Source organism: Deltaproteobacteria bacterium (assembly GCA_015233135.1).
Lineage (GTDB): Bacteria > UBA10199 > UBA10199 > JADFYH01 > JADFYH01 > JADFYH01.
This window is the reverse complement of the sequence record JADFYH010000014.1, coordinates 1-57416: the sequence shown is the minus strand read 5'-3', so window position 1 is coordinate 57416 and position 57416 is coordinate 1. Positions and strand designations below refer to the sequence as shown.

Here is a 57416-nt window from a genome sequence, read left to right as displayed (position 1 = left end):
AAACTGATTCTGCCTCCAGAAACCACTGAACCTGGCTTTGCGAGGTTTGCAGAAAATCCAAATCAGGTCTGGATCTCTTGGGCCTCCACCCGTTATTTGTGGGATGAAGAGTTCAAGCGCGTCACCGTCTTGGAGACCTATCAAAAAAACAGACTCCTTTTTCGTTATGAGGCCTCCAACTTTGAAGGGGTAAAAGTCAAAAATATCGCCCTCCCCCATAAAATTTGGTTGAAAGATTTCGCTCAAGGCAGTGAAATGGGCCTTCATTATTCCAACATGGAAATCAATGTCGAAGAAAAGCCAGGAGACGCTGCGTTTGAAATTTTACCTTAGTGCAATAAAATTTTTAATTTTGCTGTTTACTTTCACAGCGCTGTCTTGCTCTTCCTTCAAAGCCCCCAAAGATCCCAATATCCTTGTCGTGCATATGGCTGCGGATCCGACTAATTTGAATTTGTTGATTTCCAATGATTTTGCGTCTTCGATGGTCAACGGGTACATTTATGAAAGTCTCATCGCCCGTGATAACGAAACGCTGGAATGGATTCCGCGCTTGGCCTCGGCCTGGGAAGTTTCAAAAGATGGGATGCAATATACCTTTCATCTAAAAGAGGGTATCCAATGGCACGATGGGCTTCCTCTTACGGTCGAAGACATTCTTTATTCCTTCAAAAAAATCCAGGAACCGAACCCCGAGACCCTCCACCTCTCCAACTATTACAAAGACATCTCCAAGCTGGAAAAACTGGATAAAAATACGGTGCGCTTCACTTACGCCAAACCTTATTTCAAGGCCCTGGAATTCTGTGGGGGTCTGCCCATTATTCCCCAACATATTTATGACGATGGCCAGGATTTTAACACCCATTCTGCCAACCGTAAGCCCATTGGCACGGGTCCTTTCCAGTTTGAGCGCTGGGATGCGGGAAAACAAATTGTTCTCAAACGAAATGAAGATTATTGGGACAAGTCGCGCTTTCCTCAAATTAAGGGGATTGTGTTTAAGGTGATTACCGATGACGCGGTGGCCCTGATGGCCCTCAAAAAAGACCTCATCGATCTGATGAATGTCAGCCCCATCCAATGGATGAAGCAGACGAATTCTCCGGATTTCAACGCGCGTTTTGTAAAGCACCACTACGATGCCCCGGTTTATTATTATGTGGGATGGAATCTTCGCAGGCCTCAATTTAACGATAAAAAAGTTCGGCAGGCCTTAACGATGCTTTCCAATCGGCAGGCCATTGTCGACAAACTGATCTATGGACTGGCGAAGGTGATTAGTGGGCCCTTCTTTTTTCAAAGCGACTCTTATAATAAAAAGGTAGAACCCCTGCCCTACGATCCCGAAGCGGCTGCCAAACTTCTGGATGAAGCCGGTTGGACGGATCACGATGGCGATGGCATACGCGACAAAGACGGAGTAAAACTTGAATTTCAATTGCTGGTTCGCACCGGGAATCGCACCCACGAATATGTGGCCAGCATTCTGAAGGAAGATTTCACGAAGGCCGGAATAAAAATGGAAATCATTCCCATGGAGCGCTCTATTTTATTTCATCGCGCTCAGACCTGGGATTTTGATGCAGTGATCATGGGTTGGAGTTCGAGTTTTGATGATGATCCTTACCAGGTCTGGCATTCTTCTCAAATTGAAAATGAACAACATCAAAAAGGTTCGAATTTTGTGGGTTATAAAAATGAAGAGGTGGATGAAATTCTGGAGAAGGCGAGGTCCACCTTCGACAAAGAAAAGCGCAGCGCCCTGTACCAGCGCTTTCATGAAATTGTGGCCGAGGATCAACCTTATACTTTTTTGTACGCCAATCCGACCTTGCTGGTTCGTTCCGCCCGATTTAAGAATGTGAAGATTTACAAGGGTGGAGAAGATGTATTGGAGTGGAAGTTGCTGGAGTAAAAAACTAAATGTCCCATTATTTTTTCAAAAGACTAGCCTTAATTATCCCCACCTTTCTGGGGATTACCCTGCTTACCTTCTTCATGATCAAGCTTGCCCCGGGTTCACCTATCGAAGAAAAACTGCAATCGGCCGAGGGGATGAAGGCCCAGAATTTTTCGCAAGAGGTCATTGATCAGATTCAAGTGCTCTACGGTCTGAAGGTAGTGCTGCCGGGCTGGTACGAACATTTTATCCATAGCACCAATGCCAGGTTTTTTGGGGTCAGCGATGTGGAAACGCAAAACTGGTTTCGACGCAGCATGGTGTGGGTGGGAGAAAATTGCATCCAGTATGGGCGTTGGATGAAAAGCATTGTGCATCTCGATTTTGGAATCAGTTTTAAAGACAATCGCAAGGTCATCGATAAAATCAAAGAGGCCCTGCCCATTACCCTGGCCCTCAATCTGATTGAAGTCTTGATCGTCTATTTTATCTCGCTGCCCTTGGGGGTGTATTCGGCGTTTAAAAAAGATTCTTTTTTCGACAAAAGTTTGATGCTGACTCTCTTTACTCTTTACTCGTTACCTACTTTCTGGGTGGCCATGATTTTGATTATGCTTTTTTCGAGTGGAGAATATTTCAACTGGTTTCCCATGTTCGGACTTTGGTCGGATGGCGCCGAGCACCTGAGTCGGCTGGGTTATTTAGAAAATATCCTTTGGCATTTGGTGTTACCCATTGTGTGTATGGTCTATGGAAGTTTCGCCTTTCTCTCCCGTTTTTCCCGGGCCAATATGCTGGAAGTCATCCAACAGGATTACATCCGCACGGCACGGGCCAAGGGCCTGACAGAAAAACAAGTGGTCTGGAAACATGCCTTCAGAAATTCACTCATTCCTTTGGTGACGCTGATGGGCACTCTATTGCCTGCCTTGCTTGGAGGCAGTGTGATCATCGAACAAATTTTTTCAATCCCCGGCATGGGTCGTCTGGGATTTGAAGCGGTGTTCCAACGGGATTATCCTTTAATTATGGCCATTGCAGCCATTGAGGCCCTGCTGACCTTAATTTCTTTGCTGCTTTCCGATTTACTGTATGTGGCGGTAGATCCACGGATTGATTTTAGTAAGAGTTAAAAACGTATGAACGCCTGGACTCATTTCAAAAAAAGAAAACTGAATCTCCTGGGCCTGATGCTCGTGCTGTTCCTTTTTCTTTTGGCCATTTTTGCGCCCCTGCTGGCGAATTCTGAACCCTTGTATGCTTCTATCGACAATAAGGTTTATTTCCCACTTTTTCATTCCATGGCGTCTTATTCCGAGCTTTCTCTCGAGAAATTACACGATTCCAATTTTCAAAGACGAGAGGAGGTCTTCCTCTTGTGGGCCCCCATTCCTTTCTCCCCTTTTCAATACGATCTCGATGCCATTCTGGAAGCCCCTTCTTCGAAACATTTTTTAGGGACCGATGAGCAAGGCCGCGATGTGGCTGCCCGTCTTATTTATGGGGCGCGCATCTCCCTTTCCGTAGGTTTTATCGCCGTGGGGATTTACGTGCTCATTGGCATTTTTCTCGGAGCACTGGCCGGTTATTTTGGTTCTTTGGTAGATGGTGTGATCAGCCGCGTCATCGAAGTGGTGATTTGTTTTCCCACTTTTTTTCTCATTTTGACGGTCTTGGCCCTCGTAGGTCCTTCTATTTACAATGTGATGATCGTGATTGGTCTTACCGGTTGGACCGGAATTGCCCGTCTGTTGCGAGGAGAGTTCTTAAAACTGCGTGAAACCGATTTTGTGTTGGCGGCCAAGGCCCTGGGGGCATCTTCTCTACGCACCATCTTTCGTCATATTTTACCCAATGCCCTCACCCCCGTTTTTGTTTCGGCTACTTTTGGAATTGCCTCGGCTATTCTCACCGAGTCGGCCTTGTCTTTTTTGGGCTTGGGCGTGCAACCTCCCGATCCCAGCTGGGGGCACATGCTTTCCAACTCCAGGGATTACATTGATTTTGCCTGGTGGTTGGCCTTGTTCCCAGGGCTGGCCATTTTTTTGACCATCCTTTCCTTTAATCTGGTGGGAGAGGGTTTGAGGGATGCTCTGGATCCCCGGGGGAGGGCTGCATGAAACTTCTCGATATCCGAAATCTGGTAGCCGAAATTGAAGGCCCCTCCGGAAAAATATTTCCAATCGATGGGCTGAACTTCAGTTTGTATCAGGGCAAGGTGTTTGGCTTGGTGGGTGAATCCGGCTCTGGGAAATCGATGACGGCCCTGAGTTTACTGCGGCTTTGCGAGCCTGCAAAGATAGTGGGGGGGAGAATCCTCTTTTTTGAAAAATCTGAAGAAGAGTTGCCCTTACTCTCGGAGGAGAAAACCCCTTTAGAACCCCTTCATCCTTTTGCCGCGATTTCTAGCGTCGAAGAAAAATTGGATCCCGAAAAAGCGGGTTTTGCCATCGACCTGCGTAAATGCAGCAATTCCGAACTGAGAATGTTCCGCGGAAAAAAAATTGCGATGATTTTTCAAGAGCCCATGACGGCCTTGAATCCGGTGCTGACGGTGGGGGAACAGATTCGGGAAACCCTATTAGCGCACGAAAATATTTCTGTTCAGGAGGCCCAGGAACGAAGCCTTGCCTTGCTGAATCAAGTGGGCATTGCCGATGCCAGCCGGCGTTACCACGATTATCCTCATCAACTTTCAGGGGGTATGCGCCAGCGTGTGATGATTGCCATGGCCATTTCTTGTGAGCCTCAGGTGCTGATTGCCGATGAACCCACGACGGCCCTGGATGTGACGCTGCAGGCACAAATTCTGGATCTGCTGAAAAAACTGGTACAAGAAAAACAGATGGCGCTGTTGTTGATCAGCCACGATTTGTCTTTGGTGTCGCATTATTGTGATGAAGTGGCGGTGATGTATGCGGGAAAAATTGTAGAAAGAGCACCGGCAAGCGAGCTTTTTTCGCGGCCCAAACATCCTTACACCCAAGGCCTGCTGTATTCGCTTCCCACTTTTAAAACCCCGGAAGAGTTTGACAATCGCCCGGCACTAAAAATGATTGGCGGAAATGTTCCAAACCTGGCAAAGCTGCCCAAGGCCTGCCGCTTTCAAGATCGATGTGAAAAAATGAGTCCCAATTCCTGCATCGTAAAGGCCCCTCCTTTGAAATATATTGGAGAGCAGCATTGGGTGAGATGTGTGAATGCTTGAGTAGTTAGCAGTTGTTAAAACTAGTAACTGGTAACTTGAGTTCCGCAGATTTTAGTAAGAAGCCACTCTGAAAAGTCCTCTCTCCCTTGAGGGGAGAGAGTCAGAGAGAGGGTGATCCTGAGTGCACTAGAAATACCCCTCACCCTGACCCTCTCCCTCAAGGGGAGAGGGGAAATGCTTTATAGATGGGTACTTGCCAAGAATGAGCAAAAAATGATTCTTAAAATCTGCGGAACTCAAGCTGGTAACTAATCTATGCCACTTCTAGAAGTTAAAAACTTAATAAAACGCTTCCCCGCCGCCACTTCTTTTCTTGGAAAAAAGAAATGGGTGGCTGCGGTGAATGACGTGTCATTCTCCATGGAAGAAGGTGAAACCCTGGGCTTGGTGGGGGAGTCTGGTTCCGGGAAATCCACTGTAGCAAAGATGCTGATGGCTCTTTTGAAACCCGATTCAGGGACCGTACGCTTTGAAGGGGAAAACCTCCATCAATTACGAGGGGCCGGTCTCAAGCGGGCAAGACGAAATTTACAGATGATTTTTCAGGATCCTTTTTCCTCTTTAAATCCGCGTCAAAGGGTTGAGAGCCTGTTGCAGGAGGGAATGAAGATCCATCATTTGGGTAGTCCGGATGAAAGAGAAAAACGCTGTCTGGAACTATTAAAAACGGTGGGGCTGTCCGAAGAAGCCCTGGGAAAATATCCCCATGAATTTTCAGGCGGTCAACGCCAACGCCTGGGGATTGCCCGTGCCTTGAGCGTGCTTCCCAAATTGCTGGTGTGTGATGAACCCGTTTCGGCCTTGGATGTCTCCATTCAAGCACAAATGATTAATTTGTTGGCTGATCTGAAAGCCAAATACAAACTCAGTTATTTTTTTATTTCTCACGATTTGAGGGTTGTGCAACATTTAAGCGACCGCATTGCCGTGATGTATCTGGGTCGCCTGGTGGAAATCCTTCCGAGTAGTCAATTGTTGAATTGCAAACACCCCTACACCCAATCGCTGATGGCCTCTTTGCCTTCTCCTCTGCAAGGCAGCGTCCACCTTAAGGCCTTGGCAGGCGAGCCTCCTTCTCCCCTCAATCCGCCTTCGGGCTGTAGTTTTCATCCGCGTTGCCCTTTTGCAGAAGAACTTTGCAAACAAGAAAGGCCTGTGTTAGCGGAACTCGTTCCGGGGCATAGTGTCGCCTGTCATTTGGTCAAAAAAGTGCATAGCTGATTTTTCACCCTCACCCTGACCCTCTCCCCTCAAGGGAGAGGGGACTTTTGGGATGTAATTATCGGCAAAGGAAAAAATAAGTATGAAAAAACAAATCCGAATATTAGACCTCTTGCATAAATCAGCGAACGGCCCAAGTTCAAGGCGCGGAGGGTCCAAAAAACCGGAGTTTGCTACTGCAAATGAGGATTTTTTGGAAACCGCAACGCCGAAATTGGGTCGTGCAGCGATTTATGCAAGAGGTCTATTAGCTCTGCTCTTCATCGTCTGCTCCGCCTGCTTCAGTTCTTCCGAAAGGCCTCCCAAAGATACCAGCCAGGCCCGTCTGAATGTGCCCACCTGGGGAGTGGTGGTGGATGCGAATTACGATAAAAAACTGGATGGATTGGTGCCTGGCTATAAAGTGGTGACGGTGGCCTTAAGCAATAGAGGGGTCGATACCATTAAGTTGGATCCTGTGAAAGATGAATGGGTGGTCGAAGATGCCTGGGGCAAAAAACAAAAAGGAATTTATTCGCTCCGAATCAGTGACGCCAAGGCCTGGGCGCAGCTTCCCTCCAAGGTAAAGGACATCATCGAATATCCGGCTGGGGTGCAAGTGGGCTTTACCCAAACCTTCGATTTGTTTTTTTCCGAAAAAGTCGATTTATACAATTTCCGCTCCATCAGTTTTTATTCAGCCAGCCTAAAGAAAAATTTTGATGCCCTTTCTTCCAGCTCACTCGACCGCGCGGTTCCCTCGAACGATCATACCCCCTCCGAAGTGCCGGATAAATTGATTACGCCTTCGCATGGTTCCAAGATGAATAAGGCGAAAGACAAAAAATAGACTTCTTTTATTTTTTTGAGGTCACCTCAAAAAAAATATTGCCATGGGTCTCTTTTTTATAGTACCCAGCCGCGGTCAAAAAAAAAGGAGTTCCATGACTATTCGATTAGGAATACCCAAAGAACTAAGTGAAGGCGAGTCTCGGGTGGCGCTGGTTCCCGATGTAGTGGGCCGTCTGGTGAAGATGGGCTATGAGGTCTGCATCGAAAGAGGCGCGGGAGAGGCTTCCTTTTTTCCAAATGAATCTTATGAAAAGGCAGGGGCGAAACTGCAGAGTCGGGAACAGATCCTTCAGAATTCCCAGGTGATCCTCAAAGTAGCCCCCCCCCTCGAAGAGGAAATCAAACAAATTCCAAACGGGGCGATCCTCATCAGCTTCCTCTATCCCTACCGCTTTCCAGATCGGGTGCGCGAACTTCAAAACAAAAAAATTACCTCCTTTGCGATGGAACTCATCCCCCGGGTGACCCGTGCGCAGAGCATGGATGCCCTCTCCTCGCAGGCAACGGTCAATGGTTACAAGGCTGTCTTAATTGCGGCAGACCGCTGCAGTCGCTTTTTCCCCATGCTCACCACAGCAGCAGGAACGATTCGTCCTGCAAAGGTTCTGGTGTTGGGGGCTGGCGTGGCGGGCTTGCAGGCTATTGCCACTTCTCGAAGGCTTGGGGCTGTTGTGGAGGCCTATGATATCCGTAAGAGTTCGAGAGAACAGATTGAGTCGCTCGGGGCAAAATTTGTACAAAGCACGGTGGATGGAGAAGGCCAAGGAGGCTATGCCCGAGAATTAAGTGCGGAAGAGAAAAAGAAAGATCAAGAAACCTTGGACAAACACATTGCTTCGGCGGATGTGGTGATCAGCACGGCCCATGTGCCCGGACGACCTGCTCCTATATTAATTAGCGAGGAAGTCGTGGGTCGTATGAAACCCGGATCTGTCATCGTCGACCTCTCTGCCGAATCCGGAGGCAATTGTGTTTTGACGAAGCTGGGAACCGAGGTGGTAAAAAATGGCGTGCGCATTGTGGGTCCGGCCAATCTGTCCAGTTCTCTGCCTTTTCATGCCAGTGAGATGTACGCAAAAAATATGTTTAACTTCCTTACTCTCCTCACCCAGGAGGGGAAAACGCTTAGCCCTAACCTTGAGGATGAAATCATTATCGGATCTCTGCTCAGCTATCAGGGTGAGATCAAGCATGCCCCCACCAAGGCCTTGCTGGAGGAAAAAAGATCATGACTGAAAATCTCATGCCTGCTCTCTACATCTTCTTACTGGCAGTCTTCACCGGTTACGAGGTGATTTCGAAGGTGCCCGTGGTGCTTCATACCCCGCTCATGTCGGGTTCAAATTTTATCCATGGAATCGTCGTGGTCGGAGCCATGGTTTCCCTGGGTCTGGCGCATACCATGCCCGACAAAATTATCGGATTCCTCGGAGTATTTTTGGGGGCCGTGAATGCCGCCGGGGGTTATGCCGTCACCGTACGTATGCTTGAAATGTTCGAGAAAAAGAACGAGAAAAAGAAAAAGGAGCCTACCCCTTGATCTGGATACAACTCACCTATTTTGTAACGGCTTTGTTATTCATTGTGGGCTTGAAACGCATGAGCTCTCCTCTGACCGCACGTTCCGGAATTATCTGGGCGGGAGGAGCCATGTTGTTGGCCACGGTAGCCACTTTATTCCAACCTAATTTAGGAAACTATCCCTTGATGCTTATCGCCCTCGTGGTGGGAAGCATTATCGCCTGGGTTGGTGGTAAAAGAGTGGCAATGACCAACATGCCCCAGATGATTGCGATCTATAATGGGATGGGAGGGGGCGCGGCTGCCGCTATTGCCGCGGTTGAACTCTCAAAAGGGGACGATCTTCCTTTTGGTCTGAAGGCGATTACCGTTATAGGCGGGCTTATTGGGATGGTGGCTTTCAGCGGAAGTGTGATTGCCTTTGCCAAATTGCAGTCTCTGCTGAGAGAGCGTCCTTACACTTTTCCGGGCCAGCAATTTTTAAATATGCTGATCCTGCTGGCAGCCATCGCGATGGGGGCCAGTTTGCTTTTCTGCCCTGCTGCCACCCTCTGGTTCTTGGTACTCTTCTTCGCCCTCGCCTTCCTTTTTGGGGTTATGATGACTCTTCCCATCGGCGGTGGAGACATGCCCGTAGTGATCTCCCTCTTCAATGCCCTCACCGGTCTTTCGGTGGGCTTTGAGGGATTTGCCCTGCAAAATTATGCCATGATAGTCGCCGGAACCGTTGTGGGTGCCGCAGGGACTCTGCTGACTCAGTTGATGGCCAAGGCCATGAATCGTTCCATCCTCAATGTATTATTCAGTGCCTTTGGACAGGAGAGCACAGGAGGCCAACAAGAAATTAAGGGAAGCATGAAGTCTATTGAGCTTGAGGATGCCGCAATCTTGATTGCCTACGCAGAGAAGGTCATTATCGTCACCGGTTATGGAATGGCCGTGGCCCAGGCCCAGCATAAGATGCGCGAGCTTTCCGATCTGCTCGATCAACGGGGAGTGGAAGTAAAATTTGCCATTCATCCCGTGGCAGGACGTATGCCCGGACACATGAACGTTCTGTTGGCCGAGGCGGGCATTCCCTACGAAAAACTCTTTGACCTCGAAGAAATCAATGCCGAGTTCCCTTCTACCACGGTGAGCTTGGTCATCGGAGCCAACGACGTGGTAAATCCTGCGGCTCGTAATAACACCTCCAGCCCTATCTACGGCATGCCGATTTTGGATGTGGATAAATCCAAGAACGTCATCGTGATCAAGCGCGGAAAAGGAAAAGGTTTTGCTGGCATTGAAAATGAACTCTTCTACACCGACAACACCCGCATGCTTTATGGCGATGCACAAGAAGTAACAAACCATCTGATCCAATCGCTGAAGAAATTATAAGGCACAAGCTCTTTGTTAGATTACCATTTTTAATTTCTTCTTCGAAACACCAATACTCAATACTTCCCCTTCGTTCATCGAAAAGGCATGATGAGAGCCATCGATGAAAACCATGGCCTTGGGCATGTGAGGGCTCAGTTTAAGGGTTTGATGCGGGGCGAGTACTCCGTGAGTCAACCTCAGTGTATTTTTTTTTGTGCTAAAGGGTTCCCGAACTACAAACTGAAAATGAGGATCTTCCTTGGACAAGATTTTTCCTCCCGCAGAGTGCGTGGCCGCGGTGGATCCTGTTGCGGTAGAAATCCAGACCCCGGAACATTTTTGTTCCTCTTTTTGATGATCCACTTCAATTTGATAGCGTGTGGTTCCTGCAGGGCAGGGATGGCAGAAAAGAATGTCATTTAAAGCCAGTACAGGCAGAGTTCTGTTTTTGATTTTTGCCTGCAAACGATAAACTTCCGTAATTTTGGATTTTCCAGAGAGAAATTGGTCCAGAATGGCCGGAAACCCCTGGGCATCCGACACACAATACTCGCCGTGGCTGGCCTGCGGCACAGAGTTGATGCCCATCAGAATTTGCCCATTCAAGGCCAGATGAGAGGCGTGCAGAAAGGTCCCATCGCCTCCGACGGTTACAATCAGATTCGCGCTACTGATATTGTTTCTCGAGTGGCGAGAGGTAATTTGATAAAAAATATTCCGCTTCGAAAGCGCCTCTTCAACGCGTGCAATACTCTCCAGATGCGTGGATTGGTGTCTGGGATTGGGGGCTATTTTTTTTAAGATGACCGTGACATTAAAATTTTGCATCCCGCACTAGTAAACTGTCCTTTGCTTTTCACTCAATAAAAAAATGGGCCTGTCGTGTTTTTTGGAATCAAATTTAATTTACGCTGGTACATTAAACTCACTCACCGAGCCTGTCTCACCAGTGGGAGAGGAAAGGCTTGGTATCAAAGCTGGGTTTTCTCTGAGTGCATTTAATACACTGTTTACTTGTCTATCTCCTGGGCGAGCAGGTCTTGTGATAGTGTTTCCCGTAGCGGGATCTATTTCCGAGACCCTTGCCTGAAGGACCACGACTCTCACCCGATTGCTGCTTCCGGGTTCATAATAAAGGCCAATTCTTACCGACTGAAGACCTGAAATCTTACGGTCGTTGATCGCATCTGAAAGATGATTATAAATGCCTCCAATCGCTGCTTGATTTAAGCGGGCTACTGGTCGGCCACCAGCGCTTAGAGGATCCGTCACCCCGATATTGTCAGAGAGACTGGGAGGTAAGCCACTAGCTGCTCTGAGTACAGCATTTCCAGGTCCTCCTCCTATTGTACCGCCTGATCCGATGTTATTAGATGCGGCAGCGGAGGGAGTCCCGAGATTTCCAAGGCCTACCCCTGCAGCAGCTTGTCCTCCTCTAACTATTGCTGACCCTGTAGGAGAAGGTGATGTTGAATCTTGCGGTGGCGCTTCAGGTGCAACTCCAGGTGCTTGTGGTTGTCCAGGAGCTCCAACAAGAGTGGCCACTGTGGCAGTATTGCTACGCCCTAAAGCAGCTAAGGCAGCCTCTGCCTCTGCAGAAGCTCGAGTGGCTTCATCACTTGGAGTTGTGTTCAGAGCAGGAGTTGGAGTGGCCATTTCAGTAGGAGGAGTTATGGTTTGAGAAGTAGTAGTTATGGGAGCCTCTGAACGCCAGGCTCCGGGTGCTGCTGGTAATGGAGGCACAACTGGGGGCCTAGTTGCGCCAGGCGTTTCTGGGATAAGCGTTCGGGCTATTGCCACTGGAGCTGGCGTAGGCGTGGGTGCTGGAGTTGCGGTGGGTTGAGGTGTTGGGACTGGGGCTGGAACTACTGGTGTGGTAGTTGCCACCGCAATCCCTCCTGTCGGTACCGCTGGGGCCCTCGGATTGCTTGGGGGAGGAGGGTTTGTTCCTTCAGGCCGCAAGCTTCCCAATACCTGTCCCAACTCAGCCTGGAGACCCTGGATGGTTTCTGGTCTTGCCTCTGTATGATGGAGAAGTCTGCTGAGACTCTCATCTGCCAAAGCACATTCCCGTAGGGCTCGGTCTGGGTCACTGCTTGCAAAGCTGCGCGCGCTACCCAAATGCTGTCCGACGCTTAATTCCAAATCACGGGCACCGAGTTCTGCCACTGCGGGTCTTATTTCAGGATGTGCATCCATGTTGATGCGGGGATTTGCCGTTTGGATAGAGGCACGAAGTGTGTTGTGTTCTGTCTGCAAACTGCTCAGCCACCCGGCGTCATGTCCAGGAAGGGCCGCCATGCGCTGATAGTTTCCTCTCACTTGATCCAGAAATTCCAGGGCACGGGCGGGTTCCCCTCTTTCGAGATGACGTCGTGCTTCTGAAAGTTCAAAGCGTGCATCCATCCAAGCGGCGGATTCCGTAGACGGTAAGCTTGCATGCAGTTGCCCTAATCTTTGCTGAGGAGGTCTATAAGTGTCGTTGGCAAAGAGTGGTCCTAAGGTTCTATCCCTATAAGCGGTATCGTTGTTGAGTTGCTGGTATAACTGTCTGGTGTTTGCTGGGATATCTCCATGTCGGGCATTAGAAGAACGTATATCCGCCCGAAGTACCTGCGCCTGAAGAAAAAGTTCTCCCGCAAGCTGGGCCCTTCCGCGTAATCGTTCAGTTGCTGCAGTGTGATCTCCACCAGGAAGCCCTTGAAGTTGAGCATAACCCTGTCTCACTTCAGCCCTTAAGTGTTGCACTTCTTGTAAGATGCTGTGAAGTGCTTCCCTTGGAGGGACCTGCCCTTGCAAGCTTGCATGGCCATCACGTTGAACGATGCTAAATTCTTGGTGATGCTGATTGTCTGTAAAGACGTAACCATCTGCAGAATTAGGATTGGCATTCGGATTGATATGAAAACCCATGGTCAAACTCCTTTGTCTGTGTCTACACCGTCTCACATTATCCGTTAAAACTTCACTCCTTTAAAGAGATATCGTTTCCCGAGGCCTCAAAAGTTGCGTCTCTGAAAATTTTGCTAAGAATTGCTAAAAGAAAGTCTGCAAATTCTCTTTGACACTTTTATCAGCTTTGTTACCCTACAACTCTCGAACTCTATTTGAATTTTAACAGGGGAGATTTATGAAGAAGACTATTGCAATGAGCTTGGGTTTGCTTTCACTGCTTGCTTCTGCGTCTCTATTGAGGGCTAACGAGGGCTTGGGAAGAAACAAGTACGTAAATAGTGAACTCAACAAAAACTATTGGGAAGATGTGGACGCTGTTTATGATAATCCTTCCCATCATCGTCATCATTCCAAGGTTCAAATTATTGGTGTGGAGTCCACCGTTCCGCAAAGAAGAATTCTCGATAATTTAAAGGAAGGCGTTACCGATCAGCTGACGGTTTTGAAATTGTTCTCTGCGCCTAATATTATCACTCGTTCCCCCCAAGATAAAGAAACCTGGGTATACAATTGGATCTGGTCTTATCAAAACGAAGAGAATCCCAGCCAAACCACTATCTTGATGGATCAGCAGGGGAAACGCATTCGTCGCAATAAAAAGCCCGTCTCCCTCGTCATCACCTTTAACGACAAAGACATTATCGAGTCCTACGCCATCAAACTCATCAAGGCAAAAAAAGATACCTTTAGTGAATTTTAATAAGAAAGTTTAATCTTGTTGCTCCCCTTAGCCTCTTGTCTTTCCACGTCAAGGTTTACGCCTGTTAACAGCTCCTAAAACGTTTAAGTCTGCGCTTTCCCTTTGTTTACAAGGGTTTTTTCGAGGCGTACACTTTAGCTATCAGAAAAAATTTGGTTTTTCCGTCCGGTTTCCTAACCGATTTCTTAGGGGGGAGGCGCTCGAGGATGAAATCTCGTTTCAAAATACAAAAAGGTTTTTCGGCCCTGGAGGCCATTTTTGCCATCATGATTCTCAGTGTCGGCTTCATCGGTTATATGACCCTGTTCTCTCAAATGGCCAAGACCACAGAAACCGATGACATGCGTTTGCGGGCGGGTCACTTGGCCGGAGAAAAGATGGAGGATCTGATTGCGACCAAGGCAATCAGTGGATATGCCGGCATCAACACGGGAACCACCACCGAAAATATCAGTTACGATTCTTACAACTTTACTCGACGCACCCAAATTCAATTTGTGGATTCCAGCGATTTAAGAACAGTCAGCGCTCTGGACACGGGATACAAGAGCGTGAATGTAAGTGTTTCCTGGAATTACGGAGGCCTCCTGAGTGTACAGATGATGAGTTTAATTTCGAATTACTAAAACTATGCCGAAACATTTTCTAAAATTCATTCAGAAGAAGGCCAAAAACCAAAAGGGATTTGGTTTGCTTGAAATCACCTTGGGGCTTGTGGTGGTAGGGATTATCAGCTTGAGTTTTGCGTCGTTGTTTGGAATTACTATCGATCAATATTCTGCCATCACTTCGCGCAAGGAAGCTCTTTCCCAGGCACGCCTGGCTATTAACCGAATTACTGAGGAGCTGCTCTATATCGATTCTAATGCCCTGGTTTCGATTTCAAGCAGCAATCTTTCTTTTATTGATACTTCAGGCGTTGCCACCAATTTCAGAACTCAGACCGATGCAGGTATTCTGAATCTCTACCGGGGCAATGATCTTTTGGCCAAAAACCTGAGCGCCTTTTCTCTTACCTATCTCGATTCCCTGGGGGCCCAGATTCAGGATGGAAATGTAAGTAATGTTCGAAGAATTCAGATTAATCTTGGGGTGAATGCAAGCAATAATCATGGGGATGTCAAATTAAGGGGAGAGGTTTATCCGAGAAATTTTTATTACTCGAATTTTAAATAAATCATGAAAACATTTATTAAAAATAAAAGGGGATTTTCCTTACTCGAACTTATATTCACGATAAGCCTTATTTCCATTTTGGGCCTGAGTGTGGTTTCAAGTTCCAACACCTCCGATCCCACAGTTCAAAGCGCCATGCTCAAGGTGGTGTCCGACATTCGTTTTGCACAAGACAGGGCTATTATTACAGGCGTGAATCATGGATTTAGAACCATCTCAGCCACGCAATACGAAATTTACCAGCTCACACCTGGAAACCCAGTCAACGATCCAAGCACCTCGGCTCCCATGCAGATCAGTCTCTATCAGGACTATAAAAATGTAAATTTTGCGAGAAATTATCAGGTTGAATTCAACAGCTATGGACAACCCGTGCTGGGAGGTGGGCTGGCGGTGAATTTAAGCAAGGACAGCTCCAGCAGAACTTTTACAGTCACGAATAATACCGGATTGATAATATTGCCTTGAGACTCTTGAGACTAAAGTCTTTTTCCGTAGTCTCCTCCCCTTAAGCTAAGGGGAGGTTGGGAGGGGTTATGGTGCAATGGGATGTCATTGCCATAACGCCCCCTGACCCCCTCTTAGCTTAAGAGGGGGAAATTAAGGAGAGGATTCATTTATAGGGGGGCGTATGAAAAATTTAAATAGAAAAGAGGGTGGGTTCATCTCCGTTGCCATCGTGCTGGGCTTGCTGATTCTTGGCCTTTTTGCCATGAGCAGCAATAGTGTAGTGAACGATTCCTCAACGGAAACGGCGAATAACACGAACAAGGAAAGGGCGAATTACTACGCCCTGGCAGGCATCGAATATGCCCTCCGAGCGATTGATCAGGGCCAAGACCCCAACGGGGTAAAAACCTTTGACATGGGTTCGGCAACCCTTACGATCAATGGAAATCAAATCACCTCCGTTGGAAAATCGGATGTTGCCCAAGTGACCCGATCCATTACCACTGCGATGTCAGGCTCCTGCGTTTCGATGTCCTGCAACAATTTTCATTCCAATGGAAAAGATCTCCTGGGAGTTTATGTCAGCAAGGCCTGCCTCAGCCACCCTATTATTGCCCGCATGAAAGTGAGCTTTACTCCCGATAATGGTGAAAAAGTTTCAGGCATTCAAATTAATAGTCAATCGGTTTATAGCGATGCGACAGGCACCAAATCGGGAACCTTTATTGATATTACGGATTATACGATTCCCACCACCCCCTCGCCCGACCCTGTTGATTTCATCCGATTTTCTAGCAACATTGTGGGAGCTAAAAGCTATACCATTACTTCGGAGTACACTGACCATACTACCAGCCAAGTCACTTGTATCGACGCCACGGCTGCCCAAGTGTGTGGAAACGGAATTCCTGAGACCGGTGAAGAATGTGATGATGGAAATAAAAACAATGGAGACGGTTGTTCCTCCAATTGTACCGTCGAACCGGGTTATAAATGTAATGGGAATCCGAGTAGCTGTAGTTTAATCATTCCTACTCCTGTCTGTGGGAATGGGGCCATCGAAGCAGGTGAAGCCTGTGACGACGGTAATACCAACAACGGGGATGGCTGTTCTTCTACTTGTCAAATCGAAAACGGATTTACCTGTTCAGGAAACCCGAGCGTCTGTGCCCCCATCTATGTCCCCGTCTGCGGAAATGGAAAACTCGATCAGGGGGAGGCTTGCGACGATGCCAACACTAAAGATGGGGATGGCTGTTCTTCTACCTGTACCGTAGAATCTGGCTATACCTGTAGTGGGTCTCCCAGCAAATGTACACTCATTCCCCCTCCTGCGTCCGTCTGCCCTAATGGAATCGTAGAAACGGGAGAATCTTGCGACGATGGAAATTCCAAAAATGGAGATGGTTGTTCCTCCAATTGCACCGTAGAACCTGGATACAATTGCTCGGGTAATCCCAGTGTCTGCATCAAGCCCAATGTTTGCGGAGATGGAAACAAGGCCGGCACTGAGGCCTGTGATGATGGAAACACGGTCAATGGAGATGGTTGCTCCTCAAACTGTCAGATTGAAACAGGCTGGGCCTGCAGTGGATCTCCTCTCAGCACTTGCAGTAAAATTCCCGGTTCAATCTGCGGAAATGGCATTCTTGAAAGCGGTGAAGAATGTGACGATGGGAACGTCGCTAGTAACGATGGCTGTTCTTCAAGCTGTAAAATAGAAGCAAACTATACTTGTACGGGGTCACCCAAGAGCACCTGTACCCCAACGATTCCCACCCCTGTTTGTGGCAATGGAAAGATCGAAGCCGGCGAGGCTTGTGACGATGGAAACAAAAACAACGGGGATGGTTGTTCCTCTACCTGCCAGATTGAAACGGACTATGCCTGCTCGGGCGCGCCCAGCGTTTGTGACATCGCCGGAAAAAAATATTGCATCTGTCACTACACCAGTTCGGGGGCTAATCCTTATAATACAATCTCGATCAGCGAAAATGCCGTCTGTGCCCATATTCAGCAACATGGAGATATTCCAGGCCCTTGCGCGGGAGATACCATCGCCGCCTGTAAAGGTGCCCCTCCTTTGCCCATAGACTATCCTTGCCTGGTGAGCAGCAACAACCTTTGCGGGGATGGAAAGATAGAAAACGCCGAGGCCTGCGACGATGGAAATAAGGTGAACGGGGACGGTTGTTCTTCGAACTGCATCGTTGAATCTGGCTATACCTGCACGGGCACACCCAGCAAGTGCACGCTGCCTCCCTCCAAATGCGGAAATGGCAAGGTGGAAACGGGTGAGGCCTGTGATGACGGGAATCAAATCGGTGGAGACGGATGTAGTGCCAACTGCACGGTGGAACCCAACTATACCTGTACGGGCGCTCCCAGCGTCTGTAAACTTCCCACACCTGTGTGCGGAAATGGCAAACTGGAATCCGGTGAGGCCTGCGACGATGGAAATAAAACCAATGGAGATGGTTGCTCTTCCACCTGCACCGTTGAGGCAGGCTATGCCTGCACGGGTTCTCCTCTCAGCACCTGCAGCCTTCTCTGTGGTAACGGTAAAATCGATGCGGGTGAAACCTGTGATGATGGAAACAGAACCAGTGGAGATGGATGTTCTTCTACCTGTCAGGTGGAAGGCAATAATGTCTGCACGGGAGCGCCTAGTGTCTGCAGGCTTCCCATTGTGACCAATGCTTCTACAGGGACCGTCAGCGTTGGGAAAAACTGCGACTCCGAAATCAAGGTAATCTGTAATCAAATTACTTATGGCGCCGGAGGGCCGGCAATTCCTGTAAAAATGAATCGTGCCCTCAATGGGAGCTACTTCAACAACTGGATGTTCAGCAATACCCCTGTTTACGAAGGAGAGGTATTTACCGAATCGGTGGCCTCCAGCGCCCCTGCCGTTTATATGATCAAGGCCAATGCAAAATATGGCAGCTTTAATTCGACCTACGATTCCACGAACAAAAATCAGACCATGATTTGGGTAAATGGCAGCAATCCGCCTTCCAATATCGCAGGCTTTGGAGGACAAAAATCCCTCAATACCTGTTTGGCACCTTACATCGATATGAGTGCCAAGAAGGTGAAACTGGCCGCCAATGAATCCATTATCACGATGGAACTGGGAGTGGATGTGTCTCAGTATCCCACCAGTACCGCGGCGGACTTCCAGGATTTGACGGTGTTGATTAGCGCGAAGAATTGTAAATAAGTCGCGGCTGATTTAAAAAAAAGCCGGAGAGAATCTCTCCGGCTTTTTTTTTGCTGGGATGTAATCGGGGCGACTGGATTTGAACCGGCGACGGCTTCACAGGGGCTCGCGTCGCCCCTCACTCGGCAAGGCCTCGTGAGCCTCCCCTCTCGCTCACTTTGTTCGCTATTTTTCATCAATCGGGGCGACTGGATTTGAACCGGCGACCTCTTGTTCCCGAAACAAGCGCTCTACCAGGCTGAGCTACGCCCCGAAATTTTTCACATCGTTACGATTGCGTCTCCATACCTCTCAACTTTGCGGCACGCGCTTTTAAAGCGAGCAGACTCGAACGAAAGGCGTTCGATTTTTGGATGAGTTTCTTTTCGTTCTTAAGATCTTCCAAAGTAAGGGTGACTGGAGAACCCCAATCCATCACCACTTTGGAAGGCATCAAGAAGGGAAGCTTGGGAAAAATCCAAAAAGGATAATTGGCAAACGGCTTGATAAACAGATCTAAAAAGGTTTCATTTTTAACTACCCAAAGCTTGAGCACCTGTTCGATTCCCGCATGGCCGATAGGAATAATCTTGATGTGTTTGCGGTGGCTTTTTTCCATGTAACCCTTGGCCATCCTCAAAAATCCCTTGTGAAACTTGGGGACTCGATCCGGATTGATGATGTGACTCACAAAATCCATTCCCTCAGGAAAAAGCAAAAGATGCTTTTTGAAAAGGGTCTGAACCCCATTTTCAACCGTCGCCGCCACACATTGACCACTTCTAAAAAACTCACGGACGAGAGGAAGTTTAAAGGCCTCGGGATAGACCAAAGTCCCCAGTTTCCCGGCCTGATTGCGATAGAGGTAATAGCCAATCAAGGCAGCCTCCAGGGCAATCACATGATTGCTGATGAAGATCACATGCTCATGCCTGGCCACTTCCAATCCTTCTTGCACATGCCCCAGATGTTCCACCCTAAAATAGATGTCATGAAAAAGCTTGAGCCAAAACATGTGCAGTTCGTAGAACTGATCATCCAAAGGCTTGTCGTTGTATTGAAAGGAAAAAAGTTTGGTGACCTTACCCAACAAAGCACCTATCGAATTTTCCGACGATTCGGCACTTACTCGAGGGGCAAGAGAAGAGGAGGCAGAAGAAAAAGTTTTCATGAAGAGAAACACTACTCTTTTTATTTTTTTTTGAGAAGCCTCCTTTTATACTTTTTTCACTTTTTTTAAAAAAAAGGAAGCAGTCTTGACGGACGGAGGTAACTCGAATAGTAAAATTAAATTTCGGCTGGAAAACCAGGACCCGAGGACCCTATGAAAAATCTTGCGCTAAAAATAGAAAACGAAACCGAAAGTACAACCCACGAAACAGATCCTTCTTTTTTTAGAAAAGAAAGGCAAAAATTTTTTAAGCAATATTTAATGCCTAAATTATTTTTCTTGTTCCGAGGTTTTCCAAAGAACGCCGTGGTCTCTATTGATGTGACCAACAAATGCAACCTCCGCTGCAAACATTGCTACTTCTTTGCCTATGAACAAAAACAGGAGCTGACTCCGGAACAATGGTTGGAACGCCTGGAATCCCTCAAAAAGCAGGGTTTTCCTCTTTATAGCGCCACCTGGGTAGGCGGGGATCCCATGCTGCGCAAGGATCTGATTGAAGTGGGTCGAAAGTATTTTCGTGGAAATATCATCGTGACCAACGGCACCTTTGCCCTGCCCGATTGGAAGGATGTCTATTTTCATATCTCAGTGGATGGCACCGAAAGTTACCACAACGACATTCGCGGCAAAGACGTTTATCAAAAACTCAAAAAGAATATCCACGAGGCTCCCGAGGGTCTGAACATCTCGCTGGCTACCTGCCTCAACAAACGCAATCTGTTCTGCATGGAAGATCTGTTGGAAGAATGGGCCCCCAATAAAAAAGTGAAACATATCCTGTTCGATTTTTTCACTCCGGTCAAAGGCGTGAAGCACGATCTTTTCATCCCCTTTGAAGAACAGGAACAAATTATCGACCGCATCCTCCACCTCAAAAAAACAAAATACGGCGATTTCATTGGCATCAGTGAGCGAGTGCTGGAATTGATGAAAGGCAAAGAACGTCACAAGGCCCTCGGCAACAATTGCGTCTTCTTGCAAAAAGGCCATGCCTTTGACCCGATGGGAAATAAAAAAGATCAATGCATGATGGGCAAAGAGGCCGATTGCGAACGCTGTGGCTGTGTGGTGCCCTTCTATTTGAAACAAAGAACCGAACGCAAATACATCCTCCAGGAAATGTGGGCCGATTTCAAAAAATGGACTAAGGGTAAGGAGGTCAATAAATCGATTTTCAGATAATTCAGGCGTAGAGACTTGCTTTCTAAAAAATAGAACTTACTTGTAAAAGGTGCACGTCAGTGCACCAACCAAACACTCGAAGGAGGGCTTCAGAAATTCCTTTAGACGAGGCGAGAGAGAGGGAGCAACCGGAGCGTAGCAGCGCTACGTGAGGATTGTGATCGAACGAACAACGAAGTATAAAGGAATTTCTGAAGCCCGACAGGGGGCGAATAGTTTCGACGGAATGTAGGCGAGGACGTGTCGCAGGTCGAGCAAGCTTGTAGCTCGTCAAACTCAGGCAAAAAACAACTGCAAACGCAGAAGTCGATTCTTTCGACTACGCAATGGCAGCTTAATCGCCGCCACATTCTCTAGCACTTCTCCCGCGAGGGCTAGCGAATGACAAAAAGTGGGATAGCTCTTGGGATGTCTGATCACGAAGAGCGAAATTCATCAGGCTGGTTCTTTAGAAATCGTGCCGATGCGAGGGCTAAAGAGCGAGACTCAAAATATCGGATAAACCTGTAGAAGCCGTCATCAAATCTTTCCGGACGGGGGTGCGATTCCCCCCGCCTCCATATTTTGAGACCGTATTTTTTTCGAAGGATGAGCAGGATCCTGAAATTCCAGCAAAACTGCCTGCAGTTTAAACCCTTCCAAACCTTTTCTTATTTCTCCCTTGTACAAAACATCTCCCAATAATGGAAAACCCAGATGAGCCAAGTGCACTCGAATTTGATGTCGCACTCCTGTCTCGATTCTCACTCGGACTAAAGTTGCATCCGCTAATTGTTCTTCAATTTGATAAAAAGAGATGGCTGGCCTCGCTTTTTTTCCACCCACCTGCATCTTGCGTTTGTTTTTTGCATGATGAGCGATGGGGGCATCGATTTTTTTCCAGCCTTCAAAATTTGTCATTTTTGGGCAAAGGGCCAAGTATTCTTTTCGTACCCTTCGTGCTTGAAATTCATTTCTTAAAAAAGAATAAGTTGAATGATTTCGCGCTACTAATATTAATCCTGAGGTTTCTTTATCCAAGCGATGCACCAAGCCTGCTTCGCGGCCTGGGTTTCCTATCGTTAATACTTCAGGATATTTTTGGGCCAATATTTGAATCAGCGTATTTTGATCGGACTCTTTCAAGGGATGGCAATGCATGCCTGCAGGTTTTTCGATGACTAGAAAATCCTCAGATTCGAGATGAATCTCAATTTTTGTAGGCAAATTCATTAGGGCTTGCTATCGATGTGAATCTTTCCGCTCCCTCTACAATAAGGGCATTTTTCTTTAATATCGAAAGTTTTAAAAATCATGCGGGTGTACTGCTCATGCTCATAGCCGTGGTCTTGATACCGTAAATGGGCCAATTCATGGGCTAAGGTATCTAAAACCTTCGCCTTGGGGAGGCGAATAATCTTTTTTACCTTGAGCTGTCCCCTTTTGTTGAGGCAGGTTTGTTGGGTGTGTGTTGCCAACATCACCAATTTTTTCTCAAAATACACATTTCCAAACACGCGCATAATCTTGTTTTTTGTGGGCTTAAAGGGTCGAATTTGCTTAGGCAGGGTCAAGGAGGGCATCTTTCGTTTGGCCTTCAGTAAAAAAGGATAAACCCAAGCGAGATGCGGAGAAATGGACGAACCCACATCCAAGGCCTCTTTAGACCTCTTTTTAACGCTTATTTTCTGACTTAATTTGGGTATTTTCTTAACCGTCATAAACCTCTAACCTCGTCTATAGTTGTATCAGAGAGCCCTTCGCCAGGGCAATAGAGAGTGTTAAACTCTTTTTTCACGCATAACTATTTGAAATTAATAACGATTTTTATACATCCACTGCGTCATTTTTTTAAATAGGCGTGAACGGGATCGAACCGTTGACCTCTGCAATGTGAATGCAGCGCTCTAACCAGCTGAGCTACACGCCTAATTTACAGAGTCTTGGGCTACACAGAAGGATTTTTTTCGTCAAGCCGATAAGGAGGATATTGATCTTACGCTTGATAAATTCCCTCCACTGAGTAAGGCTCCAAGGGCTCATTGTTTTAGCAGTGGTGAAAGTGGATATTCGAACGAGGAGGCCCTATGTTCAAAAAAATAAGCAGTATTTTTATCCTGATATTTCTGATGCACACGAATCTTTGGGCAGACTTCAAGGCCCAAGATTTCAGCACAAAAAAAATAACGGGAATCCCGCTGTTCAACCCCATCCGCGAATATATTTTTCAGCATCAAAATCAGATCTATACAATTCAGAGTAGTACTCAAAGTAGTGGCAACATCAAACATTGGAATGAGGCTCAAAAGGGCTGGGAAGATTTTAATGAGGGCTTAAGGGGAAATGCCGATATGCTTTATTCGGACGGGAAAAAGCTCTACGCCGCTACCCCAGACGGAGTTTATGGTTACGATTCAAAAGTAAAGAAATGGGGAATCACAGGTCATCTTTCTGAAGGATTAGACCCTTATGCCATTTCTCAGAGTGGGGGAAAACTCACTTTAGTCAGTGGGAATTATGGAGTCTATCAATTATCGAAAAATAATAATTGGGAAAAAGTCCCCGCTAAAGGCCAGGAGCCTCCTTCCTATGGATTTTGGGGAATGAGCAAGGAAATGGTGGTCGTGTCTTCGGGGACAAAAATTTATGCCTATTCGCAGGCCCGGCAAGAGTGGATAGACATCAGCGCCAATATCGAACAAGAAATCACCAGTGAAAACAAAATTCGAGACCTCATGGTGATAGGTGAAACTTTCTACATTGGCCTTAAAGGCAAGGGCATCTTCAAGCGAGATCTTAAAGACACGGGGTGGAGCCCTTTCAACGAAGGGATAGGCAGCGCTGAAAGTTTTTTGCACTTTTCCATGCCTTATGAAGAACTGATAGCCTATAGCAATAAAAATCAATACCGGCTGAATGCCCATAAAACAGCCTGGGTGCCTTTAAATTTAGGTCTGGAAAATCTAGACATTGTCACCCTCAGCAAAAGAGGAAAACAGATTTTTGCGTCCAGTAAAAATGAAGTTTTTGTCAAAGAAGGCGCTAAAATTGAGAGTGCCAATCAAGGCTTGGAGACAGCGGACAATCTGATTTATCTCGAAAAATCAAAAAAAGGTTTTTTACTCAGCAGCATCAAGGGTCTTTTTAGCTATGACAGCGCAGATAAAAAGTGGAAAAACTCGACCAATCTTTTTTCTCCCGGTTGCTCTCAAACGGTGTATCCGATTTTGTTGCGGGACGACAAGGTCTAGATAGGCACTTACACTGGTGGAGTTTATGCGGGCCAGGAAGATCAGCCGTTTACTGCTTATCAAAAGGGCATTCATGCCGTTCCAACTCAGCTAAAATCTCCTCCCTGCCCTGATAAAACTTACGACACCATTTACCGACTCACTTTTTTCCAGAATAAACTCTATGCCTTGTCTCTGACAGACGTGTACGAGTGGACGGCCCAGAAGGAATGGAAAAAGGTTTTCTCTCTGTTAAAAAATAAAAACCCTACAGGAAACGAACACATTTGCTGTGTCACCACCACCACCGACAGCAAACTCTATTTAGGCACTATGTCGGGCCTCTATCAATTTGATGGAAAAGGCCCCTGGGAAAAAGTGCCGGTGGCCGAAAAAAGCAAAGACTCCCCTGCCTATCATGTAGCCTCCACTAACAACTGGCTGGCCCTGCAGACCGATGCGGGCAGTGTCTACCGCTACAATTTTAATAACAAAACCTGGGACTTCATCCCCGGCTATTTTGGAGATTTGATTAAACTCATTAGCCATCAAAACAAACTTTTCGCGCTTTCAAATAAAAGAATTTATAGGTGGAATGAAGAAGAAAGAAATTGGGAAGAATTAAAACAAATGTCTGCCACTCAACTCATGGGCGAGACGGCAGAAAAAGAAAAAAAGAAAAAGTTTTACGATTTGATCAGCGATGGAAATCATTTGTATTTATTGGCAACAGATGGAATTTTTGAGATTTCACAATGAATGCTCTCTCCGGGGGGAGGGAGGCTACAGGGCTATAAAATCGCTTAATGGGACTAATAAATAGCCCTAAAAGTTGAGCTTGCTTGCGTCCTTCTTTATGGGGTAGGGGCCGTTCTGCCGTGCCCCCATTAAAAACCTTAGACAAGGATGATACATGCATTGTTCTACACAAGATGTCTTGCTGGCCCTACTCCTAGACCGATTTGTGCCTCTGCACGATGAGAAATTTGAACTCAAGGCGAGGTGCGATCTAACTCTAAAGTTGCTCGAGGAACTCAAGGCACTTTCCGCTCCCCTGCCAGCCGGAGCTGACACTCAAAAGATTAACCAGCGCACTCAAGCTATTATCCAGGCCTATGCTTTACTGAAACAAAACAAAAAAGCGGAGGCAGAAAAATTGTACGAAGAGGCACTCCAGACGGTAATGGAAGGCCTGGAGCTCACTCGCGGCGATCAAAAAAAATGGCCGGCACTCGATCTGGCACAGAAATCCACCCGCATTCTTACCAACTATTATTACGATCAGCCCGAACGTTTTGCCCTCGAAAAACCCTATCGCGAATTAAACACCTTGTCGCATTTGCAGAATGTGCAGGAATTTCTGGGTAAAAATGAAATTTTACTCGCCGAAAAGGAAGTGGGTTTTGCACAGGAGGAGATTCGACACGTCCTCGCACTGGCCCTGGGAATCGACCTCATCGGAATTCGCGAAGATGCAGAGACCCTCTCGCAGACCTCCAACCGGCCCGAACGCGAGGTCACGATAGAAATCTTCAAACAGCAAATTAACAAGTGCCTGAACAGCTCGTCCCTTTTGGCAAAAAATATCGCTCAATTTTGTGAACAGGATCTGATGGGCTTTGTGCGGCCTCTTCCGGCCCATGATTTTAAAGCCAAAGTCGTTCAAGGCTTAAAAAGCGAAGAGGAACTTGTTGGTCTGCTTCGTGAACAATACCAGAACCTGGACTTGCACCTGGACGCTTCTGCACAAATCAATTGGAAAAACTTTTTTGAAAAGTTGCTTTATCTGCCCAACCCCCATCAACATCATTATTTTCGCATGCCGGACGTTGACCACATTGCCAACGTGAAAATCTGGGATGCCCAGGGAAAATTAAGGCTGCATTTTGATGCGGAATCTCGTCTGGTTTATGCCCCCAGTGTCGAAGAAATGCGTTCCGGAAAATTGGATGAAAATCCCGCTGTACTCGATGTGGCGGTGATTGGCGGAGGCCCTGGCGGAATTTCAGCCGGGGTCAATCTGACGGCCATGGGTGTTTTTCGTTATGCAATCTTTGAAAAATCCGAAGCCAATTCTACCGTACGCGACATCTGGTCGAGAGAAAAAGAGGCCGATACTTTTTACAGTGGCCCTCCGGGACCTATCGCCGGCCTGGTGGGTATGCAAGACACCACCCGCGCCGTTTTTTTGAACCGCATGAACAGTTTTCTGGATTATTTTCATGTGAATTTACGACGTAAAGAACCAGTAAATAAAATCGCCCGAGAAAATTCGCTTTGGTCCATTGAAACACCGCAAGGGAAATATCTGGCAAAAAATGTGCTGATGACTGCAGGCCGTTACGGCAAACCGCGCTTGTTGAAATGGGAAGAGGGCACTGCTGATTCAGACATCCGAAAAAGCGTCGTGCGCGGGGTAGAGGTAGACGATATCGAAAACGCCTCTGTCCTCGTTATTGGGGGCGGGAATACCGCGTTTGACAACGTAAAAAGCCTGTCAGGAAATGGCAGCGGCCGAAAGAAAAACACGATCTACGTTTCTTATCACAAAAAACCTTTCAATGTCCCCGTCTCCCTGCACGTGCACAACAACGATCAATTTTTGCAATGGGAGGCCGAAGGAAAGGTGAAAATTCTTTGGAACACCAACACGGCAGGCGTGGAAAAAGTTGAAGAAAATGGAAAGACAAGATTCAAAATGAATTTCAGAGAGGGAGAAACCCCCACCTACATCGTCGTCGACTATTTTGCCCCCGCCGTGGGCTGGATGATGGACCGCGAAATGATGGAGGCGGTAGGCCTGGCCTTCAAAGAAGAAAATAAAAATCCAGACATCAACCCCAACACCCAAGCCGCCTTCACCACACAAAACGCAGAAAAAATCCCCCTCACAGGCCTGTACGTCGCCGGAGATTACGCCGAACAAAAATCCGTGCCCTTGGCCCTGAGCTCCAATTACCGCGCGGCGAAGGCGATTGCGGAGAGGTTGAGGGGTTAAGAAATCAACCCTTACACCCGATAAGACCAGTGTCAGACGAGATCCAGGGGATTTGCCATGAAATCAGTCGGCTCTTACGAGGCAAAAACTCATCTACCAGCGCTATTAGAGAAAGTCTCTCTGGGAGAGCGTATCACTATAACCAGACATGGGATGCCCATTGCTTATCTTATTCCAGCCAAAAAATTCCCCGCCACTCCAGTAAAAGAAATCATTCAAGAACTAAAAAAATTTAACCAGGATAAAAAGCTGGGTCGTCTCAAAATTTCATCATTGAAAGCAGAAGGAAGAAGATGAAATCGTTTATTTTAGATGCTTCTGTAACCATGGCTTCAACTCGCGAGAAAAAATTCACTTTCCGCCTATGATGCAGTTTATCTGGCACTTGCACTGTCAAACAATCTCCCCATCGCTAGCAAAGATGGGGCGCTTTTAAAGGCATGCAAACAAAATGGGGTAAAGATTTTGAAGTTTTGAGGATTTGGGATTGATCACGATGAGATTTTTTATGAAAAAATTCTTTTTTATTTTTCTTACTTTGTTTTTGAGTTCTCTTCTTTATGCAAATCAGAAGGAGGAATTCCCCTCTGTAAATGATATCTATTCTTTGCTACTGACAAATAGTGAGAGTAAAAAAATTCAAATAGTCAGCCCTAAAACAGAATTTAACGAAATCTCATTTCAAAAAAATAAAAAGGAAATTCAAGAGTCCAAGAAAAGACTAAAAAAGGATCTAAAAGTATCAGGCTACAACACTAAATCTTTAATCGATAAGATTTTTGAAATTAACCAAGAATCTGTTCCCCTCACTTTAACTTCAGATATCCAAAAGGGTTATATTGTAAACTATGAAGATCGATATAGTAAATATTTTAAAAAAAATGGTTTTGGAGGTTGGCCTAATTTTCGAAAAGAAAATCCTGAAATGGGTTGCTTCATTTCATTTTCTTTACCCGCCATCGATGAAAAGAAAGGCTATATATTAATTTATCAAAGCTTTACATGCGATGCTATCTGGGGAAGTGGAAACTTTTTTCTATATCGGTATCTAGATGGGCAATTAAAATTAATTAAACATTCTATGGCGTGGATTTCTTAAGACTTGAGTTCCGCAGATTTTAAGAATCATTTTTTGCTCATTCTTGGCAAGTACCCATCTATAAAGCATTTCCCCTCTCCCCTTGAGGGAGAGGGTCAGGGTGAGGGGTATTTCTAGTGCACTCAGGATCACCCTCTCTCTGACTCTCTCCCCTCAAGGGAGAGAGGACTTTTCAGAGTGGCTTCTTACTAAAATCTGCGGAACTCAAGTTAAGATTTACTCAATCTGTTTTTTAAAACCTTTGAAACGCCGTGGAATCAGCAATCGGTGACGGAGGAAAAATAAAAATTCAAGAACTAAAAAAAATTATCCAGGATAAAAAGCTGGGTCGTCTCAAGAGGGAGTAATTCTCCATTTGACAGCGCCAGAACAGCCCTTTAGTGCTCTGCGGTCATGTTTTTAAGCCTGATTTACTTGCCACTTTTATTAAAGATCTTCTCTTTTCTCTTTCCACAAAAGGACCGCTCATCCTATCTGAGCAAACTGGGACATTGGGAATATTTTTTCTCTCCCTGGCGAGATACACTGCTTGCTAGCGGTCTTTTCATTTTTTCATTGTTCGATTTTTATCATGCACATCCTGTCAGGGCTTTTTGCTTCTTCGCCTTGGCTATTCTTTCTGTCCTCAATCGTTTGCATCGCTATTCTTTTCGCAAGGCTTTTTGCGAATGGGTTTATAAAATCGATAATCTTGAACCGGGTGAGTTTTTTGAGACTTACTACCGAGGGCTGGGATCTTTCAGGCGCCCCTTCCCTCAAGAGGCCAGGCGGGTGAGTTTTGAGAAAATTGATTATCGCCAGGGGAAGGCAACTCGGCAAATATTTAGCCCTCTTATTTTATCTGCCATCGATACGGCGACGCTCGCCAAATTGGCTATTTTTGCCATGCAAAATTTTGAAGGGCAAAAAGGGATAGACATGTTTGATGCCTTCGCCCGCATCTGGGGAGCGCGTATTGTTCAGCGGGCGCAGATTTCACTAGAGTGTGTCCCCTCTCCCTTGAGGGGAGAGGGTAAGGGTGAGGGTGAAAAATTAGACGGAAAACTCCTGCTCGTCTTCAACCACAAAAGTTATCTCGATTTTGCCCTCAACTTTTTTGCCTTGGGGGCACTTCAAAACAAGGGGAGGCATCTGCGTCCCCGCTTTATTGCCGCCAAAGATCATTTTATTGATAATCCGCTTTTTTATTCCTGGTTGGGTGTCGGCCAGTGTATTCAAAAGGCCGGCATGATTTTTATCAATCGTCAAGAAGGCAAAGGCTGGCTGGCTATGCAGGAAGCGGCGCAAAAGCTGACGGATACGGATGTGGAGGTCGCCGTATATCCGCAGGGCACGCGAGCTTGGGGCCTGCTTGATTCGGAAAACAACAGAATTGACGCAGGTTATTACACCACATTTTCCAAAAAAAAATTAACAGACCCTCGTGGCCATCTCAAATTAGGCACCGCCCAACTCGTGCTGGATGCCGCCCTGAAGCTGAGAGAAAAAAACGAAAGCCTGCAGGTTTTATTTATCGGTATTGATGGCAGTGCCACCGTGGGACCCAAGGGTTCTTTTAAAATTCAAACCGAAAGTGAAGTGTTTTACCGCTTGGGAAAACTTTGGAAAGTGGAATTGCCCGATGTCGAGCTTGAAAATCCCCAAGGGCAAGAATGCAGCAAGGAAGCCCATCATAATTATTTGGCCACGCTGGAAGCCATTCAGGGGCAGATAGACCGTGAATTGGAAAAGACCACCCGCCGACATAAATTGTTAATTGAGCGGTTTGTGATCGATTGCCCCGAAAATGGAGATCAACTGGAGCAATATTTGGAACGCGAAGACGCAATTGAAAATAATCTTCCCTTTATCCTCCTCGATCGTCTATATGCTTTACCCCACAGCCTTTGGAGGGGATATCAGGAAGCCTTGGTGCAATTGATACTCCATCCTGCGGCGCCTGAAGAATGGGAAAAATTATTACTGGATGTATCGTTGAAATTGTTGAGAAAATAATGCCAATACCAAAAAAAGCACTCGTCATAGAAGGCGGAGGAATGCGATCGGCCTATGCCTCTGGTGCCCTCGTGGCCTTGCACGACCTCGGACTGCGTGACTTTGACGTGATTGCGGGTACCAGCGCAGGAGCCGCCTGCGCCATAAATTTTGTAGGGGGGCATCCCATCCGTAATTTCAAAATTCTGCATGAATATTTGGCAGGGCCCCGCTTTATTCGCTATCGAAACCTGTTCAGCAAAAAAAATATTGTGGATGTCGACTATTTACTCGATGAGGTTCTCAAAAAGGAAATTCCCCTGCCCCTGGAGGAATTTTTAAAAGGCGAGGCTCGCGTTTATATCAACACCACCGATTGCAGCAGTGGTCAGGCCGTTTATTTCGAGGCCCGCGAGCCCGGACTAGTCGAGCATCTCCGCGCTTCTTGCGCTATGCCCTATCTTTATCGCCGAAAGGTTATTTTAAATGGACGACGTCATGTCGACGGAGGTGTTTCGGCGTCCATTCCCATCGAAAAAGCGCTGCAAGAAAAATGTGACGAAATCATAGTGATAGGTACCCGGCCCAAAGGCTATCGCAAAAAGCCCAATCCCGTGGGTTTTCTGAATTACCTTTTCTTTCCTCGCTATCCAAATCTGGCCAAGGCCTTGAACCAACGCTGGAAAATTTATAACGACACGCTCGATTGGCTGGAAAATCCCCCTGCAAATGTAAAAGTAATTCTGATTCGACCGGAAGGAAAATTATCCGTGGGGCGCACCACCCGAGACCCAAAAAAAATCAAAGCCGCTTATGAAATGGGCTATCGGGATGCCCAAAAGGCTTTAAAAAAATAGGAACTCCCTATGCCCATATACGAATATCACTGTCTCAATTGCAGCAAAGACCACGAAATTATCCAAAAGGCCTCCGACAAGCCTTTGCGCAAATGTCCTTCGTGCAGCGGAAAGATGCAGAAAAAGATGTCCCTCTCCAGTTTTCAGCTGAAAGGCGGCGGCTGGTATGCCTCGGGCTATAGCAAAGAGGCTGAGAAAAAAGTTGAAAAAAAGGTGGAGAAAGCTGCAGTGCCAGTCGCACCTGCTAGTCCAAAATCCCCTGAGAATAAGGCCTAGTTTTTTTCCAGGGCGATATTTAGTCCCTCTTCTTCTTGAGGAAGCTGAATTTGATATTCGGCCAGCTTGTTGTAAAGTGTTTTACGGTCAATCTTAAGGATTTTTGCCGCCAGGCTCCGGTTGTTCTTAGCCGCTTCCAGAACCTTTAGGATGTGATTTTTTTCCATGTCTTGAAGGCTCAGCAGACCGCCCGAACCGGAAGAACTGTGGGGGTTTTTACTTCCATTTTGTTTGGAAAGGTTTAGATCCTTTAAACTAATCCATTCTCCTTCCGCTAGGGCAACCGCACGTTCCATCCTATTTTCCAACTCGCGAACATTTCCGGGCCAGTCGTAGCTGATCAGTTCTTGTAAGGCCCCTTCTTGAATTCCTTTAAAGGCCTTTTGAAATCGGGCTGAAATTTTTTCCAGAAAATATTCGGTCAAAAGGGGAATATCTTCCCGTCGATCTTTTAAGGCCGGCAAGTCAAGGTGCACGACATTGAGACGATAATAAAGGTCTTCCCTAAACTTTTTTTCTTCCACCCTCTGTTTGAGATCCTGGTTGGTGGCAGCTAAAAAACGTAGATTGAGGTTTTGCATCTGGGTGGATCCCAAGGCACGAAATTCTTTTTGTTGCACGGCTCGCAGGAGTTTAGGTTGTAAAGTCAAAGGAAGGTCAGCCACTTCATCCATAAAAAAAGTCCCCCCGTTGGCTTCGGCCAGCAAACCCAGTTTGTCGGCCTTGGCATCAGTGAAGGCCCCTTTTTTGTAACCGAACAATTCTCCTTCGAGCAAATTCTCTGGAATCGCCGAACAATTCAGGGTGATAAAAGGTCCGCTGCTTCTTACTGAACTCTCATGGATAGCGCGAGCGACCATTTCTTTTCCGGTGCCGCTGGGGCCTGTGATGATGACATTCACATCGCTGCTTTTGAGGCGTTCAATTAGCGAAAACACCTCCTGCATCTTGGGGCTTTGAGAAATAATGTGATGATACGACGATTGGTTTACCAGATTTTGTTTCAGCTGATACACCTGGGTGCGCAACGAATAGGTCTCGATGGCCCGGGAAACGGTGAGAAAAATCTTTTCAGAATGGAAAGGTTTTTCGATATAATCAAAGGCTCCTTTGCGAATGGCTTCGATGGCGGTATCCACGCTCCCGTAAGCGGTCATCACCATCACTGGAACCCAGGGGCTTTCCTGATGCAACTCTTTCAGCAAATCAAAACCGCTTTCATTCTTAAGACGCAAATCGCTGATGACGAGTTGAAAGACATGCTTTTTAAAAAGCGCCTTGGCTTCCTCGATAGAGTGGACACCATAAGCCTTATACTTTGGATTTTCCTCCAGCAGATCGCTGAGCAGCGAAAGCACTTCGGGATTGTCGTCGACAAGGAGGATTTTGATTTTGTTGGTCATGGGCCTGTTGAGTTAGCAAAGAATATTTGAAAATTCTACTACTACTTGCTTGACTCTAAGGCAGGTCCATATACGTATTCAAAACCCTAACATGAACTCCAGACACTTCATCCAAAAAACAAAGCTCTGGGTCATCAAAATTGGCAGCTCTATTTTGACCGATAGTCAGGGAACGCCCGATGTAAAAATCTTTTCCCGACTTGCCCAAGAAATGGCTCAGCTTCGGGCCAGCGGAAAGCAAGTGATCCTCGTTTCCTCGGGTGCAATCGCCTGTGGCATGCACAAGATAGGGCTTCAGACAAAACCCACGCAAATTGCAAAAAAACAGGCCATCGCTGCGGCTGGGCAGATTAGTCTGATGAATTTTTATGAAAGGGCTTTTTCAAAACATGCCCTAAACATCGCTCAAATTTTGCTCACGCGAGAAGACCTTAGTTCCCCTGAACGCCACTTGAACACCCGTCATGCGATTCACGAATTGTTAAAGATGAATTGCATCCCTATCATCAACGAAAACGATACGGTGGCCGTCGAAGAAATCAAGGTGGGGGATAATGATAATCTTTCGGCCTGGGTGAGTGAAGTGGCTCAAGCTTCCTTGCTGGTAATTTTAACTGATCAAGAAGGTCTTTATACGGCAGATCCCCGAAGGAATCCTCAGGCAGAAAAACTGAGCCTCGTTGAAAAAATATCTGCCAAGATCAAAAAATTGGCCCAAGATACCCAAGGCCGAGGAACCACAGGCGGCATGATTACCAAGCTACAGGCAGCTGAGCGAGCCCTCTCCTTTGGAATTTCGACGGTGATAGCCTCCGGAAGAAGGGCGGGCGTTCTTGTTTCTTTGGCCCAAGGAAATGAAGAAGGAACTTTATTTTTAGCCCAAAATAGCAGGGGGAGAGAGAAATGAAATTGTCTGTTTTAAAAATTGCGCAAAATGCCCAAATTGCTTCTTTTTATGCCTCGCGTTTGACGACGCTTCAAAAGAACAAGGCCTTGTCACACATCGCCCAAGCACTGCGGGCTCAATCTTCACGCATTATTGAAGCCAATGAAAAAGATTTAACAGCCGGTCGTGAAAAAGGCTTATCTGCTGCGATGCTTGAGCGTCTCACTCTCAACGAAAGACGGGTCGAAGAAATGGCCAAGGCGGTGGAAGAAGTCGTCGAGCTTGCGGATCCTGTCGGGCAAGTGGTCAAGGAATGGACTCGCCCTAATCATTTACAAATTCAAAAAGTACGCATTCCTTTAGGCGTGATTGGAATCATCTATGAATCTCGCCCCAACGTGACGGTAGATGCAGCCGTGCTCTGTTTAAAATCGAGCAACGCCGTGGTGCTGCGGGGGGGCTCGGAAGCCATTCATTCGAACCTCGTTCTAGGTGAAATTTTACGCGAGGTGCTCAAAGAGGAAGGCATTCATCAAGATCTCATCCAGGTGGTTCCTGTGACTGATCGTGAGGCCATGAAAGAGTTATTGCTTCAGGATCAATATATTGATCTCATCATCCCTCGGGGGGGTGAGTCGTTGATGCAGTTTATTCGGGAACATTCGAGAATTCCTGTGGTGAAACACGATAAGGGTGTGTGTCATGTTTTTGTGGATGAAAGTGCCAATCTCGAATGGGCTGAAAAAATCTGTATCAATTCCAAAGTTCAACGCCCTTCGGTTTGCAATGCCCTCGAGACCTTGCTGGTGCATGAAAAAGTGGCGGCAAAGTTTCTTCCCCCAATGGTTCAAACTTACCAGAACCTGGGGGTGGAAGTGAGGGGCTGTGAAAAGACCAAGGCCATTTGTCCCTCTGTGAAGGCCGCCACTAAAGAAGATTGGTCCACAGAGTATCTCGATTTGATCATTGCCATCAAGGTAGTGAAAAATCTGGAGGAGGCGATGGGGCACATTCAAAAATATGGTTCTTTGCATACCGAATCGATTGTCACTGAAAACAAAGAAAATGCCGAACGCTTTTTACGCGAGATGAATTCTTCGGTGGTCTTGGTGAATGCCTCCACTCGTTTTAACGATGGGGGTCAGCTGGGCTTAGGCGCCGAAATCGGAATTTCGACCACCAAACTGCATGCCTTTGGTCCCATGGGTTTGGAAGAACTGACCGCTCAAAAGTATGTAGTGCGGGGCGAAGGGCAGATTCGGGAATAATTCTTCTTTCTTAAAAAAAAAATAAATGCCAAAATCGAGAAAGTTGTACTTTATTATTTCTTGTAAAGAGGGAGATTTTTATGATTCTTGAATATGTCGATTTAGCTCTTAAAAAGGCAAAATATGAAATTCTTGAGGATGATAAAAGTTATTATGCTGAGGTCCCTGGTTTTCGTGGGGTGAGTGCAAATGCAAAAGATTTAGAAACTTGTCGCACCGAACTTCGAGAAGTTTTAGAGGAATGGATTTTAATCCGACTGAGAAAAAATTTATTGTTGCCTGTCTTAAAAGGGATTAATTTGAATTTCAAAAAAGTAGCTTAATGCCTTCTTTAAACCCCATTTCTCATCGAAATTTTCTTAAAGTGCTGCGGAAATTTGGATTTAGTGGCCCTTATTCCGGAGGAAAGCATTTGTTTATGCAGAAAGCAGATCTTACTTTGACAGTTCCTAATCCACATAAAAGCGATATTGGTGTTGAGTTACTCAAAAGAATTTTAAAACAAGCAGGAATTTCTAACAAACAGTGGATTAAGGTAAATCAAAATGAAAAATAATCCCCTAGAACTCGCAAAAAAAATCACCTCACTGGCCAGTGAAATCAAGGCGATTGATCCTGTTATCTTAGACCTGGAAGGCATCTCCAGTTTTACGGATTTTTTTGTGGTGTGTTCGGCCACTTCAGACCGCCAGACCCGGGCCATTTGCGACAAGGTGGAAATGGATCTTAAAAAAGAAGCAATTCGCCCCAATTCGGTGGAAGGCTATGATCAGGGGGCTTGGATCATCGTCGATTATTTCGATGTCGTGTTGCACATCTTTACTGAAGAAGTTCGAAAACAGTACGACCTGGAAGGCTTTTGGCAGAAGGCCAAACGCGTGAAGACCAGTCAAAAAAAGAGTAGACCTAAGGCGTCCATCAAAAAGATATCCGCAAAAGCCAAAAAAGTTTCTCCTGCGAAAAAGAAGAAGTAAGGTTTATGAAAATAAGAATCGTTGCCGTTGGCAAACTCAAAGAACCTGCCCTGTTTGATTTACTCCAAAATTATCTGCGAAGAATTCAACCCCTGTGTCCGTTGAGGTTGGAGGAAGTAAAAGACTTTCCCATTCGTAAAGGGACGTCTACTTCTGTAGCGCTTAATCTGGAGGCCGAATTCATTAAAGAGCGGCTGTCGGACGATTCTTTTTACATTGTGCTAGACGTCAAGGGGAAACAAAAAAGCAGCGAGGACCTTTCTGCCTTGCTGCAGCGCTTGGAAAATGAAAACCGCAAAGAGGTTGTTTTTATTTTAGGTGGACCTTTTGGAGTGTCCGAAGAGCTGCTTCGTGGGGCCCGGGAACGCCTGTCGCTCTCCAAAATGACCTTTCCCCATGAATTAGCACGCGTGATCCTGGTCGAACAGCTTTATCGAGCTTATACGATTTTGAAGAAGGTTCCTTATCATCATGCCTAATATGAAACCCACCGTACTGATTATCCTCGATGGTTTTGGCGAACGAGCCGAAATCAAAGACAACGCGGTTAAACAAGCCGACACTCCTCATTTGAATTCCTTCTTAAAAAATTATCCTCACACCCTGATTGAGGCTTCCGGCAAGGCCGTAGGCTTACCCGCTGGCCTGATGGGAAATTCTGAGGTAGGTCATCTCACCCTTGGTGCAGGACGCATTGTTTTGCTGGGACTCACTCGAATTTATGCGGCGATCGAAGAGGGCTCTTTCTTTAAAAATTCTGTTTTGGTGTCCGCTATGGATGCTGCACTACAAAACAACTCTGCCCTGCATTTGCTGGGCTTGGTGTCTGATGGAGCGGTGCACTCGCATCAGGATCACCTTTATGCACTCCTGAAAATGGCGAAGCAGAAGGGCCTCGAGAAAGTTTACATCCATGCCTTTACCGATGGACGCGATACTGCTCCAAAAATGGCAGATGTTTATTTGATGCAACTTCAAGATCAGATCCGTCAAATTGGAGTCGGACAAATTGCCACTGTGAGCGGTCGGTTTTATGCTATGGATCGCGATAAACGCTGGGAGAGAATTCAGCTGGCTTATGAAGCAATAGTCGAAGGCAAGGGACGTCTGTGTTCAACCCTGGAAGAGGCTGTTCAGACGGCATTTCAACATAATGAAACGGATGAATTTATTTTACCGACAGTGCTTGCGCTTTGCGGGAGGATTCAATCGAAGGACTCCGTCCTCTTCTTCAACTTTCGTGCTGACCGTGCCCGAGAAATGACGCAGGCCTTGACGCAACAAAATTTTGAAGGCTTTGAACGAAAAACATTTCCCAGCCTTTCTTATTTTGGATGTTTTTCGGAATACGATGCCGGTTTCAATCTGCCAGTGGCTTTTCCAAAAATAGATATTCGCGAAACCTTCCCAGAAATCCTCAGCCAAAAGGGCTTAAGACAATTGCGGATTGCGGAAACCGAAAAGTATGCCCATGTCACCTTCTTTTTTAGCGGGGGTGTAGAACAGCCCTATCCGGGGGAAGACCGGATTTTAGTGCCTTCCCCCAAAGAAGTGCCCACTTATGACCTGAAGCCGGAAATGAGTGCGAAGGGCATTACTGAAAAATTACTGAAAGCCCTGGATGAGCAAAAATATGATTTTGTGATCTGCAATTTTGCCAACCCCGACATGGTGGGACACACGGGAAATCTGCCCGCGGCCATCCGTGCGGTGGAAGTGGTGGATGAATGTCTGGGGCAACTGGTTGAGAAAGTCTTGTCTCAGCAAGGGAGCGTGGTGATTACAGCCGATCATGGCAATTGTGAAAAAATGAAGGATGAAAGGGGAAATCCCCATACCGCGCATACTATCGATTTGGTCCCTTTTATTTTGATTAGCGAAAATTACCGCGGAAAATCTTCCGAGATTTTACGCCAGGGCGGGGGCCTACCGGATATTGCGCCTACTTTATTAAAGCTTATGCATATTCCTCAGCCGGCAAGGATGATGGGCAAGTCGCTTGTTCTAACTTGAAGATAAAGTTTCCAACAATTTTCGCAAACGAGGTATTTTTTATGTTCGATCACTTACTCTCTGAACAACAACTCAAATTCCGCGACGAAATTCGAGATTTCGTCAAATCCATTCCGAGTCAGATGATTCTGGATATGGATGCCAACAAGATTACTTTTCCAAAGGAATTTCTTCAGGAGGCAGGGCGAAGAAATCTGCTGGGTTGCCGCTATTCCAAGAAGTGGGGGGGACGAGAGATGAATTGGGTGACCGCCAGCATGGCCATGGAAGAGATCGGAACGCTGGGTTATATCTTCGCCTGTACCTTTGGGGTGGGAGCCGAACTGGTGTGTGATGCCCTTATGATCCATGGAAGCGACGAGCAAAAAGAGAAATACGTGTTCCCTCTCCTTCAAGGGAAAGTGTTTGCGGCCGAATGTCTGACAGAACCTCGTGGAGGTTCTGATTTTTTTGGGACTTCGACGAAGGCCGAAGACAAAGGCGATTATTTCCTTCTGAATGGTCAGAAGCGCTTTATTGTCGGTGGAGAAGGGGCAGATTTTTTTCTGGTCTATGCACGAACAGACGCCCAGGCAGAATCTCACAAAGGCATTTCAGCCCTGATCGTGGAACGTGGCCCCGGTGTTGAAACGCCGTATCACTATGGCTTGATGGGCTGCCGCGGTGGCGGAACCAGCCGTGTCGTCTTCAGGGATGTGAAGGTTCCCAAAAAGAATATTGTTGGTCGAATGAACGGTGGCTTTGAGGTCTTCAAAACAATGATGATTCCCGAACGTCTCGGAACAGCCGCCATGACGATTGGTGCGGCGCGTCCGGCCCTGGAAATAGCCACAGATTACAGCAGCCGCCGCAAGGCCTTTGGACGGCCAGTGGCCCAATTCCAGGGAGTGAGCTTTCAGATCGCTGAGGCAGTGACTTTGCTCGATACCTCACGCTCGATGGTGTATGTGACTTCTGAGGCCGTGGACAAAGGGGTGGAGGAAAAAAAGCTTCGGCGCATGGTCTCGGAGACCAAGAGGTTTGTGACTGAGTCTTGCCAGCAGGTCGCTCATAACGCCATGCAGGTAATAGGAGGAATCGGCTACACCGATGTCTTTCCCGTCGAACGCATCCACAGAGATCTGCGCCTTGCCTCCATTTGGACAGGAACCAACGAAATCATGAATGTGATCATCGCAGAGGAATGGTACAAGGAACGACAAAAAATGAGAGAGGCCCGCAAAACCCGTGACTCCGAGAGCGATGCCGCGTCTGCAGATCAGGTGGAAGAAAAGAATTATGGGGAGTAAATTCAGGGTAGAACAGATCGATTTATACAAAAGTTATCTTTAAACTTGATAACTTTATTATACTTCACTAACTTCGTTATATATGAACCCGATTCAAAATCCATTTAGCCCAGGAGCCGGAACCCCTCCTCCTGCCTTAGTTGGCCGTCAGCCTATTATTACCCAAGCAAAAGTAACCTTGGCACGCATCAAAAATGGACGCTCAGAGAAGAGTTTCTTACTTGTAGGGCTTCGTGGAGTGGGAAAAACGGTCCTTCTTAGAACTATTTATGAAGAAGCCCTTCAACTCGGCTATCAAGCAGCATTTATTGAAGCACCCGAAAATAAAAGCCTTTCCGAATTAATTATTCCCGCCTTACGAGAAATATTATTCAAACTGGATCGAATGGAGAACCTAAACCAAAAGGTAAAACGTGCCTTGAGAATCTTTCGGAGTTTTATCGGCTCTATTAAATTGGGGAATGAAAATTTCAATGTAAGTTTGGATGTGGAGCCTGAAACCGGAACTGCAGATAGTGGAAACCTTGAATCCGACCTAAGCGCCTTATTTATAGCGCTGGGAGAAGCTGCAGCAGCGCGACAAACTGGAATTGCCTTAATTATTGATGAAATCCAATACATCAGTGAAAAAGAATTTGGCGCCTTGATTATGGCCATTCATGCTGTAGGTCAAAAGCAACTTCCGGTAGTACTAATTGGGGCCGGTCTTCCCCAAGTGGTGGGCTTGGCTGGAAAAGCAAAATCTTATGCAGAGCGGTTGTTTAATTATCCCGATATTGGTCCTCTGGAGGATAAGGATGCTGCCGAGGCCCTCAATGTTCCGGTTCAACAACAGGGAGTAAAATTTCATCCCGATGCCATTCAAAGTATTTTGAAAACCACAAAAGGCTATCCGTATTTTATCCAAGAATGGGGCTACGAAACCTGGAACTTTGCCAAACAATCCCCTATCCTTTTAGAAGATGTTGAAAAGGCCATGCCTCAAATCATCAAAAAGTTGGATGAAAACTTCTTCCGTGTTCGCTTCGATCGATTGACACGAGGTGAAAAAAACTATCTTCGAGCCATGGCCGAATTGGGGGAAGGCCCTTATCGTTCAGGGGATATTGCAAAAGTCTTAGGAATCAAAGTTCAATCCGGGGCCCCTGTCCGAAACTCCCTCATTAAAAAAGGAATGATTTACAGCCAAACCCATGGCGATACCGAGTTTACCGTTCCACTTTTTGGAGATTTTATAAAACGCGTAATTCCTTAAATTTAATCAAAAACTGTATTAATATTTATGCCAAAAAAGTCAAATTTCATCAAATTTATCCCTTTATTTTTATCAAAATAAAAATTAGGCTGCTAAAATAAAAAGAGATTTTTTTCTGCCGCCAGCAATGAAGTGGAAGCAGGTACTCAAGAAGGCTTCAAAAGCACACAATTTTTAGACTCCCATCCTGCTTCACCCTTTTGCGAAAATTTATTTTTTAAATAATTAAATCCGCCGTATTTCTAATCGTGTTTGTCAAAGTCACAATCCCCACACTTCTAGCCCCAGCTTCAAAAAAAAGGTTCCTCGCCCAAATGTAAGTCACCCAATCGGTTCCATTGTCATCCACCAATAAAACATCTCGATCTTTTATTTTTTCACGACTATCAGGATGTAATTTTAATGCAGCTTGGACCATTCTCATTTTGAGGACTGCTCTTTTTCCCTCTACTCCTTGACCATAATTTCTGGGACGTGGAAGCCATAAAGTAAACCCGTCCTAAATAAGGACGAGCTCCTTGTCGAACCCGCCGTGCCCAATTAAGGCAACGGGCTCTTGGAGATAGGTTGATCGATCAGAGTGCATAAGCGAAGACTCCCTGTTTGAGATTGAATAAATCGAGGTCTTCGCAATACTCCTGCCCCCATTCCCATCCCTACTCCAACTAATATGTAAGGTGCTTGCCTTGCTCCTTCCGCAATCACGTGTCCTGCTTGTCGCAAATCTTGTCTTTCAATTTGTCTTAAATCCGCACGAGAGCGTAAACGCTCTGCATAAGCACTGTGGCTGTTGGAAAAAGGAAGGGCAAATAAAGTATGACCCAACCTAAACCCTGTATCCATGGCAATGCTTTTTATAATGGATTTTGCCGAGAGATTGGAAAGAGCCTCTTCGTGCGTCCATCCTAAAGCAGAGCCCAAACATGCTTCTAAAAAAGAACTAAAACTCATGGTGAGACCCCCACCAATTCGACCTGCTATAAATTGAGTTGCTCGTGAACGTATGCTCAAACTACTTTCTACTCTTGCGCCCAAGACCTCCCCTACAGCAACATTGAAGGTCCCGAGTAAATCCTGATGATCTAATCGAACAAGATGCCGCCACTGAACAGATCCACCTCGTAACAAGGCAGTCAAAATTTCATTACTTCGACTCATGCCCAAGTGGGTCAAAAAGGCCCGAAAAGGTAAACAAAAAACAGGGTTGGTGAATAGAGAACCTGCAGCCCGCCCCATTTTACCGCAAATTGAGGAGTAAAAATATCCTGACTGATTTCATGAAAAAAATGAGAGACAGAAGGCCTGACAAAGGTGTTAAAAAGAGTAGGGATAAGTTTTAAATTTTCTGTAATTTCTAATAAAAGAGAAGTCGGATCTAAAGATTCTGACCTATTTAATTCCGTTTGGCCCTGATTCTGCGGGGGAGTAGAATGATTGAGAGAAGCAAGAATGGAAGGATTTCTTCCTGAGCCAATATTTAATTGATAACGAATCATGAAACACTCCTTTGATTAAAGGCCAAAGTATTATCGGTTAAATAAAAATTTGGTTGCTAAGTTTTTTCACCGGATAATCTTTTAGTGAGTTTTTTGAGTGTTTTTCAACGCCCTGCGTGAGTACCGGGGACAGGTATTTATGACATCATCCTCTCTCTTTCATGTTGCCACACAGATTGCGTCGCTTTTTGCGCCGTTGGAATTTGTGGACGATATTCCTCATGTCGGCCAAGAGACGCTTCGTGTCCTTTTGCCACTGCAATCCATGCACGCCATTCAACCGGATCTCGATCGTGTCATCTATCTGATCCGACGTTTTGAAAAGCCCAACCCCCCCATCCGTGAAGCTCAAAAAATCCTTCTTGAGATTGAGGGAAGACTTTATGGAACGATGGCTCGTGAAGGGACTTTGCCCGAGGTGGTGCGCGAGCAATTTCAACAGTTGATTGAAGGTCATGGGCTGATCAACCCCTCCGGGATCGAGCGGGCGTTTCGATGGATCCGTGAACCCTTTGCCGAAGGTCTCCAGCGCGAGATGGGATTGCGGCCACGAGGGGGTCGCGCGCATCACACGATCCAGACGCCGCTTGAATTATTTCCGGCGCTTTCCGAACATCTGGGCAGGGAAGTCTACCTCAAACGCGAAGACCGACAATATATTGGTTCGTTTAAGATTCGAGGTGCGGCGAATCTTTTGATTCATGAATTGGTGATGGGGAGAAAACGGCGTCCCTGTGCGGCTTCACATGGGAACCACGCACAAGGACTGGTTCAGGCAGCAGCCAATCTGGGATTTCCTCAAGTCCTTCTTTTTCTTCCCACCAATGCTTCTCCGATAAAAATTGAACAGTGTCGCGAAATGGGTGCCGAGGTGCGATTGGTCGGTGACACTTTTGAAGAAGCTGAAGATCAGGCGCGAGCCTGGCAGGCCGAAAAACCGGACGAGCGTATTCTTGTTCCCGCCTACGAAAATCCTCTTGTGTCGATGGGCCAGGGCACCATCGGTATGGAGGTATTGCTTGAAATGACTCGACGAGGGATCAAGCTTTTCACCACACTTGTCCCTGCGGGCGGTGGGGGCATGTTGGCTGGAATCGCAACGTGGTTGGCTCCTTCGCTTCTTGTCATTGGCGTTGAATCCGATTCCCATCCTTATATTTCAGAATCATTCCGGGCCAAAAAAATTATTCGGCCCGATCATTACTATCATGTCGATACGGATGCCGATGGCATTGCTCTCCAACGCATCGGCCAAACTGGCTTCCCAAACATTCTGCAATACGCCAGAGACGTCATTAAAATTCCTGAGAAATTTGTTCAAGGAGGAATCGCTTATTTCCATGATGATGGTTATGTCGCCGAGGGTGCCGCCGCGACACCGCTAGTGGCTCTCCTCTATAGAGTTCTCCAATTAGACACATACGGGTTAGCCAGTGATACGCCCGTTGTTCTCATTTATTCTGGTAGAAACATCGATCCTAACAGGCTCTATGAAATCGATACGAAATACGGCAGAGGATTGTGGAATGAGCTCAAGAAATAAACTTGCAAAACCCAAACTCCGCCACTTCTAGGCCATACCAGATCGGCAAATAAACTTGCTCCGTCACCGATATTATTTTTTACAAGCTTAAAATCCGGAAGACATCATACAGGGGAATATCCGATGCCCCGTTGTGAAAGTGATAATTTCTCAAAGAAAAGCGCAATGCTTTTTCAGGATGGTAATTCCTTACATATTCGCCCAAGCTTCTTGATCGTGTATTTTCCCCGGCCTTTACTTCGATGGGAATAATTTCTTCTTCTAAAGAAACAAGGAAATCAACTTCGGCTCTTCCTTGGCTGCTCCAATAATAAATTGGTTTCTCGCAATAAGTAAGTAATTCTTGAGCAACAAAATTTTCAACCTGGGCGCCGTGAAAGTGGGTGAACAGTTCATTTCCCTCAATAAGAGTTTTAGGGGTTAATTCCAAAAGTGCACCCAGTAGACCTGTATCTAACAGATAAAGTTTAGAAAAACCTTCTTGTAAATATCCATTTAATGGGATTTTAGGAAGACTAACCCTGCCAACTTTTTGCAGCAAACCCGCTTCTAAAAGCCATTGAATAGGCACTCGGTATTCTCTGAGTCGTGCATTTTTATGGAGCTCTGAGACGGAAAATTTTTTATTCTCTTTAGCCAATTGAGAAGGAACTTGTCCCCAGACTTGTTGAATCTTAATGACATCCACAGATTGCGCATGCTTTGAAAAATCAAGTAAATAGGATCTAAGTATTTCTTGTTGAATAGTTCGCGCTTCAAGTAAATCCTGGTTTTGGAGATAGTTTTTTACAACTTCAGGCATACCTCCTAAAAAATAATAAAGTTTTAATTGGGCGATGAGCTTTTGATGAAACAATTCTGGAAGAGGCGAAAAATCTTTTTTTTCTTTGAGTAGAGAGAGCAATTCGCTAAATCCGAGGGCCTGCAAAAATTCTACAAAACTTAAGGGATACAAATTCAAAAAATTTACTTTCCCCACCGGAAAAGATTTTTGCTGCCCTAGGGTAATTCCTAAAAGAGAGCCCGCGCAAATCAAATGATACTCGGGATTGTTTTCATAAAAATATTTAAGACTGTTTAAAGCGTTGGGAGAAACTTGTACTTCATCCCAAATCATCAAGGTTTTTTGAGGCTCAATTTTTTTTTGCAATTCTATTTGGAGAGATTGAATAAGGGCAGCTGGACTGAGTTCATTTTCAAACAGAGAAACAAGCTTGGGTTTTTCTTCAAAATTAAAATAAGCGACATCCGCATATTCTTTAGTCCCAAACTCCTTTATCAAATAGGTTTTCCCAACCTGCCTGGCCCCCTGCAAAATTAGAGGTTTGCGTCTGAGGCTATCCTTCCAATCCAAAAGTTTTTGATAAAGGCTACGAAGCATGGAACCTATCTTGCGGGACTCTGAAATAAAAATCAATATTAAGTTCTAAAATGTGATTTTTTTCACATAATACGTTACTGTTTTGTGAAAATTTACACAAAATAGGATTTAATATACAAAAACCCGGTAACGGAAGATTTACTTCTTTCCAATCAAATTTTCAATTTCCAGAAATATCGAATCTGTATGATTTAAAAACAAATCATTGTGCCCTGTATGATCTAGGGCAAGCAATTTTGAATTCGTAATTTTTGAATGGAGCGCTGCTCCCATTTGAAAGGGAACAATTTCATCTTCTTTTCCATGAACAATAAGAGTATCCATTTTGATAAAAGATGTTTTAGCTCTATTTTCAAAGCGATCTAAAGCCAGATAAGGAAGAAAAATTAGAAAAGGATAATGTGCTCGAGCAAGCTCGAGCACACTGCTATAAGGGGAAAATAAAATAAGTTTTTGACCATAACCTCGTTTGGCCAACTCTACGGCAATACCCGTTCCAATCGACTGCCCTTCTAAAACAATTTGCTGATTTGGAAATCTTTCCTTTAAAAAAGTAAAGGTTTTTTCAGCATCATCATAAAGTTTATTTTCCGAAATAGAATCTTTATGTGCCAAACCGTAACCTGCGTACTCCATCGCCACAAAACTTATACCTATTTTTTTATAATGCTCAGCCAATTCCTGGGTATCTTGTATGATTTCTGCATTTCCATGAAAATGCAAAACCAGCGCGCGACTTTTTGGAACTTCTGAAATAAGTAGATAGATGCTGCGTCCGTCGGAGCTGGGTATTTGCAAAATTGAATGCGATGCATCTTTTGTTAAAAGAGAAGGATTAGGAAAAAGAAGTTTTCTCTGAAAAATAAAGAACAGAAGATGAATACCCAGATAGAGAAAGGATAAAGCGAAAAACATTTTTTTGGAGAAGGAAACCATTTCACCACCTAACAACGGATTAAAGCGTCAAAACCCAAACTCCGCCACTTCTAGGCCATTTACCAGATCGGCCATGTAGATTTTCTTGAATTTTTCACCCACCACTACATCAGCGGTCATTCCAAACGTGGCGAGGTGTTCTATCAAGACCGGGGCTGCGGCGTCGCTTACATTGTAAACGGATAAGCCCTGGCTGCCATTGGCGATAAATAAAAAGAGGTCGTCCTCGGACAAGGCAAAGTTTCCGCTGCGTTGGGCATAGGGAAGAGTCACCCCGCTCAGGCCCTCGATTCCTCCCCATTGGCCGAGTTTGCCTTGATCATAAGAATAAATCTGCAATTTGGACTGAGGGGGAGTTTGGCCCAGCGAAGGAGATAAAAAAGATACAAAAACTTTCTGCTGATCGTGCGAAATCTGAACGCGGTCCGCGAGTAGACCTTGGAAGGGATTATTTTTGAGGCTCACCTGGTTCTTTTCCAAATCGATCAGCACCAACCCTTCGCTCCCAGCGGCAACCAGGGCCCATTTCCCATCCTTTGAGAAACGGACATCCCGCGCATCACTCAAAGGAATTTGAGTCATCTTTTTGCTTAAATCCTCTTTTAAAGAGGCCAGCAGCTCTTGTTCCGAGTTGAATTTGAGCAAATAGAGCCCCGTTTTCAAACCGGCGCCCAGAGTTTTACCAACGGCAATTCCCAAAATAAATTGAGTGTCGCTTTTATAATAACCCAGCGCAAAGGCCCGAGAGGCGGCCTGTTCTTGGGATAGGCCAAAATGAGTCAAACTTTTTTCGCTGATCTTGAGTGGTTTTACTCCATTGGCAAATAAGGCCAGGCTTCCTTCTATATTGAGGGTTTCGTTGCTTTGTTTTTGAGACTCTGCCTGGGATTCGGCACTTAAACTTTCCGCCGTTTTTGCTGGGGCCTCGGCAGAGAGCAAAATTCCCAGACTTTGTTTGGAAGTAGGCAGAGTGACAAAATCCGAAAAATAAGCAGGCGCATTCAGCACCAGAGGATTGAGTTTTGAGAAATCCTGTGTGGAAATTTCGTAGAAGGCGGGAAGCACCGCATCCATGCCGCTTCCAAAATCACTCATCAATAGATTTTCGCCATTCAACTTCATAGACCCCGCAAAAATAACAGAATAGCTGCTTTGCAAGGCATCCAATTTAATAGAGGCCGCGGAAGTGACCATCTTTAATCGCTTGAAAGAGGCTCCATCCGTAAGCAAAAGGTCGGTCTCTTTTGCAGAGGCCTGGACAAATAAATCCTGCAGACGAGCCAATTTAAGATCAGTTGGTACAATCAAGGGAAATTCTATCCCTTTCTCCAGATCAAAGGCCTTTAAATTGACGTTTTGCCCTTCCTGAACTCCCAGGATAAACTGGGCATTTTGCACGGCAACAAATTGTAAGACAGGCAGGTTTCCCTTCAAGTTAAACCGTTTTTCGGCTAGGAGACGCCCGCTGGCCCCGATTTCAAACAAACGCAGGCCCGCCTCTGATCTCACTGCCGTATCCGTAGTATTTCCCAAGGCAAGTAAGAGGTAGTTTTTATTTTTGAGAGAGACGACATCCAGGTGATTCACTTTGCCCGATAAAGGAATCGAGGCCTGCAAAATACCCGTTGAAGCATCCAAGGTATGAATAGCCTTGGTGTCGACCAGGTAAACATTTTTTCCGGAGAGCAATATTTTTTGGACCCCTTGATAAGGGCCCTTGAAAACAAATTTCGCCTGTGGATGGGCCACGTCTTTCAAGTTCCATAAAGTGGCGCTATCCCGTTCAGTAGTAGTGGCCCAAAGTTCGCCAGAAAAAGAAGAGACATGGATATTTTTTAAAAAACTTCCCACTTTTTGAACCAAAGAAATCTGAGGATTTTCCAAATCGTTCACATCCACCAAAGACCAATCTCCCGCCTCGGATAAACTGTAGAGATATTTTTTACCACTGGCGGCAAAGGCTGAGATTTCCAGGATAGGGGAGTCCAGATCGATTTTTTTGACTAAATTCAATCCCGCGTCGTACACCTCAATCGTTCGTCCACGGCTGATAAAAATTTGATTTTCCAAACTCTCAATTTTACGGGCCATCCCTCCCAAATGCTGAACCCGCGCGAGTTTTGCAGGGAACACAGTCACTTTTAGCTCAGAGGAAGATTGGGCGCTGCCATCACTTGCCGTGAGTTTTAGACTAAAGGTGGACATTTCGCTCACATCTCCTACCTTGAAAACCCCCTGCAGGCTTGTTCCCTCAATCACCTTCATTTTTTCAACCGAGCCCTGAGATACAGACCACTGATAGCGGAGTGTTTTTCCACTCACCGAACTTGCTTGGGCATCTTCCACTAAAAACAACGAGCCCTCGGCCACACTTTTAGGATTACCCGCAAACACCGAAATAGCACCCCCTACCTCAGGTAAGGCAACTGCAGATTCTGCAGTGTTTTGAGTGGTATTTACAGGAGGGGAGGCCTCCAAATTGTCTGGGGGGGGAGGTGGATTTTGCAGTCCTAAACTATTTTGAGCAGGGTTAATGGGACTAATAGGGGGCATCTGCATTGGAGTTTGAACAGTCCCTGCCTGGGGAGGGGGCTCAGAAGGCTTTGTAGGAGATTGGGCATCCATCGGGGTTTGCTTAGGAACTTCCTGTTTAGTCTCTTTTTTATGAGTAAAAAGATGCCGCAGACGTTTACAGCCAGAATTGGCAAAGGAAAGGGTGAGCAGAAGACAAAGACTTAGTAAAATTTTTTTGTTTTTCATAAAGTGAAGTTTTTTAGCGAGTCTTAAGAGGGAGGACAATCAAAAAACTCTGGGCCTTATGAACACGGGGGAGTCAAAATTATAAAACCCTCTCATACTCCCCAATTTCCTTCTCCCAAACCTTAGTTCCGCAAAATCGCTCTCCTTCTGGACAAACAGGTTTTAGCCCTGCATGTTTGCGAATATAACAAGGGGCCAAGATCTTTGAAGCAAGTGCTGGATGAAGTTCTTTCACCTGCACAATTTCATCGATCGTGGCATAAAAAATTTCGTCTTGCGCCGTGTAACAGGCGCGTGTGTGCCACTTGTGATGCAGATTCAATAAATCTCCCGACTCCTCAAAACGAATGGGAAAGGCATTGGGCAATAGATAAAGCGCGAACTCTGCCTTCACGCCCTCCTCCAATAGCCGATTGATCGCTCGAAAGGCTTTCTCCATAGACCTTTGATACAGGTCTAAAACTTCGGGCCGCCCTGCGATGAGCTTTGGAACTATATAATCGGGTTCCCCCGTATAATGCGTCTCTAAGATGGGGCGCGAAGCCGGTGTCATGCGATGCCGCTGATCCTGACTATCCGCGCTGTGAGAAATCTTCTTACGAAAGGTATAATGAGCGTGCACCATGCAGCGCGAGAGTTTGGAGAGCGTGTTTACATTGAGCGTCTCCGCCAGGTAAGGATTTTTTGAGGGATCTAGAAGTTGATCCAAGGCCACTTCGTCGCTCATTTGCGCCTTGGTCAGCCCAAACACTTCTCGAACGGATTGAGCCACCGTAGCTTGCGCATGGACTTTGTAATCAACTAGTTTTGAGACGTGGCCCTCGAGAGAGACATCAAATTCGCGAATGAATTGGCGAGTGTTTGCACCCTCACCCTGCCCTCTCCCCTCAAGGGAGAGGGGAAGAGCTTCCTGTCCATCAAGGGAAGAGGATGATAATCCCTTTCCAAACTGATTCAACATTTTCCACTCCGGAGTTTCCTCTAAAGGATAAGCCTCTGAAAAATCTTTTCCAAATTCAGGATCCACCTTCAAAACCTCTTCCAACATTTTTTGAACGACAATTTTTTGTTCCAGACTCGTGTCAAAAAGATTCACCAAACGCTGATAACGCAGCAAAGTCACCGCTGAAACCGTATGGTAAAGATAGCTGTGCGTCGCCACAGGCAAGACATAGCGCGCCAACTCATAGGCCTTTTTTGCAACCGTGCTTTTATATTTGTCTTCCCATTTTCGACGGATGGGAAAGATGGAATAATAAGCCTCTCCTACATAAGGCAAAAGCAGATCGATGAGCCTCTGATAATCGACCGTTTGTTCCCGCACCGCCTGCTCATAAATAGTTCGCGGCTTTTCCTCCAAGGGAGGAACCGCCCAATTCTCCGCTTTTACTTTCACATAACGCTGACTCACTTGTTCCGAATTGTAAAAGGGATGCGAATGTAAAAAACTCCAGACAAAATGACGCGAAACCTTTTGCAGCGAAAACACGAAATGCGCATGCTGACGGGTAGTGAGGTGACCTGCATCACGCGTGGATTGCGCGATTTTATCGCGAAGCTGTTTGGCCCGCTCATCTTTACGCACATCCTCTACACGAATAATCCCTTGCGAAGAATAACAGGTGCGCGCAGTCGCGACGGCCAAATCATAAGGGTCGCGAATTGTGGCCTCGAGTTTAACGAGAGGTTCTTCAGAAATGAATTTTTGACTGGACATTTTGCACTAATAACAGGGTAAAGTGCGCGGGTGTCAACATCCTTTCTGGGAGGGTTTAAGGTGTAAGGTTTAAGGTATAAGGGTTTTTTCCCTTACTACTTATCCTTTAAGCCTTACACCTCTAACTCTATGAAACCCGTCAATTTCCTTTTCTTTCTTTTACTCCTCGCCTTGGGAGAGGCCTTTGCCATCGCCGTTTATGTGGTGAATCCCGCTTTAGGAACTCTCACCGGTTTCTTCGCCTTTATCTTTGCCTGGCTTGTCGCAGTGGCTATCAAGATAGTCGACCAGTGGGAGCAAATTCTCATTCTAAGATTGGGAAAACTTTCCGGGGTAAAAGGCCCCGGCGTGCGTTTGGTGATCCCAGTTTTAGACAAGGCCATCTTCATCGATAACCGAACGCTCACGATGGACATCCCCCGACAACAGGTGATTACAAAGGATAACGTGCCTGTCTCGATCAATGGGGTGGTCTATTTTAGAGTAGTGGATCCTGTAGAAGCCATCACTAAGGTTCAAAATTATGCCTTCGCCATGAGCCAATATGCCCAAGCCACTTTGAGGGATGTCATCGGTGGAATGACTTTAGATCAACTGCTCGCCGAGCGTGAAAAAATTGGAAAAGAAATTGAGGACATGGTCGAAAAAGAAAGCGCCAACTGGGGCCTGCAAGTCAGTAACATCAAGATTCAAGACATCGACATGCCCGAAGAACTTAAGAAAATGATGAGTCGCCAGGCCAGCGCTGAACGTGAAAAGCGCGCCACCATCACCAAGGCCGAAGGAGACAAAGAAGCCGCCTTCAACCTTGCCGCAGCAGCAACCACAATGGCCACCAGCCCTGGAGCCATGCAACTGAGGACCTTACAAACTATTGATGGTCTTGGGCCTACGGCTTCCAATACCGTAATATTAGCGGTGCCGGTGGAATTGATGGAAGCGGTGAAGGCGATTACAGACATGAAAAAGTAGATTTTTCCTCGTGTTATGCAAAAACTTCTCGCCAAACTTGAACGCAAATATGGTCGCTATGCCCCTGCCAATCTCACTTATTATTTAATCGGCATTCAAGGCATCGTTTTTTTCTTTGAAATGATGAAGCCCGGCTTTCAGAGTATTCTGGTGCTGAATTCAGACTTGATTTTACAAGGCCAGTATTGGCGTTTAATCACTTGGCTTGTGATTCCTCCCTCGCGTTCCCCTTTATTTTTTATTTTCGCGCTCTACTGGCTTTATGTGATGGGCACCTATTTGGAATCGCATTGGGGGGCTTTTTCCTACTTGCTTTATTGGCTTGTGGGCTGGGTGGGTTCTACTATCGTTGCCTTTGTCCTCCATGTGTCACTTGATAACACCTATATTCTCATGTCCCTCTTTTTGGCTTTTGCAACTTTATGGCCCGATTTTCAACTCATGCTTTTTTTTATATTTCCAGTGCCCGTCAAGTGGTTGGCTATTGTGGATGCTATTTTAATTCTTTCCATGGCGGCAATGCTTGAGGGCTGGCAGAAATTAATTCCTATAGCAGTTCTGGCGAACTACTTGCTCTTTTTTGGTCCTCATCTCTTTAATCTGCTCCGGGGATTTTCCCGTGAAGGCTTTCGTGCAGGGGTGAGGCATCAATTTAAACAAAATCAGAAAAGCGTAGAAAACGAAAAACGCAGCTGTGCCCTATGTGGTGTGACTAGCGACGATCCGAGTCAAGAATTCAGGATGTGCGATTGTGAAAAATGTGGTGAACCCAAAGAGTTTTGTCTCAAGCATGTGTGGGAGCATTAGGCAATTATGAAAAGCATTTTGTTTTCCTCATTGACATTCTGAATACCCCCCCCATACAATTCGCGAACTATGTCTTTTATTAACTATAGCGATAAAGAAATTAACTTTAAAATTGTCTATTATGGCCCTGGTCTTTCTGGAAAAACGACCTCCCTCAAGTTTATCCACCAGAAAGCTAAAGGGAAAAAGTCGGATAAATTACACATTGATACCGGTATAGAACGCACCTTGTTCTTTGATTTTGTCCCGCTTTTTCTCTCTGAGGTCAATGGCTACAAAACCCGCTTTCATCTTTACACGGTCCCCGGACAGGTGCTGTACGACGATTCTCGAAAGCTGATTTTAAAAGGGGTGGATGGCATTTTATTTGTGGCCGATTCATTAATGGACCAAATGGAAGCCAATTTGAAAAGTTTGGAAAATCTGAAGAAAAATCTTTCAGAAGAAAATTTATCCCTCGATAAAATTCCCCTCGTGTTTCAATACAACAAGCGCGATTTAGCCAACGTTGCCAATTACGATGCCCTTCGCAATCTGCTTAACCCCAATCAGAACCCCGACCTTGAAAGCATTGCCACCAAAGGTGAGGGCGTTTTTGAAGCTTTCAAGGAATTGGCAAAAATTGTAGTGAAGTCGCAGGCGAAGTAAACCCATGAATTCCACCATCCTCTGCTTCTACCACGCCAATTGTGTCGATGGGGCCTCTGCTGCCGCCATCCTCAAACGTAAATATCCTGAGGCCAAAATGCTTCCCATGAATCATGGAGAGGCTATTCCCGAAGACTATAGTGGCAAAACCGTTTTTATCGTCGACTTCAGTTTTCCAGCGTCTCTCATGAAAGACCTCAAGACCAAGGCGAAAGAGGTGTTCTGGTACGATCATCATAAAACAGCAGTCCCTATTCAACAAGAGCTGGGCTGGGGTACAGTAGACCTGGAGGAATCCGGTGCTTCGCTCACCTTTAAGCAGGAGCATCCCAGCCAGGCACTGCCCAAGATTATTCAATATGTTCGAGACAAAGATTTATGGCTCTGGCAGCTGCCTCAGTCTCGCGAGGTGAGTGTGGCCCTGAGAGAGCACGAAGACATTCACGACCCCGCGGGAAAAAGCTGGAAATATTTGATCCAGGAAATGGATGAAGAAGGTTTCAAAAAACTCGTTCAACACGGAGCCCTCTCCCTGAAAGGTCTTCGAGTGCGCATTTTGGATGCCGCCAAAAAGGGCTTTGAGATTAATTTTCACGGGCACAAGGCCTTGGCGGTCAACTGGGGTTTGGAATCGAGCGAGCTCGGAGAATATATTTACAAAGAATTAAATTATCCTCTGGGACTCATTTTTCATTACACAGGCGACACCTGGAGTTTCAGTTTGCGTTCCAACAAGATTGACGTGAGCGAACTCGCACAAAAACACGGCGGCGGCGGACATCCGGGGGCAGCAGGGTTTAGGAGTCAGGAGATTGCTTGGTTGTTGGAGTTGAAAGTTTAAATTGTACTACCTCTCCCTCTCCTAGAGTAGGAGAGGGCAGGGGTGAGGTAGTCACTTACCATCGTTCTTATCTCGAAAAAATCTGCGAGACCCCAAAGAAAAAAGTGATTTCATTCCTGGCTGTTTCAGCCGCGTCCGATCCATGCACCACGTTGGCTTCGATGGAGGTCGCGAAATCGCGACGGAGGGTTCCTACAGCCGCCTTTTGAGGATCAGTGGCTCCCATGATTTCCCGGTTTTTGAGGATGGCATTTTCGCCTTCAAGCACACTCACCAGCACGGGGCCTGAAGTCATGTAGGCCACCAAATCTTTGTAGAAAGGGCGATCTTTGTGAATGGCGTAAAATTGCCCGGCTTCGTGGGCCGAAAGCCGAACCATTTTACTGGCCACAATTTTTAAACCCGCTTTTTCAAAGCGGGCCAGACATTCACCAATGATATTTTTTGCAACACCATCCGGTTTGATGATGGAGAGGGTTTGTTCTTTTGACATAATTAATAACCTTCCAGTTACCCCATCTTAAGATAAGAGGGAAATTGTGCGAACAATTTCGGGAGGAGTTATGTTCTATGAAATCCAATACACATAACCCCTCCCAACCTCCCCTTACCTTAAGGGGAGGAGATTTAGGAATATATTTCTTTAAGAGCCAATCCAATTTCCGCAATGGTTCTGGCTATTCTTACTCCGGCGGATTCCAGGGCGGCAATTTTATCTTTTGCAGTACCCTTTCCCCCCGCAATGATGGCACCCGCGTGCCCCATGCGTTTCCCGGGAGGGGCCGAAATGCCCGCAATAAATCCGGCCACAGGTTTTTTTACGTGTCGTTTGATGTAATCCGCCGCTTCTTCTTCGGCAGAGCCTCCAATTTCACCAATCATCACCATCGCCTCAGTGGCTGGATCTTCATTAAATAATTTAAGGCAATCCACAAAATTGGTTCCATTGACCGGGTCTCCACCAATGCCAATGCAGGTGGATTGTCCCCAGCCCATCTTGGTCACCTGATCCACCGCCTCGTAGGTAAGGGTTCCGGAACGCGAGACCACAGCTACTTTTCCGGGACGATGAATGTGCCCTGGCATGATTCCAATCTTGCATTCTCCGGGAGTAATAATCCCCGGGCAATTCGGTCCGATGAGACGAGTGCGTTTCCCTTGCATGCTGCGCTTCACTTGAATCATGTCGTTGACGGGAATGCCTTCGGTAATACAAACCACCAAATCCAGATCGGCCTCCACCGCCTCTAAAATGGCCTTCGCGGCATAAGGAGGAGGCACATAAATCACCGAAACATTGGCGCCGGTTTTTGACTTGGCCTCGGCTACCGAATTGAAGATAGGAATTCCTTCAAACGCCTGGCCGCCTTTACCGGGAGTGACTCCGGCCACCATTTGTGTGCCATAGGCTTTACATTGTTGGGTATGAAATTGACCCGTTTTTCCAGTGATCCCTTGGGTCATGACTTTGGTGTTTTTGTTGACCAACACTGACATAATTATTCCTTAATTCCCCCTCTTAAGCTAAGAGGGGGTCAGGGGGCGTTATGGCCAATTGAGTATAAGTGGACCATAACCCCTCCTGTCCTCCCCTTGAGCTCAAGGGGAAGAAAAAATTATTTCGCCAACTCCACTATCTTCGCAGCCGCTTTGGTTAAATCATCTTCGGACACCAGTGGCAGTCCAGATTCTTGCAAAATTTTCTTTCCTAAATCGACATGGGTGCCCTGCAAACGTACCACCACAGGCACTTGGATGTTTACTTCTCTCGCTGCGGTCACCACGCCTTCGGCAATCGTGTCACACTTCATGATGCCACCAAAAATATTAATAAGGATGCCCTTTACCTCGGGATCAGCGAGGATGATCTTAAAGGCCGCAGTTACTTTTTCTGCGGTCGCCCCACCGCCTACATCCAGGAAATTCGCAGGTTCGCCGCCACTGACTTTGATGATATCCATGGTCGCCATCGCCAGGCCTGCTCCGTTTACCATGCAACCAATGCTTCCCTCTAAACTGATATAGGAAAGATCATATTTTTTCGCTTCGATTTCAGCAGGATCTTCTTCATCCAGATCGCGCATGGCTTCATAATCGGGATGGCGGAACATCGCATTGTCGTCAAAATTCACCTTGGCATCCAGGGCCAGCAGATCCCCTTGTTTGGTGACCACGAGAGGATTGATTTCCAAAAGAGAAAAATCCCCTTTCATGTAGGCCTCATAGAGAGACTTCACAAAGGCCACAAATTGATCGATGGTTTTTCCGGACAAGCTCAGTTTTTCGGCCATGCCTTTGGCAGCTTTTTCATCCACGCCCTGGCTTGGATCCACAGCCAATTTCAGAATTTTTTCAGGATGCTTCGCGGCTACTTCTTCAATTTCCATTCCCCCTTCGGTGGAGGCCATAAAGGTGACCTGGGAAGTCACACGATCAAGCACCGCCCCTAAATAAAGCTCGCGGCCTATGTCACAGCCTTTTTCGAGGAATAACTTTTTAACAAGTTTACCTTCGGGCCCTGTTTGGTGGGTCACGAGAGTCATACCGAGGATGTTTTGGATATGGGTCTTGGCTTCCTCCAGATTTTTAGCAAGCTTTACACCGCCCCCTTTACCTCGACCCCCCGCATGAATTTGAGCCTTTACCACGACGGGAAAGCCCAGTTTTTGCACTACCTGCAGGGCCTCTTCTTTCGTAAAGGCTACCTGGCCTTCTAGAGTGGGAACGCCATATTTTCGCAGGACTTCTTTGCCTTGATATTCATGAATTTTCATAGGGGGACGCTAGTAGCGAGATCCTTTAAATTTGCCAAGGGTTTTTTAAAGGAGGGCATTCAATTTCACTTCTTTTTTTACAAAATCTGCCGTTGGTCAATATTGGGGAGAAGTTTTTAGTGACTGGTATTCCACAATTAAATTGGTTATTGGAGAAATAGGGCGCTTTATGAAAATCAACCACAAATCGTTTTTAATCAGCTTTACGGTGCTGCTCTCTCTTGCGTTTCAGCCTTTTTCAAAGGCACAAGAAACCCAAAGCGCATTTACGGTAAAACTCGAATCTCATTTAAAAATCGAGGTCAACCTGCCTCGCTTAAGCCTCGATTTGTACAAAGATGGAAGTTTGCATAAGGAATATCCCATTGCCATCGGACAGGCCCAATACAAAACCCCCACCGGGGAATTCAGCATCAAACGCATTGAGTGGAATCCTACCTGGTATCCGCCTGATAGTGCCTGGGCAAAAAATTCCAAAGTCACTCCTCCAGGGCCTAAAAATCCCCTGGGACCCGTAAAGATGGTGATTAATGGTGACTTGCGCATCCACGGGACCAACAAACCAGGTAGCGTTGGGCATCCTGCCTCTCACGGCTGTATTCGCATGCACAATGAAGATGCTAAAGAGCTGGCCTGGATGATCCAAAGCAATAATTCGGATAAAACGGATGAAGCCTTGCAGGATAAGTACAGCAAAAATAGAAGCAGTACCTTTGTGGTGGGCCTGAACGTGGAGGTCCCTGTTAACTTTATTTATGATCCGGTGTTGGTCAAAGAAGACAAAATTGAAATCTATCCGGACTATTATGGGAAGTTGAAAAAGTTGAAGGATAGCATTCTGGAAAAGCTGATTTTTTCAAAAATTGATATCTCAAAAATTGATGAAGAGAAGCTGGAAAAATTAAAAAAACCCAGCAAAGAAAAATTAGAAATCAGGATTGAAGACCTGTACAGCCCCGATCACAGCTCTTCTTCCTCATCCACTGTGGTGAGTGAATACAAGTGGTAGCATTTTTCTATATTCAAAAGATGCATTTAATTACTGGGGGTAGTTTTTTTTGATAAGGCGAGAAGTTTCTTGATTTCTATTTTTTTCCCTTTGCCTTCTTCTTTTCTAAAGTCAATCGCTTCTTGTTTAAAAATATTATTTTG

55 protein-coding genes, 2 tRNA genes and 1 other RNA gene (1 of these 58 running past the window's edge) are annotated in these 57416 nt (G+C 46.1%); 40 read left to right on the top strand and 18 right to left on the bottom strand.

Annotated elements, in window-relative coordinates:
• The 10 genes from HQM15_06495 to HQM15_06450 form a co-directional block, all read left to right on the top strand.
• Window positions 1-333, top strand: partial view of a hypothetical protein gene (locus HQM15_06495; protein ID MBF0492412.1) — the final stretch only. 486 nt of this gene lie to the left of the window's left edge; only the last 333 of its 819 coding nucleotides appear in the window; its start codon lies off the left edge, out of view; its stop codon occupies window positions 331-333.
• A 19-nt stretch (window positions 334-352) separates the two neighbouring features.
• On the top strand, window positions 353-1918 hold the full coding sequence (locus tag HQM15_06490; GenBank protein ID MBF0492411.1) for a peptide-binding protein: 1566 nt from the start codon (window positions 353-355) through the stop codon (window positions 1916-1918).
• A gap of 8 nt (window positions 1919-1926) precedes the next feature.
• Complete coding sequence (locus HQM15_06485; protein ID MBF0492410.1) at window positions 1927-3036, top strand: ABC transporter permease; 1110 nt, start codon at window positions 1927-1929, stop codon at window positions 3034-3036.
• Window positions 3037-3042: 6 nt separating this feature from the next.
• Window positions 3043-4023 carry an ABC transporter permease gene (locus tag HQM15_06480; protein MBF0492409.1) on the top strand — a complete coding sequence of 327 codons (981 nt, stop codon included), beginning with the start codon at window positions 3043-3045 and terminating at the stop codon, window positions 4021-4023.
• Window positions 4020-5111: an ABC transporter ATP-binding protein gene (locus tag HQM15_06475; protein MBF0492408.1), complete on the top strand. Its 1092-nt coding sequence runs from the start codon at window positions 4020-4022 to the stop codon at window positions 5109-5111. Before HQM15_06480 ends, HQM15_06475 begins: the two co-directional genes overlap by 4 nt.
• 255 nt (window positions 5112-5366) lie before the next feature.
• Window positions 5367-6332 carry an ATP-binding cassette domain-containing protein gene (locus HQM15_06470; protein ID MBF0492407.1) on the top strand — a complete coding sequence of 322 codons (966 nt, stop codon included), beginning with the start codon at window positions 5367-5369 and terminating at the stop codon, window positions 6330-6332.
• 82 nt (window positions 6333-6414) lie between these two features.
• Complete coding sequence (locus tag HQM15_06465; protein ID MBF0492406.1) at window positions 6415-7161, top strand: hypothetical protein; 747 nt, start codon at window positions 6415-6417, stop codon at window positions 7159-7161.
• Window positions 7162-7255: 94 nt separating this feature from the next.
• A complete protein-coding gene (locus tag HQM15_06460; GenBank protein MBF0492405.1) occupies window positions 7256-8395 on the top strand; it encodes a Re/Si-specific NAD(P)(+) transhydrogenase subunit alpha in 1140 nt (379 codons plus the stop codon).
• Window positions 8392-8703, top strand: coding sequence for an NAD(P) transhydrogenase subunit alpha (locus HQM15_06455; protein ID MBF0492404.1), 312 nt, complete (start codon window positions 8392-8394; stop codon window positions 8701-8703). The genes HQM15_06460 and HQM15_06455 overlap by 4 nt, the downstream gene beginning before the upstream one ends.
• Entirely contained in the window at window positions 8700-10067 is a 1368-nt protein-coding gene (locus HQM15_06450; protein MBF0492403.1) for an NAD(P)(+) transhydrogenase (Re/Si-specific) subunit beta, read from the top strand. The genes HQM15_06455 and HQM15_06450 overlap by 4 nt, the downstream gene beginning before the upstream one ends.
• Window positions 10068-10082: 15 nt before the next feature.
• On the opposite strand, the gene HQM15_06445 is transcribed toward HQM15_06450, so the two are convergent.
• Together HQM15_06445 and HQM15_06440 are read right to left on the bottom strand one after the other, a co-directional pair.
• Entirely contained in the window at window positions 10083-10877 is a 795-nt protein-coding gene (locus HQM15_06445; protein MBF0492402.1) for an NAD(+)/NADH kinase, read from the bottom strand.
• A gap of 78 nt (window positions 10878-10955) precedes the next feature.
• Window positions 10956-12962 (bottom strand): hypothetical protein, encoded by a 2007-nt coding sequence (locus tag HQM15_06440; protein MBF0492401.1) that lies wholly within the window; start codon window positions 12960-12962, stop codon window positions 10956-10958.
• Window positions 12963-13179: 217 nt separating this feature from the next.
• On the opposite strand from HQM15_06440, the gene HQM15_06435 reads away from it, so the two are divergent.
• From HQM15_06435 to HQM15_06415, 5 genes are all read left to right on the top strand, one after another.
• Complete coding sequence (locus HQM15_06435) at window positions 13180-13704, top strand: hypothetical protein (protein MBF0492400.1); 525 nt, start codon at window positions 13180-13182, stop codon at window positions 13702-13704.
• A gap of 206 nt (window positions 13705-13910) precedes the next feature.
• Entirely contained in the window at window positions 13911-14330 is a 420-nt protein-coding gene (locus HQM15_06430; GenBank protein ID MBF0492399.1) for a hypothetical protein, read from the top strand.
• Window positions 14331-14334: 4 nt separating this feature from the next.
• Window positions 14335-14880, top strand: coding sequence for a type II secretion system protein (locus HQM15_06425; protein MBF0492398.1), 546 nt, complete (start codon window positions 14335-14337; stop codon window positions 14878-14880).
• Window positions 14881-14883: 3 nt separating this feature from the next.
• Window positions 14884-15348 carry a prepilin-type N-terminal cleavage/methylation domain-containing protein gene (locus HQM15_06420; GenBank protein ID MBF0492397.1) on the top strand — a complete coding sequence of 155 codons (465 nt, stop codon included), beginning with the start codon at window positions 14884-14886 and terminating at the stop codon, window positions 15346-15348.
• 163 nt (window positions 15349-15511) lie between these two features.
• On the top strand, window positions 15512-18553 hold the full coding sequence (locus HQM15_06415; GenBank protein ID MBF0492396.1) for a DUF4215 domain-containing protein: 3042 nt from the start codon (window positions 15512-15514) through the stop codon (window positions 18551-18553).
• A gap of 179 nt (window positions 18554-18732) precedes the next feature.
• Here the strand turns inward: HQM15_06415 and HQM15_06410 are convergent.
• Both HQM15_06410 and HQM15_06405 read right to left on the bottom strand, forming a co-directional pair.
• Window positions 18733-18806: transfer RNA gene (locus HQM15_06410), tRNA-Pro, on the bottom strand.
• A 15-nt stretch (window positions 18807-18821) separates the two neighbouring features.
• Window positions 18822-19703, bottom strand: a complete 882-nt coding sequence (locus tag HQM15_06405) for a 1-acyl-sn-glycerol-3-phosphate acyltransferase (GenBank protein ID MBF0492395.1) — start codon at window positions 19701-19703, stop codon at window positions 18822-18824.
• Between the two features lie 153 nt (window positions 19704-19856).
• Here HQM15_06405 and HQM15_06400 point away from each other — a divergent pair, with 153 nt between their 5' ends.
• Window positions 19857-20888, top strand: coding sequence for a radical SAM protein (locus tag HQM15_06400; GenBank protein MBF0492394.1), 1032 nt, complete (start codon window positions 19857-19859; stop codon window positions 20886-20888).
• A 204-nt stretch (window positions 20889-21092) separates the two neighbouring features.
• Window positions 21093-21451, top strand: a transfer-messenger RNA (tmRNA) gene (gene ssrA / locus HQM15_06395).
• On the opposite strand, the gene HQM15_06390 is transcribed toward ssrA, so the two are convergent.
• From HQM15_06390 to HQM15_06380, 3 genes are all read right to left on the bottom strand, one after another.
• Window positions 21408-22100 carry an RNA pseudouridine synthase gene (locus HQM15_06390; protein ID MBF0492393.1) on the bottom strand — a complete coding sequence of 231 codons (693 nt, stop codon included), beginning with the start codon at window positions 22098-22100 and terminating at the stop codon, window positions 21408-21410. The genes ssrA and HQM15_06390 overlap by 44 nt on opposite strands.
• Window positions 22100-22588 (bottom strand): hypothetical protein, encoded by a 489-nt coding sequence (locus HQM15_06385; protein MBF0492392.1) that lies wholly within the window; start codon window positions 22586-22588, stop codon window positions 22100-22102. Before HQM15_06385 ends, HQM15_06390 begins: the two co-directional genes overlap by 1 nt.
• A gap of 135 nt (window positions 22589-22723) precedes the next feature.
• Window positions 22724-22797 (bottom strand) — tRNA-Val (locus tag HQM15_06380).
• Between the two features lie 157 nt (window positions 22798-22954).
• On the opposite strand from HQM15_06380, the gene HQM15_06375 reads away from it, so the two are divergent.
• From HQM15_06375 to HQM15_06340, 8 genes are all read left to right on the top strand, one after another.
• Window positions 22955-24118: a hypothetical protein gene (locus HQM15_06375; protein MBF0492391.1), complete on the top strand. Its 1164-nt coding sequence runs from the start codon at window positions 22955-22957 to the stop codon at window positions 24116-24118.
• A gap of 168 nt (window positions 24119-24286) precedes the next feature.
• The gene (locus HQM15_06370) at window positions 24287-24856 is read left to right on the top strand and encodes a hypothetical protein (GenBank protein ID MBF0492390.1); all 570 of its coding nucleotides are present in this window, start codon (window positions 24287-24289) and stop codon (window positions 24854-24856) included.
• 154 nt (window positions 24857-25010) lie between these two features.
• Window positions 25011-27095 carry an NAD(P)-binding domain-containing protein gene (locus tag HQM15_06365; protein MBF0492389.1) on the top strand — a complete coding sequence of 695 codons (2085 nt, stop codon included), beginning with the start codon at window positions 25011-25013 and terminating at the stop codon, window positions 27093-27095.
• A gap of 57 nt (window positions 27096-27152) precedes the next feature.
• Window positions 27153-27392, top strand: a complete 240-nt coding sequence (locus tag HQM15_06360) for a type II toxin-antitoxin system prevent-host-death family antitoxin (protein MBF0492388.1) — start codon at window positions 27153-27155, stop codon at window positions 27390-27392.
• Window positions 27393-27603: 211 nt separating this feature from the next.
• Window positions 27604-28194: a hypothetical protein gene (locus HQM15_06355; protein MBF0492387.1), complete on the top strand. Its 591-nt coding sequence runs from the start codon at window positions 27604-27606 to the stop codon at window positions 28192-28194.
• A gap of 393 nt (window positions 28195-28587) precedes the next feature.
• Window positions 28588-30189, top strand: a complete 1602-nt coding sequence (locus HQM15_06350; GenBank protein ID MBF0492386.1) for a 1-acyl-sn-glycerol-3-phosphate acyltransferase — start codon at window positions 28588-28590, stop codon at window positions 30187-30189.
• Window positions 30189-31025, top strand: coding sequence for a patatin family protein (locus HQM15_06345; GenBank protein MBF0492385.1), 837 nt, complete (start codon window positions 30189-30191; stop codon window positions 31023-31025). The genes HQM15_06350 and HQM15_06345 overlap by 1 nt, the downstream gene beginning before the upstream one ends.
• 9 nt (window positions 31026-31034) lie before the next feature.
• A complete protein-coding gene (locus HQM15_06340) occupies window positions 31035-31301 on the top strand; it encodes a zinc ribbon domain-containing protein (GenBank protein ID MBF0492384.1) in 267 nt (88 codons plus the stop codon).
• Here the strand turns inward: HQM15_06340 and HQM15_06335 are convergent.
• On the bottom strand, window positions 31298-32704 hold the full coding sequence (locus HQM15_06335) for a sigma-54-dependent Fis family transcriptional regulator (GenBank protein MBF0492383.1): 1407 nt from the start codon (window positions 32702-32704) through the stop codon (window positions 31298-31300). The genes HQM15_06340 and HQM15_06335 overlap by 4 nt on opposite strands.
• A 91-nt stretch (window positions 32705-32795) precedes the next feature.
• Between HQM15_06335 and proB the strand changes: the two genes are divergently transcribed.
• The 9 genes from proB to HQM15_06290 all read left to right on the top strand — a co-directional run bounded on the left by proB (window position 32796) and on the right by HQM15_06290 (window position 40389).
• Window positions 32796-33611, top strand: a complete 816-nt coding sequence (proB, locus tag HQM15_06330; protein MBF0492382.1) for a glutamate 5-kinase — start codon at window positions 32796-32798, stop codon at window positions 33609-33611.
• A complete protein-coding gene (locus HQM15_06325; protein MBF0492381.1) occupies window positions 33608-34858 on the top strand; it encodes a glutamate-5-semialdehyde dehydrogenase in 1251 nt (416 codons plus the stop codon). Before proB ends, HQM15_06325 begins: the two co-directional genes overlap by 4 nt.
• A gap of 80 nt (window positions 34859-34938) precedes the next feature.
• On the top strand, window positions 34939-35181 hold the full coding sequence (locus tag HQM15_06320) for a type II toxin-antitoxin system HicB family antitoxin (GenBank protein ID MBF0492380.1): 243 nt from the start codon (window positions 34939-34941) through the stop codon (window positions 35179-35181).
• The gene (locus HQM15_06315) at window positions 35181-35414 is read left to right on the top strand and encodes a type II toxin-antitoxin system HicA family toxin (protein MBF0492379.1); all 234 of its coding nucleotides are present in this window, start codon (window positions 35181-35183) and stop codon (window positions 35412-35414) included. Before HQM15_06320 ends, HQM15_06315 begins: the two co-directional genes overlap by 1 nt.
• Complete coding sequence (gene rsfS / locus HQM15_06310) at window positions 35404-35832, top strand: ribosome silencing factor (protein ID MBF0492378.1); 429 nt, start codon at window positions 35404-35406, stop codon at window positions 35830-35832. Before HQM15_06315 ends, rsfS begins: the two co-directional genes overlap by 11 nt.
• Before the next feature lie 5 nt (window positions 35833-35837).
• Window positions 35838-36311 carry a 23S rRNA (pseudouridine(1915)-N(3))-methyltransferase RlmH gene (locus HQM15_06305; GenBank protein ID MBF0492377.1) on the top strand — a complete coding sequence of 158 codons (474 nt, stop codon included), beginning with the start codon at window positions 35838-35840 and terminating at the stop codon, window positions 36309-36311.
• Complete coding sequence (locus HQM15_06300; protein ID MBF0492376.1) at window positions 36304-37845, top strand: 2,3-bisphosphoglycerate-independent phosphoglycerate mutase; 1542 nt, start codon at window positions 36304-36306, stop codon at window positions 37843-37845. The genes HQM15_06305 and HQM15_06300 overlap by 8 nt, the downstream gene beginning before the upstream one ends.
• A gap of 41 nt (window positions 37846-37886) precedes the next feature.
• Complete coding sequence (locus HQM15_06295; protein ID MBF0492375.1) at window positions 37887-39134, top strand: acyl-CoA/acyl-ACP dehydrogenase; 1248 nt, start codon at window positions 37887-37889, stop codon at window positions 39132-39134.
• Window positions 39135-39216: 82 nt separating this feature from the next.
• Window positions 39217-40389, top strand: a complete 1173-nt coding sequence (locus tag HQM15_06290) for an AAA family ATPase (protein ID MBF0492374.1) — start codon at window positions 39217-39219, stop codon at window positions 40387-40389.
• 217 nt (window positions 40390-40606) lie between these two features.
• Here the strand turns inward: HQM15_06290 and HQM15_06285 are convergent, their stop codons facing one another.
• The 3 genes from HQM15_06285 to HQM15_06275 all read right to left on the bottom strand — a co-directional run bounded on the left by HQM15_06285 (window position 40607) and on the right by HQM15_06275 (window position 41885).
• Complete coding sequence (locus HQM15_06285; protein ID MBF0492373.1) at window positions 40607-40813, bottom strand: hypothetical protein; 207 nt, start codon at window positions 40811-40813, stop codon at window positions 40607-40609.
• Between the two features lie 116 nt (window positions 40814-40929).
• Window positions 40930-41547 (bottom strand): hypothetical protein, encoded by a 618-nt coding sequence (locus tag HQM15_06280; protein MBF0492372.1) that lies wholly within the window; start codon window positions 41545-41547, stop codon window positions 40930-40932.
• An 11-nt stretch (window positions 41548-41558) separates the two neighbouring features.
• On the bottom strand, window positions 41559-41885 hold the full coding sequence (locus HQM15_06275; protein MBF0492371.1) for a hypothetical protein: 327 nt from the start codon (window positions 41883-41885) through the stop codon (window positions 41559-41561).
• Window positions 41886-42024: 139 nt separating this feature from the next.
• On the opposite strand from HQM15_06275, the gene HQM15_06270 reads away from it, so the two are divergent.
• Window positions 42025-43428, top strand: a complete 1404-nt coding sequence (locus HQM15_06270; protein ID MBF0492370.1) for a pyridoxal-phosphate dependent enzyme — start codon at window positions 42025-42027, stop codon at window positions 43426-43428.
• Between the two features lie 79 nt (window positions 43429-43507).
• Here HQM15_06270 and HQM15_06265 read toward each other — a convergent pair whose 3' ends face one another.
• From HQM15_06265 to HQM15_06250, 4 genes are all read right to left on the bottom strand, one after another.
• Complete coding sequence (locus HQM15_06265) at window positions 43508-44809, bottom strand: ATP-binding protein (protein ID MBF0492369.1); 1302 nt, start codon at window positions 44807-44809, stop codon at window positions 43508-43510.
• 138 nt (window positions 44810-44947) lie between these two features.
• Window positions 44948-45745, bottom strand: coding sequence for an alpha/beta hydrolase (locus HQM15_06260; GenBank protein MBF0492368.1), 798 nt, complete (start codon window positions 45743-45745; stop codon window positions 44948-44950).
• Between the two features lie 27 nt (window positions 45746-45772).
• On the bottom strand, window positions 45773-48505 hold the full coding sequence (locus HQM15_06255) for a hypothetical protein (protein ID MBF0492367.1): 2733 nt from the start codon (window positions 48503-48505) through the stop codon (window positions 45773-45775).
• 79 nt (window positions 48506-48584) lie between these two features.
• Window positions 48585-50222: an FAD-dependent thymidylate synthase gene (locus HQM15_06250; protein MBF0492366.1), complete on the bottom strand. Its 1638-nt coding sequence runs from the start codon at window positions 50220-50222 to the stop codon at window positions 48585-48587.
• Between the two features lie 129 nt (window positions 50223-50351).
• Between HQM15_06250 and HQM15_06245 the strand changes: the two genes are divergently transcribed.
• The 4 genes from HQM15_06245 (at window position 50352) to HQM15_06230 (ending at window position 53490) form a co-directional block, all read left to right on the top strand.
• Window positions 50352-51194 (top strand): slipin family protein, encoded by an 843-nt coding sequence (locus tag HQM15_06245; protein MBF0492365.1) that lies wholly within the window; start codon window positions 50352-50354, stop codon window positions 51192-51194.
• 15 nt (window positions 51195-51209) lie between these two features.
• Window positions 51210-52001, top strand: a complete 792-nt coding sequence (locus tag HQM15_06240; GenBank protein ID MBF0492364.1) for a hypothetical protein — start codon at window positions 51210-51212, stop codon at window positions 51999-52001.
• Between the two features lie 69 nt (window positions 52002-52070).
• Complete coding sequence (locus tag HQM15_06235; GenBank protein MBF0492363.1) at window positions 52071-52649, top strand: GTPase domain-containing protein; 579 nt, start codon at window positions 52071-52073, stop codon at window positions 52647-52649.
• A gap of 4 nt (window positions 52650-52653) precedes the next feature.
• Complete coding sequence (locus tag HQM15_06230; protein ID MBF0492362.1) at window positions 52654-53490, top strand: hypothetical protein; 837 nt, start codon at window positions 52654-52656, stop codon at window positions 53488-53490.
• Between the two features lie 67 nt (window positions 53491-53557).
• Here HQM15_06230 and ndk read toward each other — a convergent pair whose 3' ends face one another.
• From ndk to sucC, 3 genes are all read right to left on the bottom strand, one after another.
• On the bottom strand, window positions 53558-53983 hold the full coding sequence (ndk, locus tag HQM15_06225) for a nucleoside-diphosphate kinase (protein ID MBF0492361.1): 426 nt from the start codon (window positions 53981-53983) through the stop codon (window positions 53558-53560).
• A 134-nt stretch (window positions 53984-54117) separates the two neighbouring features.
• Complete coding sequence (gene sucD / locus HQM15_06220) at window positions 54118-54987, bottom strand: succinate--CoA ligase subunit alpha (protein MBF0492360.1); 870 nt, start codon at window positions 54985-54987, stop codon at window positions 54118-54120.
• 119 nt (window positions 54988-55106) lie between these two features.
• Window positions 55107-56264: an ADP-forming succinate--CoA ligase subunit beta gene (gene sucC, locus HQM15_06215; protein ID MBF0492359.1), complete on the bottom strand. Its 1158-nt coding sequence runs from the start codon at window positions 56262-56264 to the stop codon at window positions 55107-55109.
• Window positions 56265-56433: 169 nt separating this feature from the next.
• Between sucC and HQM15_06210 the strand changes: the two genes are divergently transcribed.
• On the top strand, window positions 56434-57273 hold the full coding sequence (locus tag HQM15_06210; GenBank protein ID MBF0492358.1) for a L,D-transpeptidase: 840 nt from the start codon (window positions 56434-56436) through the stop codon (window positions 57271-57273).
• The last annotated feature ends 143 nt before the right edge of the window (window positions 57274-57416 follow it).

Coding starts and splice junctions, on each gene's coding strand:
- HQM15_06320 (MBF0492380.1), top strand. CDS start 34,939: ATGATTCTTGAATATGTCGATTTAGCTCTTAAAAAGGCAAAATATGAA.
- HQM15_06435 (MBF0492400.1), top strand. CDS start 13,180: ATGAAGAAGACTATTGCAATGAGCTTGGGTTTGCTTTCACTGCTTGCT.
- HQM15_06240 (MBF0492364.1), top strand. CDS start 51,210: ATGCAAAAACTTCTCGCCAAACTTGAACGCAAATATGGTCGCTATGCC.
- HQM15_06210 (MBF0492358.1), top strand. CDS start 56,434: ATGAAAATCAACCACAAATCGTTTTTAATCAGCTTTACGGTGCTGCTC.
- HQM15_06315 (MBF0492379.1), top strand. CDS start 35,181: ATGCCTTCTTTAAACCCCATTTCTCATCGAAATTTTCTTAAAGTGCTG.
- sucD (MBF0492360.1), bottom strand. CDS start 54,987: ATGTCAGTGTTGGTCAACAAAAACACCAAAGTCATGACCCAAGGGATC.
- HQM15_06325 (MBF0492381.1), top strand. CDS start 33,608: ATGAAATTGTCTGTTTTAAAAATTGCGCAAAATGCCCAAATTGCTTCT.
- HQM15_06375 (MBF0492391.1), top strand. CDS start 22,955: ATGTTCAAAAAAATAAGCAGTATTTTTATCCTGATATTTCTGATGCAC.
- HQM15_06430 (MBF0492399.1), top strand. CDS start 13,911: ATGAAATCTCGTTTCAAAATACAAAAAGGTTTTTCGGCCCTGGAGGCC.
- HQM15_06360 (MBF0492388.1), top strand. CDS start 27,153: ATGAAATCAGTCGGCTCTTACGAGGCAAAAACTCATCTACCAGCGCTA.
- HQM15_06275 (MBF0492371.1), bottom strand. CDS start 41,885: ATGATTCGTTATCAATTAAATATTGGCTCAGGAAGAAATCCTTCCATT.
- HQM15_06255 (MBF0492367.1), bottom strand. CDS start 48,505: ATGAAAAACAAAAAAATTTTACTAAGTCTTTGTCTTCTGCTCACCCTT.
- HQM15_06390 (MBF0492393.1), bottom strand. CDS start 22,100: ATGAATTTGCCTACAAAAATTGAGATTCATCTCGAATCTGAGGATTTT.
- HQM15_06400 (MBF0492394.1), top strand. CDS start 19,857: ATGAAAAATCTTGCGCTAAAAATAGAAAACGAAACCGAAAGTACAACC.
- HQM15_06470 (MBF0492407.1), top strand. CDS start 5,367: ATGCCACTTCTAGAAGTTAAAAACTTAATAAAACGCTTCCCCGCCGCC.
- HQM15_06345 (MBF0492385.1), top strand. CDS start 30,189: ATGCCAATACCAAAAAAAGCACTCGTCATAGAAGGCGGAGGAATGCGA.
- HQM15_06300 (MBF0492376.1), top strand. CDS start 36,304: ATGCCTAATATGAAACCCACCGTACTGATTATCCTCGATGGTTTTGGC.
- HQM15_06270 (MBF0492370.1), top strand. CDS start 42,025: ATGACATCATCCTCTCTCTTTCATGTTGCCACACAGATTGCGTCGCTT.
- HQM15_06415 (MBF0492396.1), top strand. CDS start 15,512: ATGAAAAATTTAAATAGAAAAGAGGGTGGGTTCATCTCCGTTGCCATC.
- HQM15_06340 (MBF0492384.1), top strand. CDS start 31,035: ATGCCCATATACGAATATCACTGTCTCAATTGCAGCAAAGACCACGAA.
- HQM15_06365 (MBF0492389.1), top strand. CDS start 25,011: ATGCATTGTTCTACACAAGATGTCTTGCTGGCCCTACTCCTAGACCGA.
- proB (MBF0492382.1), top strand. CDS start 32,796: ATGAACTCCAGACACTTCATCCAAAAAACAAAGCTCTGGGTCATCAAA.
- HQM15_06465 (MBF0492406.1), top strand. CDS start 6,415: ATGAAAAAACAAATCCGAATATTAGACCTCTTGCATAAATCAGCGAAC.
- HQM15_06230 (MBF0492362.1), top strand. CDS start 52,654: ATGAATTCCACCATCCTCTGCTTCTACCACGCCAATTGTGTCGATGGG.
- rsfS (MBF0492378.1), top strand. CDS start 35,404: ATGAAAAATAATCCCCTAGAACTCGCAAAAAAAATCACCTCACTGGCC.
- HQM15_06445 (MBF0492402.1), bottom strand. CDS start 10,877: ATGCAAAATTTTAATGTCACGGTCATCTTAAAAAAAATAGCCCCCAAT.
- HQM15_06305 (MBF0492377.1), top strand. CDS start 35,838: ATGAAAATAAGAATCGTTGCCGTTGGCAAACTCAAAGAACCTGCCCTG.
- HQM15_06385 (MBF0492392.1), bottom strand. CDS start 22,588: ATGACGGTTAAGAAAATACCCAAATTAAGTCAGAAAATAAGCGTTAAA.
- HQM15_06235 (MBF0492363.1), top strand. CDS start 52,071: ATGTCTTTTATTAACTATAGCGATAAAGAAATTAACTTTAAAATTGTC.
- HQM15_06335 (MBF0492383.1), bottom strand. CDS start 32,704: ATGACCAACAAAATCAAAATCCTCCTTGTCGACGACAATCCCGAAGTG.
- HQM15_06485 (MBF0492410.1), top strand. CDS start 1,927: ATGTCCCATTATTTTTTCAAAAGACTAGCCTTAATTATCCCCACCTTT.
- ndk (MBF0492361.1), bottom strand. CDS start 53,983: ATGTCAAAAGAACAAACCCTCTCCATCATCAAACCGGATGGTGTTGCA.
- HQM15_06245 (MBF0492365.1), top strand. CDS start 50,352: ATGAAACCCGTCAATTTCCTTTTCTTTCTTTTACTCCTCGCCTTGGGA.
- HQM15_06355 (MBF0492387.1), top strand. CDS start 27,604: ATGAAAAAATTCTTTTTTATTTTTCTTACTTTGTTTTTGAGTTCTCTT.
- HQM15_06440 (MBF0492401.1), bottom strand. CDS start 12,962: ATGGGTTTTCATATCAATCCGAATGCCAATCCTAATTCTGCAGATGGT.
- HQM15_06475 (MBF0492408.1), top strand. CDS start 4,020: ATGAAACTTCTCGATATCCGAAATCTGGTAGCCGAAATTGAAGGCCCC.
- HQM15_06295 (MBF0492375.1), top strand. CDS start 37,887: ATGTTCGATCACTTACTCTCTGAACAACAACTCAAATTCCGCGACGAA.
- HQM15_06285 (MBF0492373.1), bottom strand. CDS start 40,813: ATGAGAATGGTCCAAGCTGCATTAAAATTACATCCTGATAGTCGTGAA.
- HQM15_06260 (MBF0492368.1), bottom strand. CDS start 45,745: ATGGTTTCCTTCTCCAAAAAAATGTTTTTCGCTTTATCCTTTCTCTAT.
- HQM15_06425 (MBF0492398.1), top strand. CDS start 14,335: ATGCCGAAACATTTTCTAAAATTCATTCAGAAGAAGGCCAAAAACCAA.
- HQM15_06455 (MBF0492404.1), top strand. CDS start 8,392: ATGACTGAAAATCTCATGCCTGCTCTCTACATCTTCTTACTGGCAGTC.
- sucC (MBF0492359.1), bottom strand. CDS start 56,264: ATGAAAATTCATGAATATCAAGGCAAAGAAGTCCTGCGAAAATATGGC.
- HQM15_06250 (MBF0492366.1), bottom strand. CDS start 50,222: ATGTCCAGTCAAAAATTCATTTCTGAAGAACCTCTCGTTAAACTCGAG.
- HQM15_06290 (MBF0492374.1), top strand. CDS start 39,217: ATGAACCCGATTCAAAATCCATTTAGCCCAGGAGCCGGAACCCCTCCT.
- HQM15_06280 (MBF0492372.1), bottom strand. CDS start 41,547: ATGAGTCGAAGTAATGAAATTTTGACTGCCTTGTTACGAGGTGGATCT.
- HQM15_06480 (MBF0492409.1), top strand. CDS start 3,043: ATGAACGCCTGGACTCATTTCAAAAAAAGAAAACTGAATCTCCTGGGC.
- HQM15_06265 (MBF0492369.1), bottom strand. CDS start 44,809: ATGCTTCGTAGCCTTTATCAAAAACTTTTGGATTGGAAGGATAGCCTC.
- HQM15_06405 (MBF0492395.1), bottom strand. CDS start 19,703: ATGAAAACTTTTTCTTCTGCCTCCTCTTCTCTTGCCCCTCGAGTAAGT.
- HQM15_06460 (MBF0492405.1), top strand. CDS start 7,256: ATGACTATTCGATTAGGAATACCCAAAGAACTAAGTGAAGGCGAGTCT.
- HQM15_06350 (MBF0492386.1), top strand. CDS start 28,588: ATGTTTTTAAGCCTGATTTACTTGCCACTTTTATTAAAGATCTTCTCT.
- HQM15_06420 (MBF0492397.1), top strand. CDS start 14,884: ATGAAAACATTTATTAAAAATAAAAGGGGATTTTCCTTACTCGAACTT.